The sequence below is a fragment of the Kitasatospora sp. NBC_00039 genome (genome assembly GCF_045160625.1).
Lineage (GTDB): Bacteria > Actinomycetota > Actinomycetes > Streptomycetales > Streptomycetaceae > Kitasatospora.
In genome coordinates this window covers 3,079,457-3,137,127 of sequence record NZ_CP108289.1, presented here as the reverse complement: position 1 = coordinate 3,137,127, position 57,671 = coordinate 3,079,457, and the positions used below count along the sequence as shown (strand labels likewise).

Here is a 57,671-nt window from a genome sequence, read left to right as displayed (position 1 = left end):
CTCCCCGGGGTCCGGCCGGCGGCCGTTCGCCGTTGCTGCGGCTACCGCGGCTCGCCGTTCCGGCCGACCTCGCGGCGCACCTTGGCGCGCACCGCCAGCGACACCACCGGACCGAGGCTGTCCACCACCTCGACCAGCACGCCCAGCCGGTCCAGCGCCGCGAACGCCCCGGCCGCCCCCTGCGGATCCACCCCTTCGTACAGCTCCAGCCCGACGAAGGCCGCCGCCACCGCGCGGGCCAGCCCCGGCAGATCGAGGAACTCGGCGAGGGGATGTCCCGCGTACAACCGCTCCAGAACGCGCTGGAGCTCGTCCGTCCACATCCGCAGCGCGTCGGCCGTCGCCTCTGTGAGCTGCGGATGGCCCGTAGCGCCGGCCAGGAACTGCCCGAGCAGGGCGACGTTTCCTGCCGCTCGCTCCTCCTCGTCGAGGTTCTGCCCGATGCTCAGCAGCTCGCGCAGCGAGCCCGCCGCCTCGAAGTGCGGCCGGTACCGGTCCAGCCGCAGCCCGGTCTCGCGCAGAGCGGCTGCGGCCAGCAGACCCTCCACCGTCTTGAAGTGGTAGAACACCAAGGCCTGGTTGACGCCGATCTCGGCGGCGATGGTGCGAGCCGAGACTCCCGAGATTCCCTGCCGTTTGAGCGCGCTGATGGCAGCTTCCATCAGCCGCTCGCGTGTGTCGCTCATGTGCGGCAGCGTAGCTGCCGCGCCCGGCCACCCGGACGCCGGTTCCGACCACTCACGTGCGGACGGATTCCCGGACCGGCCGGACATGGTTCGGAATTCCCTCCGGACCGATGAGCGGATATTCCGCGGTGAACCACCCCTGGTACCCCATCACCAGGCCGACCAGCGGGTTGACGACCCGGACCTGAATGCGGAACCGGCCGGCCTCCTCGTCGAACCACTCGTGCAGATCCGCCCGGCCCGTCAGCACGGCAGGCCAGCGCGGCGAACCGGGGAGCGCGGAGACCCGCTGTTCACCCGAGGAGATCACCAGCCCGCCGCGCCCGGTGACCCGGACACGCAGGTCCACGGCGAGGTGCTGGTGCGTCCCCAGGAAGTCGACGACCGTCCCCGGCTGAGGTGCGGCCACCATCGTCGCGTCGAAACGGCGGGGCCGGGTGAACTGGAACGTCCGGACGAAGGTGACGGTCTCCCTGCCGAAGCCGTCCCGGTAGGCGTAGTTGGCGATGGTGAACGGCACGTCGCGGCCGTGCTCCGGGAACAGGATGTTCTGCCGGCTCCCGAGCCGGAGCAGTGGGGCCAGCCACCGCGCCCCCTGCCGGATGCGCTCCATCCGGCCGGTGCCGATGCAGGCGACGCCGTCCTGGGAGGAGAAGCCGAACCGGCGTTGCAGCTCGGGGTGCAGCCGGTCGAAGTCGGCCCCCAGCGCCCGCCGGAAGATCGACGGGCCTGCGCTCCCAGTGGTGGACGTGGAGGTAGCGGTGGAGGTGGCGGTGGAGGTGGCGGCGGTGGCGGTGGTGCGTGCTGAGGCTGCGGCGATGGTCACGGCGTCTCCAGGGCGTTGAGCAGGCGGGGCCGGCGGGTGCTGAGGGCGGGGCTGTTCCGGTCCGGGCGTCTGGCACAGCGCCGGGCGGCGGGGGTGACGGGGGAGGGCGGCAGGAGAGCGGAGAGAAGGAGGACGACCCCGCCGCAGGCCGTTCCCACGACCGGACCGGCCGCGGCGGCCGTCAGGAGCGCGGCAGCGACGGGGGCGCCCAGCCGCGCTCCGGTCTCGGCCACGGCATGCAGGCGCGCGTTCGGGCGGGATCCCGCGCTCGGCCCAGAGCCGCAGCCGGTCGAACGACCACGCGGTGAGCCATCCGACGACGGGCCGCACGAACCAGCGGTCCACCAGGGCACCACCGGGCCATCCCCAACTCCGGTAGTCGTAGCCCGTGACGAACCGGACGGTTCCGCCGGACGGTGACGCAGCAGGGACGTAGCGCCAGTAGCCGGAGCCCTTCTGTAGAGGGGAGAGCCCGTTGTCGGCGACGAACCGCAGCGCGCTGATCCGTGACCCGTCGGGCCGGCACCGCTCGGCCGTGGTGATCCCGGTGCCCGTGAGCGCCGGGCCGCCCGGTGGTCCGAGCCGGTAGCGGAAGCGGATCGCGGCCGGGCGTTCCGTCCCTGCGCCCTCCTCCGCATGAGCCGAGGCTCCGTACCGGATCCGCGTGAAGCGTGCGTCCCACCTCTGGTGCTCGTGCGGAGTCTGGGTGAGATCCCAGAGCACGTCCATCGGTGCCCGGATCCGCGTCTCGACGTAGACCGGCCTGGTCGGCCGCCTGGTAGCAGGCATGACTGCCCCCCGAGTGAGAGTTTGAGCGACTGCTCAACTTCGATGGGCGTCACGATGGCAGAGATTTGAGCGACCGCTCAATAGGGGGGTTGAGACCGGCCGGCGTTTGCGTCGCCCTGTCGATCGGCGTAGTGTTCCCTAGTCGCTCGGCAGGGAGCACCGGACACGCATCGGCGCGGACGGTCCCGGGGCGGCCAATCCCTAGAAACACCACTTCCCGGTTCGGGCTGGGTCGCGTATTGCCTTTTTCGGCGACGTGGCTCGGGTCTTATTCGGCGTGCCCGTTTATATGGATTGCGGCCGGATTCGCCTTTCGAGGCGGGGATGGGCTAGAGTTTGAAACGTCGGACGGGGCGTCAAGCCGCAGAAGACACCAGCGAGTTGGATGAATGAAGCGCCGGAAACGGAGCGGAAAACGTCTGATAAGCTGGAAACACGAAAGAACGAAGCGCCCGGAGGGCCCGCTGGAAGGCGGTCCGAAGGAAGTGTCCGTTCCTTGAGAACTCAACAGCGTGCCAAAAGTCAACGCCAGATATGTTGACATCCCCGGCCTCGGTCTTCTGATCGGGGTTGGAGATTCCTTTATGAAGTAAACACTAGCGAGGACGCAGTGCGCGGGATCACCCTATTCCGGTGGTTGCCGTGCCGCTCGACGCGAGTGCGGCTCGATTACGGGCAGACATTCACGGAGAGTTTGATCCTGGCTCAGGACGAACGCTGGCGGCGTGCTTAACACATGCAAGTCGAACGGTGAAGCCCTTCGGGGTGGATCAGTGGCGAACGGGTGAGTAACACGTGGGCAATCTGCCCTGCACTCTGGGACAAGCCCTGGAAACGGGGTCTAATACCGGATATGACCTGGGACCGCATGGTCCTGGGTGTAAAGCTCCGGCGGTGCAGGATGAGCCCGCGGCCTATCAGCTTGTTGGTGGGGTAATGGCCTACCAAGGCGACGACGGGTAGCCGGCCTGAGAGGGCGACCGGCCACACTGGGACTGAGACACGGCCCAGACTCCTACGGGAGGCAGCAGTGGGGAATATTGCACAATGGGCGAAAGCCTGATGCAGCGACGCCGCGTGAGGGATGACGGCCTTCGGGTTGTAAACCTCTTTCAGCAGGGAAGAAGCGCAAGTGACGGTACCTGCAGAAGAAGCACCGGCTAACTACGTGCCAGCAGCCGCGGTAATACGTAGGGTGCGAGCGTTGTCCGGAATTATTGGGCGTAAAGAGCTCGTAGGCGGCCTGTCGCGTCGGATGTGAAAGCCCGGGGCTTAACCCCGGGTCTGCATTCGATACGGGCAGGCTAGAGTGTGGTAGGGGAGATCGGAATTCCTGGTGTAGCGGTGAAATGCGCAGATATCAGGAGGAACACCGGTGGCGAAGGCGGATCTCTGGGCCATTACTGACGCTGAGGAGCGAAAGCGTGGGGAGCGAACAGGATTAGATACCCTGGTAGTCCACGCCGTAAACGTTGGGAACTAGGTGTTGGCGACATTCCACGTCGTCGGTGCCGCAGCTAACGCATTAAGTTCCCCGCCTGGGGAGTACGGCCGCAAGGCTAAAACTCAAAGGAATTGACGGGGGCCCGCACAAGCAGCGGAGCATGTGGCTTAATTCGACGCAACGCGAAGAACCTTACCAAGGCTTGACATATACCGGAAACGGCTAGAGATAGTCGCCCCCTTGTGGTCGGTATACAGGTGGTGCATGGTTGTCGTCAGCTCGTGTCGTGAGATGTTGGGTTAAGTCCCGCAACGAGCGCAACCCTTGTTCTGTGTTGCCAGCATGCCTTTCGGGGTGATGGGGACTCACAGGAGACTGCCGGGGTCAACTCGGAGGAAGGTGGGGACGACGTCAAATCATCATGCCCCTTATGTCTTGGGCTGCACACGTGCTACAATGGTCGGTACAAAGGGCTGCGATGCCGCGAGGCGGAGCGAATCCCAAAAAGCCGGCCTCAGTTCGGATTGGGGTCTGCAACTCGACCCCATGAAGTTGGAGTTGCTAGTAATCGCAGATCAGCATGCTGCGGTGAATACGTTCCCGGGCCTTGTACACACCGCCCGTCACGTCACGAAAGTCGGTAACACCCGAAGCCGGTGGCCTAACCCGTAAGGGGAGGAGCCGTCGAAGGTGGGACCAGCGATTGGGACGAAGTCGTAACAAGGTAGCCGTACCGGAAGGTGCGGCTGGATCACCTCCTTTCTAAGGAGCAATATGCCGCTTGCAGGCGAATGTTCTGCACGGTTGCTCATGGGTGGAACGTTGACTATTCGGCACATCAGGTAGGGCCTGTTAGTACTGCTTCGGCGTGGAACACAGAGCACTGCATGATGTGTCGGGCACGTTGTTGGGTCCTGAGGGTACGGCCGTATGGCTGTTGCTTCAGAGATGCCGGTCCCACTGAAGAGATCCGTTCGGGTCTTGGGGGTGGGTGACTGGTCGTTGTTTGAGAACTGCACAGTGGACGCGAGCATCTGTGGCCAAGTTTTTAAGGGCGCACGGTGGATGCCTTGGCACCAGGAACCGATGAAGGACGTGGGAGGCCACGATAGTCCCCGGGGAGCCGTCAACCAGGCTTTGATCCGGGGGTTTCCGAATGGGGAAACCCGGCAGTCGTCATGGGCTGTCACCCATACCTGAACACATAGGGTATGTGGAGGGAACGCGGGGAAGTGAAACATCTCAGTACCCGCAGGAAGAGAAAACAACCGTGATTCCGGGAGTAGTGGCGAGCGAAACCGGATGAGGCTAAACCCAGGTGGTGTGAGACCCGGCAGGGGTTGCCACTTGGGGGTCGTGGGATTTTTCTTGACCGGTCTGCCGGCCGGTCGGCGAGTCAGAAACCGTATGGATAGTCGAAGGACATGCGAAAGGTCCGGCGTAGAGGGTAAGACCCCCGTAGACGAAATCTGTGCGGCTCGTTTGAGAAACTCCCAAGTAGCACGGGGCCCGAGAAATCCCGTGTGAATCTGGCGGGACCACCCGCTAAGCCTAAATATTCCCTGGTGACCGATAGCGGATAGTACCGTGAGGGAATGGTGAAAAGTACCGCGGGAGCGGAGTGAAATAGTACCTGAAACCGTGTGCCTACAAGCCGTGGGAGCGTCGGACATGCAGCTTGCTGTGTGTCTCGTGACTGCGTGCCTTTTGAAGAATGAGCCTGCGAGTTTGCGGTGTGTAGCGAGGTTAACCCGTGTGGGGTAGCCGTAGCGAAAGCGAGTCCGAATAGGGCGTTTGAGTTGCACGCCCAAGACCCGAAGCGGAGTGATCTAGCCATGGGCAGGTTGAAGCGGAGGTAAGACTTCGTGGAGGACCGAACCCACCAGGGTTGAAAACCTGGGGGATGACCTGTGGTTAGGGGTGAAAGGCCAATCAAACTCCGTGATAGCTGGTTCTCCCCGAAATGCATTTAGGTGCAGCGTCACGTGTTTCTTGCCGGAGGTAGAGCACTGGATAGGCGATGGGCCTCACCGGGTTACTGACCTTAGCCAAACTCCGAATGCCGGTAAGTGAGAGCGTGGCAGTGAGACTGTGGGGGATAAGCTCCATGGTCGAGAGGGAAACAGCCCAGAACACCGACTAAGGTCCCTAAGCGTGTGCTAAGTGGGAAAGGATGTGGAGTCGCAGAGACAACCAGGAGGTTGGCTTAGAAGCAGCCACCCTTGAAAGAGTGCGTAATAGCTCACTGGTCAAGTGATTCCGCGCCGACAATGTAGCGGGGCTCAAGCACATCACCGAAGTCGTGTCATTGCAGCATGAAGGGCCAACGCCTGCTGTGATGGGTAGGGGAGCGTCGTGTGCCGGGTGAAGCGGCGGTGGAAACCAGTCGTGGACGGTACACGAGTGAGAATGCAGGCATGAGTAGCGATACAAGAGTGAGAAACTCTTGCGCCGATTGACCAAGGGTTCCTGGGTCAAGCTGATCTGCCCAGGGTAAGTCGGGACCTAAGGCGAGGCCGACAGGCGTAGTCGATGGACAACGGGTTGATATTCCCGTACCCGCTTTGAAGCGCCAACGCTGAACCAGGTGATGCTAAGGCCGCGAAGCCGGCCCGGAGTCTTCGGACAAAGGGACGTGGTGGAGCCGCCGGACCAAGTCTGCAGTAGGTGAGCGATGGGGTGACGCAGGAAGGTAGTCCAGCCCGGGCGGTGGTTGTCCCGGGGTAAGGGTGTAGGCCGAGTGATAGGCAAATCCGTCACTCATTAAGGCTGAGACCTGATGCCGAGCCGATTGTGGTGAAGTGGATGATCCTATGCTGTCGAGAAAAGCCTCTAGCGAGTTTCATGGCGGCCCGTACCCCAAACCGACTCAGGTGGTCAGGTAGAGAATACCGAGGCGTTCGGGTGAACTATGGTTAAGGAACTCGGCAAAATGCCCCCGTAACTTCGGGAGAAGGGGGGCCATTCCTGGTGACGGCACTTGCTGCCAGAGCTGGGGGTGGCCGCAGAGACCAGCGAGAAGCGACTGTTTACTAAAAACACAGGTCCGTGCGAAGCCGTAAGGCGATGTATACGGACTGACGCCTGCCCGGTGCTGGAACGTTAAGGGGACCGGTTAGCTTGGATTCGTCCAGGCGAAGCTGAGAACTTAAGCGCCAGTAAACGGCGGTGGTAACTATAACCATCCTAAGGTAGCGAAATTCCTTGTCGGGTAAGTTCCGACCTGCACGAATGGCGTAACGACTTCTCGACTGTCTCAACCATAGGCCCGGTGAAATTGCATTACGAGTAAAGATGCTCGTTTCGCGCAGCAGGACGGAAAGACCCCGGGACCTTTACTATAGCTTGATATTGGTGTTCGGTTCGGCTTGTGTAGGATAGGTGGGAGACTTTGAAGCAGCAACGCCAGTTGTTGTGGAGTCGTCGTTGAAATACCACTCTGGTCGTGCTGGATGTCTAACCTGGGTCCGTGATCCGGATCAGGGACAGTGTCTGGTGGGTAGTTTAACTGGGGCGGTTGCCTCCTAAAGGGTAACGGAGGCGCCCAAAGGTTCCCTCAGCCTGGTTGGCAATCAGGTGTTGAGTGTAAGTGCACAAGGGAGCTTGACTGTGAGACTGACGGGTCGAGCAGGTACGAAAGTAGGGACTAGTGATCCGGCGGTGGCTTGTGGAAGCGCCGTCGCTCAACGGATAAAAGGTACCCCGGGGATAACAGGCTGATCTTCCCCAAGAGTCCATATCGACGGGATGGTTTGGCACCTCGATGTCGGCTCGTCGCATCCTGGGGCTGGAGTAGGTCCCAAGGGTTGGGCTGTTCGCCCATTAAAGCGGTACGCGAGCTGGGTTTAGAACGTCGTGAGACAGTTCGGTCCCTATCCGCTGTGCGCGTAGGAGTGTTGAGAAGGGCTGTCCCTAGTACGAGAGGACCGGGACGGACGAACCTCTGGTGTGCCAGTTGTCCTGCCAAGGGCATGGCTGGTTGGCTACGTTCGGGAGGGATAACCGCTGAAAGCATCTAAGCGGGAAGCCTGCTTCGAGATGAGCACTCCCACCTCCTTGAGAGGGTAAGGCTCCCAGTAGACGACTGGGTTGATAGGCCGGATATGGAAGCCCTGTGAGGGGTGGAGTTGACCGGTACTAATAGGCCGAGGGCTTGTCCTCAGTTGCTCGCGTCCACTGTGTTGTTCTGAAACAACGACCCCCATGCCTGGTCACGGTATGGGTGCGGCCGACAGTTTCATAGTGTTTCGGTGGTCATAGCGTGAGGGAAACGCCCGGTTACATTCCGAACCCGGAAGCTAAGCCTCACAGCGCCGATGGTACTGCAGGGGGGACCCTGTGGGAGAGTAGGACGCCGCCGAACAATCATTCCAAAAAGACCCCCTTCCGGACGGAAGGGGGTCTTTTTGCGTTAACGTCTCTGCCAGCACACCCCGGCTTGGCGGAAGGCGCGAACCGTTGCAGAACCTGACCCTTACCTGGCAGTCCGCCGGGGGCACCGCGGTCGCTCTTTACGCGGGTTCGTACGCGGCGTCCAGGTGGCGGCGCGGCCCGTTGCCGGCGTTGCTGCGGGAGGCCGGCACGCTGCTGGCGCTGTTCGCGCTCTGGCAGCTGGTCGGACACCTGTCCTTGATGAGCACCGAGCACGCGCTGGACCGGGCGAGCTGGATCCACCGGACGGAGCTGGCGGTCGGGTTGCCGGACGAGGCGTCCTGGCAGGCGGCGGTGACGCCGTACCCGGTGGTCGTGAAGGCGGCGAACTACTACTACGCCGCGATGCACTTCGCCGTGATGATCGCCGTCCTCGCCTGGGTCTTCGTGCGGCACCGCGAGTGGTACGCGTGGGTCCGGAACACCGTGGTGATCACGACGGCGGTCTGCCTCGCCGTGCAGTTCATCCCGGTGGCGCCGCCCCGGATGCTGCCGCAGAACGGCTTCGTCGACGTGGCCGCGGAGTACGGGCAGTCGGTCTACGGGGGCGCGGTCGGCGGGGTGGTGGTCGCCGCGCAGCTCTCGGCGATGCCGTCGGTACACGTGGCCTGGTGCGTGCTGGCCGCGGTGGCGGTGATCAGGGTGTCGACGAGTTCGCTCCGCTGGCTGGTGGTGCTGCACCCGGTGCTGACCGTCGCGGTCGTGGTGGTCACGGCCAACCACTTCTGGGCGGACGGTCTGGTCGCCGTCGCGATCCTGCTCTTCGCCTACGCCGCCCAGGAGGCCTTCGCCCGCCGGCGGGTCCGTCGGGCGGCCCGGACCGGGCCGGCAGCGGCCAACGTGCCGGCCGGGGAGCGGGCGGGCACCCGCGGTTAGCCGGACGGACACGTCGGTGGGCCGGCCTCCCCGCGGGGGGAGGCCGGCCCACGTGCGTTGCGGCGTCGGCCCTGCCTGCCCGGACCCTGGGTGCCCGGACGTTGCCTGACCCGTCCCTACTTGACCGGCAGTACGGCCCGGCCCCATGCGCTGTTGGTCAGCGAGGCGGTGGCCCAGTACCAGGCGACGAGCCCGGAGGCCGCGGCGACCCAGCCGGCGAACTTGGCGAGGCCGCCGGAGGTGTTGAAGGTGGCGAAGGCGGAGAGCACCAGCGAGACGGTCAGCAGACCGTAGACGGCGCGGCTGAACAGGCCCGCGTTCCAGCCGGCGGCGGTGAGGGTGAGGGCGAGCAGGGCCCACAGCAGCAGGAACAGACCGGCCGCGTTCTTGCCGGCCCCGCCGGCCGCCGACCAGGTGGCCCAGAAGGCGCCGAGGCCGGTGAAGGCGGTGCCGGTGAAGCCCTCGCCGCTGCGGAGCTGCCAGAGGCCGGCGATGAACAGGGTGATGCCGCCGAGGAGGTGGGCGAGATGTGCCGAGTCCCCGACCCCGGTGCCGCTGAGGATGCCGGTGGAGAGAAGACCGTAGGCGAGGAGGGTCAGGCCGAGGGCGAGGTAACCGAGGTTACCCGCGTCGGCACCGGTGGAACGGGCGTGCTGTGCCCCGGAAGCTTCGTTGCTCACCGGAGGCTCCTTTCACTCTGGGCGCGCGCAGGGCGCGGTCGACCGCACGAGGGATGTTCGATGAGGTGGATGCGCGCGACCGCGCCGAGGGCGCACGGCTGGAGCGTGCGACGGCCGCGGTCAGAATGACGGTCCAGCGGCGGAACCGCTGGTCGTGTCCCCTCCGGGGGATTCCCCGGTGAGATCGGTGTACCCGGCCGAACGAGCTTGTACCCTTGTGAATCGCACAATTTGTGGCGCCGTCAGCTGTGGAACGCTCACGATCGGCCTCCACGCCATCCCCGTAAGGGCAGCAGTGCTCAACCCGGACGCATCGGTGCGCAGCTCACGGGCGCCGGCGCCCGGCCCGGGCGCGACAGTGCTCAGCCCACGCGCTGGGACGGCACCCGCAGGGTCAGGATCGCCATGTCGTCGGACGGCGGCTCCGGGGCGAACCGTTCGACCGCCCGCTGCACCCGCAGGGCCACCGCGCCCGCCGTCAGCCCGGTGCAGCCGGTGAGCACCTCGGCGAGGCCGTCGTCGCCCAGCATCCGCAGGCCCTCCCGGCGTTCGGTCACGCCGTCGGTGACGCAGAGCAGGACCTCGCCGGGGGCGAGCACCAAGTGCTCGGCGGTGAGGTCGAGTTCGTCCATCACTCCGAGCAGCGGCTGCGGGGTGGCGGCGCGGTCGACCTGGCCGTCGGTGCGCAGGCGCAGCGGCAGCGGGTGGCCGGCGCAGACCAGCGACAGTTCGGTGCTGCCGTCCGGGCGGGGCGTCAGCTCGCCGTACAGGAGGGTGAGGAAGCGGCTGCGCGAACCCTCGTCCAGGATGGCAGCGTTGAGCCGGCTGAGGACCTGCGGGGCGTCCAGGCCCTCGCGGGCGAGCAGGCGCAGCGAGTGCCGGGCGAGACCGGTGACGGAGGCCGCCTCGGGGCCGGTGCCGCAGACGTCGCCGATGGCGAAGCCGTAGGTGCCCTCGCGGATGGTGAAGAGGTCGTAGAAGTCGCCGCCGACCTCGTTGCCCTCGCCGGCGGCCTGGTAGTAGACGTCCACCTCGACGCCGGGGATCTCGGGCAGGTCCGGCGGCAGCAGGCTGCGCTGGAGGGCCTGGCTGGTGGCGGTGCGCTCGGAGTAGAGGCGGGAGTTGTCGAGCGCGAGGGCCGCCCGGCGGGAGAGGTCCTCGGCGAGCTCCAGGATCTCCTGGCGGAACCGGACGCCGGCCGGGACGCCGAGGGCGAGCAGGCCGATGACGCGGTTGCGGGCGGTGAGCGGCAGGACGACGGTCTCGCCGAGCAGGCCGGAGAGTTCGGGGCTGTCGGTCAGCCCGCCGGCCCGAGCGGTGTCGGCCGGGCCGGCCCAGAAGCGGACGCCGTGGGTGGGGCCGGACTCCGGGGCCGGGGTTTTGTCGAGCAGGGCGCGCAGCGGGTCGATGCGGTCCTCGTCCTCGTGCAGGACGAAGGCGAGCGAGGCCGCGGCGCCGTGGTCGCCGTTGGTGTAGACGGCGCACCAGGAGGCGAGGGTGGGGACGGCCATCTGGGCCATCAGGGCGAGCGTCTGCTCGTGCTCCAGGGTGCCGGCCAGCAGGTCGGAGGCCTCGACGAGGAAGGAGAGCGAGCCGCGCCGCAGCCGGTCCAGCTCGGAGAGTCTGGTGCTCTCGACGGCGAGCGCGACGCGGTCGGCGGCGAACTGCAGGCGCAGCGCGTCCTCGTTGTCGTACCGGCCGGGTGCGGCGGCGGCGATGCCGAGCGAACCGATCAGCCGGCCCTCGACCTTGAGCGGGACGGTGAGCAGGGAGCGCAGGCCGCTGCCGGTGAGCAGGGCGAGGCCGGTCGGGCGGGTGGCGAGGTCCTCGTGGACGGAGGGCAGCCGGGCGGAGTCGTAGCGGTTGCCGGTCTCGACGGGGAAGCGGCTGTGCCGGCGGTGGCCGGTGGTGAGGCCGGTGGCGGCGCGGACCTCGAACTCGGTCTCGTCCTCGGTGGTGAGCAGGACGTAGGCGGCGTCGGCGTCGAGCAGGTCGCGGGCGCGTTCGACGGTGCGCTGCAGCAGGCTGTCGAGGTCGTCGGCGGAGGTGGGGCCGGCGAGCAGGTCGAGCCGGCCGGCGGCCTGGTCGGCCTTGTCGCCGGGCAGGGCGCGGGCGGGGGAGCGGAGTACCGCCCGGTCGGTGTCCAGGACGAGCAGACAGAGGGTGGACGGGGTGCCGTCGGTGTCGCGGATGCGGACCTGCAGGCCGTACACCTCGACGGTGCCGCCCTCGGCGTGGCGCAGGCCGTAGCTGCCCTCCCAGCGGGCCAGCCGCAGTGTCGCGGCCAGGCCGAGGCCGGTGCCAGGGCCCTGCGGCCAGACGGCGAGGTCGGCCCAGGGGCGGCCGAGGACGGCGTCGGCGGGGTGCCGGAAGAGCGCCTCGGCGTCGGGGTTCCAGGCGAGGACGCGGCCGTCGTCGTCGAGTCGGACCACGGCGACGTGCACAGGGCCGGTGCTGCTGGGCAGTTCGCCGCCCGGGGTGGCGGGGACGGCGTAGCGGGTGCCGGCGACGTGGGCGGGCAGGGCGAGGCGGAACCAGACGGTCTTGCGGCCGGCCGAGTACTCGACGCCCCAGCGTTCGGCCAGGGCGGAGCACATCAACAGGCCGCGGCCGCCCTCGCCGTCGGGGTCGGCGTAGCGCTCGGAGGCGGTGACGGGGACGTCGGCGAAGGACGGCAGGCCGCGTTCGGGGTGGTGGTCGGTGACCTCGATCCGGACGGTTCCGTCCTCGCGCAGGCAGCAGACCTCGGCTGCGGTGCCGGCGTGCACGACGGCGTTGGTGACGAGTTCGCTGACGAGCACGACGGCGTCGTCGACGACTTCGGGCAGGCCCCAGCCCAGCAGGGCGTCCCGGACGAAGGAGCGGGCGGCGCCGGCCGACCGGCCGACGGGTTCGAAGGTGGCGGCTGCGCGCGCGGTGACCACGTTGCCACTTCTCCTCTGCTCTGGCCCTGGCTGTCCGGGTGCGGCGCCGACATCCCCGTGCGCGCCGGCGGGGTGAGCGGCGGCGCTGGGTCGGGTCGTGGCCCGGTGCAGCGCTCCACCCTACTTTCCGGTTGGTTCCCCGTGGGGGCGGGGCGTCGAAACAGGCACCTGAGGGTGATTCTGCCCACCTGTTTCCACCGGGTCGGCACCAACCGAGCGCAACCGGCCGTATACCCGCCGCAAGTCCTGCCAGACTGGGGGGTCCGCGTCGGCCGGTCGGAGCAGTACGGTCGTGTGGGTTCCGGTGGGCCACGAGGTCCGCGGGGACGCAGTTGCGCCGGGCCGGTGTCCGGTTCCGGGCCCCGGACGGGGCGCGGCCGGTCACCGGACAGTTCACGATCTGGGAGGGGCCCGTTGAGTTCGGCCACCAAGGACGCAACCGGTACGACGCCGCCCGCCCAGCGTGGTGCGCGGTCCGGGGCCGCGCCGCGGAGCGCGGCCGGCCGGCGAGCGAACCACAACCGGGGAGCCGAGCCGGCCGAGCTGCGCAAGCTGCTGGCCGCGCTGACCGCGATGCGGGACGGAAACTTCCGCCGCCGGCTGACGGTGCCGGGCGACGGGCCGCTGGCCGAGATCGCCGCGGTGTTCAACGAGGTTGCCGAGCGCAACCAGCACCTGACCGGAGAACTGGCACGGGTGCGGCGGGCGGTGGGCCGTGAGGGCCGGCTGAACGAGCGGCTGGAGACCGGCGCCGGCGAGGGCGCCTGGATGGCCGCCGTCGACAACTGCAACGCGCTGATCGACGACTTGGCCCGGCCGATGGCCGAGGTGGGCCGGGTGCTGGCCTCGATCGCCGAGGGCGACCTCGACCAGAAGATGGAGCTGCGCTCGCTGCACAGCAACGGGGTGAGCCACCCGTTGCGCGGCGAGTACCTGAAGATCGGCCGGACGGTCAACGGGCTGGTGGACCAGCTCTCCGAGTTCACCGACGAGGTGACCAGGGTCGCGATCGAGGTCGGCACCGAGGGCAAGCTCGGCGGCCAGGCCAAGGTGCGCAGCGTCTCGGGCAGTTGGAAGGACCTGGCGGACTCGGTCAACACCATGGCCGGCCGGCTGACCGCGCAGGTGCGCAACATCGCCCAGGTGACGACGGCGGTGGCCAAGGGCGATCTGTCGCGCAAGGTCACGGTCGAGGTGGCCGGCGAGATGCTGGAGCTGAAGAACACCGTCAACACGATGGTGGACCAGCTCAACGGCTTCGCCGCGCAGGTGACCAGGGTGGCCCGGGACGTGGGCACCGAGGGCCGCCTCGGCGGTCAGGCGCAGGTGCCGGGCGTCGCCGGGGTCTGGCGGGACCTGACCGACTCGGTCAACTTCATGGCCGACAACCTGACCGGCCAGGTGCGCAACATCGCCCAGGTGACGACGGCGGTGGCGCGCGGGGATCTCTCGCAGAAGATCGAGGTGGACGCGCGGGGCGAGATCCTGGAGCTGAAGAACACCATCAACACGATGGTGGACCAGCTCTCCGGGTTCGCCGAGCAGGTGACCCGGGTGGCCCGCCAGGTGGGCACTGAGGGGCGGCTGGGGGGCCAGGCGCAGGTGCCCGGCGCGGCCGGTGTGTGGCGCGATCTGACCGACAACGTCAACTTCATGGCGAACAACCTCACCGATCAGGTGCGCAACATCGCCCAGGTGACGACGGCGGTGGCCAAGGGCGACCTGTCGCAGAAGATCCAGGTGGACGCGCGGGGCGAGATCCTCGAACTCAAGAACACCATCAACACGATGGTGGACCAGCTGGGGGCCTTCGCCGACGAGGTGACCAGGGTCGCCCGGGACGTCGGCACCGAGGGCATCCTCGGCGGCCAGGCGAGCGTGCCGGGGGTCTCCGGCACCTGGAAGGACCTGACCAACAGCGTCAACCTGATGGCCAACAACCTGACCAGCCAGGTCCGCAACATCGCCGAGGTGACCACGGCGGTCGCGCGCGGCGACGTCTCCAAGAAGATCACCGTCGACGCCCGCGGCGAGATCCTGGAGCTGGTCACCACCGTCAACACCATGGTCGACCAGTTGTCGGCGTTCGCCGACGAGGTGACCCGGGTGGCCCGCGAGGTGGGCACCGAGGGCATCCTGGGCGGCCAGGCCCGGGTGCGCGGGGTGTCGGGTATCTGGAAGGACCTGACCGACAACGTCAACTTCATGGCGTCCAACCTGACCAGCCAGGTCCGCAACATCGCCGAGGTCGCCACCGCGGTGGCCCGCGGCGACCTCTCCAAGAAGATCGACATCGAGGCGCAGGGCGAGGTCGCGGCGCTGGCCGGCACCCTGAACACGATGGTCGACCAGCTCTCCGCCTTCGCCGTGGAGGTGACCAGGGTCGCCCGCGAGGTCGGCACCGACGGCATCCTGGGCGGCCAGGCCGGGGTGCCGGGCGTGGCAGGGATCTGGAAGGACCTGACCGACAACGTCAACCTGATGGCCAACAACCTGACCGGCCAGGTCCGCAACATCGCGCTGGTGATCACGGCGGTGGCCCGCGGCGACCTCTCGCAGAAGATCGACGTGGACGCGCGCGGCGAGATCCTGGAGCTCAAGACCAGCATCAACACCATGGTCGACCAGTTGTCGGCGTTCGCCGACGAGGTGACCCGGGTGGCCCGCGAGGTGGGCACCGACGGGCGGCTCGGCGGTCAGGCCCGCGTCCCCGGTGTGGACGGCACCTGGCAGGACCTCACCGAGTCGGTGAACGAGCTGGCCAACAACCTGACCCGGCAGGTGCGTGCGATCGCGCAGGTCGCCACCGCCGTGACCAGGGGCGACCTGAGCCTGCGGATCGACGTGGACGCCGCCGGCGAGCTCGACGAGCTCAAGGACAACATCAACCAGATGATCGCCAACCTGCGCGAGACCACCCGCACCAACCAGGAACAGGACTGGCTGAAGACCAACCTGGCCCGGATCTCCGGCCTGCTGCAGGGGCGCCGGGACCTGGAGGCGGTCGCGTCGCTGATCATGACCGAGCTGACGCCGGTGGTCTCCGCCCAGCACGGAGCCTTCTTCCTCGCCCAGCCGGCCGGCCGCACCGCCGAGCTGATCACCGAGGACGACGACGAGAACGACACCGTACTGCGGCTGATCGGCAGCTACGGCTACCAGCGGCGGGCGATGCCGACCATCTTCCGGCCCGGCGAGTCGCTGATCGGCCAGGCGGCGGTGGAGAAGCGGGCGATCATCCTCAAGGAGGCGCCGCCCGGATACCTCAAGATCGCCTCGGGCCTCGGGGAGGCCTCGCCGGCCCACATCGTGGTGCTGCCGGTGCTGTTCGAGGGCCGGCTGCTGGGCGTGATCGAGCTGGCCACGTTCAGCTCCTTCACCACCGTCGCGCTGGACTTCCTCAACCAGATCGCCGACCTGATCGGCGTCACCGTCAACACCATCAGCGTCAACACCAAGACCGAGGGCCTGCTGCTGGAGTCCCAGCGGCTGACCGCCGAACTCTCGATGCGGTCCGCCGAGTTGGAGGCGCGCCAGGAGGAACTGGAGCGGACCAACGAGGAGTTGCAGGAGAAGGCCTCGCAGCTCGCCCAGCAGAACCGTGACATCGAGATCAAGAACAGCGAGATCGAGGAGGCCCGGCAGGTCCTGGAGGAGCGCGCCGAGCAGCTCGCCCTCGCGTCCCGGTACAAGAGCGAGTTCCTCGCCAACATGTCGCACGAGCTGCGCACCCCGCTCAACTCGCTGCTGATCCTGGCGAAGCTGCTCTCGGACAACAACGAGGGCAACCTCTCGCCCAAGCAGGTCGAGTTCGCCGACACCATCCACGGCGCCGGTTCCGACCTGCTCCAGCTGATCAACGACATCCTCGACCTCTCCAAGGTCGAGGCGGGCAAGATGGACGTCCGCCCGGCCAGAATCGCCCTCGTCCAGCTGGTCGACTACGTGGAGGCCACCTTCCAGCCGGTCGCGCTGGACAAGAGCCTCGACTTCGCCGTCCGGGTCTCGCCCGCGCTGCCGGTCACCCTGCACACCGACGAGCAGCGGCTCCAGCAGGTGCTGCGCAACCTGATCTCCAACGCGGTCAAGTTCACCGACGCGGGGGCGGTCGACTTCTCGATCAGCCAGGCCGGCACCGACGTCCCGCAGCACGTCCGGGAACGGCTGCTGGAGGCCGGCGCGATCCAGGGCCCGGACGACGAGCTGATCGCCTTCTCCGTCTCCGACACCGGCATCGGCATCCCCGACAACAAGCTGCGGGAGATCTTCGAGGCGTTCAAGCAGGCCGACGGCACCACCAGCCGCAAGTACGGCGGCACCGGCCTCGGGCTGTCGATCAGCCGGGAGATCGCCCGCCTGCTCGGCGGCGAGATCCACGCCGAGAGCGAGCTGGGCAGGGGCTCCACCTTCACCCTCTACCTGCCGCTGCGCACCGAGGGCGCGGGCACCCCGGGCGGTGTGCCGTTGCCGGCCCCGAACACCCCGGCGGTGCGCGCCGCCGTCGGCGTGACGCCGGCCGGCACGCCCGTCCCGGTCGGCGAGAACCCGGCCGACCACTGGGCCCAGGAGGTCCGCGAACTCGCCGAGGAGCGCCGCCGGGGCGCCGTCGAACGGCGCCGTGCCGCCGCCCTGGAGACCTCCGCTGAGGGCCGCCCGCCGGCCGTCGGCCCCGTCGCCCGCCCGGGCGGACGGGTGGACGCCCGCTTCGACGGCCAGCAGGTGCTGATCGTGGACGACGACGTCCGCAACGTCTTCGCGCTCACCAGCGTCCTGGAGCAGCACGGCCTGACCGTCCTCTACGCGGAGAACGGCCGCGAGGGCATCGAGATGCTGGAGCAGCACGAGAACGTCGCGCTGGTCCTGATGGACATCATGATGCCGGAGATGGACGGCTACGCGACCACCGAGGCGATCCGCCGGATGCCCCAGTTCGCCGGCCTCCCGATCATCGCGCTGACCGCTAAGGCGATGAAGGGCGACCGGGAGAAGTCCCTGGAGGCCGGGGCCACCGACCACATCACCAAGCCGGTCGAGACCGACCACCTGCTGACGGTGATGCACGAGTGGCTGACGGTCCGGAAGGGATAGCCGCCGCGGGGCCCCGCCGGACCGGGACGACCGGCGGGGGCGTGCAGCGGCCGGCCCGCTCCGGCGTTCACGCCCGCGGGCGGGCCGTTTGCTGGCGGGGAGGGGCGGGAACCGGGTAGGGTCACCGATCGTTGCGAACAGTGACCGGACGGCGACTCGCTGCTGAGCGTGCGCCGGGGCACTGGGTGCACACTGCTGCGGATCACATCCTGACGAAGCGGTGTGCCGGGCGAGGGGGTGCGGCTAGCATGACCGGGGTAATGGTGGGCAGTACGCGGGTGCCTTCCCCAGGCAGGCAGGCAACAGGAGGGCGGGCCGTAATGCAGAAGGCGAAGATCCTCCTGGTCGACGACCGGCCGGAGAACCTTCTGGCGCTGGAGGCGATCCTCTCCGCGCTGGACCAGACGCTGGTGCGCGCGGCCTCCGGCGAGGAGGCGCTCAAGGCGCTGCTCACCGACGACTTCGCGGTGATCCTGCTCGACGTCCAGATGCCCGGCATGGACGGCTTCGAGACGGCCGCGCACATCAAACGGCGCGAGCGCACCCGGGACATCCCGATCATCTTCCTGACCGCGATCAACCACGGGCCGCACCACACCTTCCGCGGCTACGCGGCCGGCGCGGTGGACTACATCTCCAAGCCCTTCGACCCGTGGGTGCTGCGTGCCAAGGTGTCGGTCTTCGTCGACCTCTACATGAAGAACTGCCAGCTCAGGGAGCAGGCCGCACTGCTGCGCCTGCAACTGGAGGCGGGCGGCGAGCAGCAGGCCATCGGCGGTGCGCTGCTGGGCGAGCTGTCGGCGCGGCTGGCGTCGGTGGAGGAGCAGGCCGAGGCGCTGGTCAAGCAGCTGGACGGCGCCGAGGACGGCGGGGTCGCCGCCACCGCGGCGCACCTGGAGCGGAAGCTGGCAGGTCTGCGCAGGGCGCTGGACGCGCTGCGCCCCGGCGTGGAGTAGCCGGCAGGCGCCCGTCTGCCCCGTCCGGGTGAAACCGGATCAGCGTGACGGTGTGTCTGCGACACGTCCGGGCACCTCGCACCGAGCGCGTGGGCACAGTCGGCGTGCCCCGGTAGGCTGCTGAGCCATGGCCACACGTACGCCCGGAAGCGCGGCACGCAGTTCGAGTCCGGGACCGTCCAAGAAGGCCGCGGCGAAGGCTCCGGCCAAGCCGCCCGCGAAGAAGACGGCCGCCAAGAAGGCCGCCCCGGCGAGGAAGGCCCCGGCGAAGCCCGCTCCGGCGCCGCCGCCCCCGCCGAGGCCGATACTCTTCCGCGCCGTCCTGGCCGTCTGGCTCGGCCTCGCGCACGCGGTCGGAGCGGTCTTCCGTGGCTTCGGCGACGGCGCCAAGAACCTGGATCCGGCCCACCGCAAGGACGGCGTCGGCCTGCTGCTGCTCGCGCTGGCGCTGGTCACCGCGGCCGGCACCTGGTTCAGCCCGCAGGGCTGGCTCGGCGAGGCGGCCACCAACGTGGTCTCCGGGCTGTTCGGCCGCCTCGACGTGCTGGTGCCGTTCCTGCTGGCGGCGGTCGGGATCCGGCTGATGCGCCACCCGGAGCTGCCGGAGGCCAACGGGCGGATCATGATCGGCCTCAGCGCGCTGGTGGTCGGTGTCCTCGGCCTGGTCCACATCGGTTGCGGCGCGCCCATGATGGGCAGCGGCGCGACCCGGATAAGGGCGGCCGGCGGCATCGTCGGCTGGGCCGTGTCGACCCCGATGATGGCCGCCGCCGGGCCTCCGCTCGCGGTGCCGCTCCTTCTGCTGCTGGCCTTCTTCGGCCTGCTGGTGACCACCGCCACCCCGGTCAACCGGATCCCCGAGCGCCTGCGCGCGGCCGGGGTGCGGCTCGGCGTGGTCGAGCCGGGCCCGGAGGACCGGTTCGCCGACGGGCGCACGCCGGAGCGCGAGCTCTCCACCGAGCCGCCGGAGGACGCCGACCCGTCGGCGCTGCCCTTCACCGTGGACACCGACGGCGACACCCCGCAGGACGAGGTGGCCGCCCGCCGGCGCCGCCGCCGGCGCAAGCAGCCGGACGACCCGGAGGCGGCCTCCGGGACGCCGGACGGGGACCCGTTCGCCAAGGATCCTTTCGCCAAGGATCCTTTCGTCAAGGACCTGGAGGACCCGTACGCCACCCGGGACCTCGCCGCGGGCGCCGCCGCCGACCTGGACGGCGCCCTGGTCTACGGCGTGCCCGCCTCCTCCGCGGTGGCGGACATGATGCACCAGGTGCAGGACCGCACCGCCCCGCCGGAGGAGCCCGCCGTCCCCGCCGCCCGCAGCGCCGCTGCCGGCCCGGGAGCACCCGAGGAGCACGCCCCGGCGCCGGTGCGGATGGAGCAGCTCCAGCTCTCCGAAGGCATCACCTACGCGCTGCCCCCGCTCGACCTGCTGGAGCGCGGCGGCCCGGCCAAGGCCCGCAGCGCCCTCAACGACGAGGTGGTGGCGCAGCTCACCAGCACCTTCGGCGAGTTCAAGGTGGACGCCCGGGTCACCGGCTTCACCCGCGGTCCGACGGTCACCCGGTACGAGGTCGAGCTGGGCCCTGCCGTGAAGGTGGAGCGGATCACCGCGCTCGGCAAGAACATCGCGTACGCGGTGGCCAGCCCGGACGTCCGGATCATCAGCCCGATCCCGGGCAAGTCCGCGGTCGGCATCGAGATCCCCAACCGGGACCGCGAGATGGTCAACCTCGGCGACCTGCTGCGTTCGCGCACGGCCGCCGACGACACCCACCCGATGGTCGTCGGCATGGGCAAGGACGTCGAGGGCCACACCGTGATGGCCAACCTCGCCAAGATGCCGCACATCCTGGTGGCCGGCGCGACCGGCGCGGGCAAGTCGTCCTGCATCAACTGCCTGATCACCTCGGTACTGGCCCGGGCCACCCCGGACGAGGTCCGGATGGTCCTGGTCGACCCGAAGCGGGTCGAGCTGACCGCGTACGAGGGCATCCCGCACCTGATCACGCCGATCATCACCAACCCCAAGAAGGCCGCCGAGGCCCTCCAGTGGGTGGTGCGCGAGATGGACCTGCGCTACGACGACCTCGCCGCGTACGGGTTCCGGCACGTGGACGACTTCAACGCGGCGGTGAAGGCCGGCAGGGTCACCCCGCCGCTCGGCAGCGAGCGCGAGCTGAAGCCGTACCCGTACCTGCTGGTGATCGTCGACGAGCTGGCGGACCTGATGATGGTCGCCCCGCGCGACGTCGAGGACTCGGTGGTCCGGATCACCCAGCTCGCCCGGGCCGCCGGCATCCACCTGGTACTGGCGACCCAGCGGCCCTCGGTGGACGTGGTCACCGGTCTGATCAAGGCCAACGTGCCCTCCCGGCTGGCGTTCGCGACCTCGGCGATGGCCGACTCGCGGGTCATCCTGGACCAGCCGGGCGCCGAGAAGCTGATCGGCAAGGGTGACGCGCTCTTCCTGCCGATGGGTGCGAGCAAGCCGATCCGGATGCAGGGCGCGTTCGTCACCGAGGCGGAGATCGCCGCGATCGTCCAGCACTGCAAGGACCAGCTGACGGCCGTCTACCGGGACGACGTCACGGTCGGCGGCGGGCCGAAGAAGGAGATCGACGAGGAGATCGGCGACGACCTGGACCTGCTGATCCAGGCCGCGGAGCTGGTCGTCTCCACCCAGTTCGGCTCGACCTCGATGCTCCAGCGCAAGCTCCGGGTCGGCTTCGCCAAGGCCGGCCGGCTGATGGACCTGATGGAGTCGCGCGGGATCGTCGGCCCGAGCGAGGGCTCCAAGGCCCGCGACGTGCTGGTGAAACCGGACGAGCTGGACGGTGTGATCGTCGCCATCCGCGGCTGACCGCTCCGTGCCTCCGGCGGGTGTTCACTCGTTCGGAGGAGGGTAGGCGCGAGGTGCGGAACCGAACGTACGCACACGGCGTCACAGGGCGGAAAGGGACGGCCTCGGTGAACGGCGGCCCCCGCCCTGACAACCGGTCAGTGGCCGGTAGGGACCAGGTTCGGGCGGGTGTGCGCATTCGGGCCTGTTCCGCTTGAGAAACGATCCGCCCCCGCCCCTAGACTGTTCCCCAGCAGGTGGCCATCCGCTCGAAAGGCGTGCCCCGTGACCATCGGCAAGTCCCCCGACCGCGAGAACGCCCCGTCGTCCGCCCAGCCTTCCGGCGGCGCGGAGCAGGCGGCCGATGCCGTGAGCATCGGCCGGGTGCTGTCCGCTGCCCGGATCGACGCCGGACTCACGGTGGACCAGGTCAGTACCGCCACCCGCGTGCGGGTGCCGATCGTGCATGCCATCGAGGAGGACGACTTCGCCCGCTGCGGCGGCGACTTCTACGCCCGTGGCCACATCCGCTCGATTGCCCGGGCGGTCGGCGTGGACGGCGAGGCGCTGGTGGCGCGGTACGACGCCGCGCACGGCGGCGCCCCGGCCACCAAGCGTCCGACCCAGCTGATCGACAGCGGGCCGATCAAGGTCCCCGGCCGCGGCCGGCCGAACTGGACGGCCGCGATGGTCGCCGCGATCTTCGCGGTGGTCGTCCTGATCGGTTTCAACCTGGTCAGCGGCAAGACCGGTGGCTCGACCACCGGCTCGGCCAGCGCGCCGCTGCCCAGCGGCTCCGGCACCGGCTCGGTCGCCCCGGCGCCCTCGCCGAGCGTGCAGCCGCCCGCCCCGGCGCCCAGCGCCGCGGCGATCGCGGCCGCCCCGGCCGACAAGGTGACCGTGAAGCTGGTCGCCGAGAAGGACACCAGCTGGGTCTCGGCGCTGGACGGAAGCGGCAAGTCGCTGTTCCAGAACAACATCGAGGAGGGTCAGGACCAGACCTTCACCGACCCCAAGCAGATCAAGCTGGTGATCGGCAACGCCGGTGCCGTGCACGTGTACGTCAACGGCAAGGACCTCGGCCCGGCGGGCAAGAACGGCCAGGTGGTGCACGTCACGTACACCCCCGGAGACCCGCAGGCGGGCTGACCACGAGCGGCCTCCGGCCCGGCGAAGGTCCGGTGAAGGTCCGGTAATCCGAGGCGCGCGGCCTCCGGGGCGAACGGCCCCGGCGGCCGCGCGTTAATCTTGGCCCTATGCCTGAACGCCGTACTGTCGCCCTTGTCACGCTCGGATGCGCCCGCAACGAGGTGGACTCCGAGGAACTCGCCGGGCGACTGGAGGCCGACGGCTGGTTGCTGGTCGACGACGCCGCCGACGCCGACGTCGCCGTCGTCAACACCTGCGGCTTTGTCGAGGCCGCCAAGAAGGACTCGGTCGACGCCCTCCTGGAGGCCAACGACCTCAAGGGGCACGGCCGCACCCAGGCCGTCGTCGCGGTCGGCTGCATGGCCGAGCGGTACGGCAAGGAGCTGGCGGACGCCCTGCCCGAGGCGGACGGCGTGCTCGGCTTCGACGACTACTCCGACATCTCCGACCGCCTCCAGACCATCCTGTCCGGGGGCCACCACGCCCCGCACATCCCGCGCGACCGCCGCAAGCTGCTGCCGCTGAGCCCGGTCGAGCGCCAGGCCGCCGCCGCCGAGGTCGCCCTGCCGGGCCACGGCGCCGCCGAGACCGTGCCGGAGGACCTCCCCGAGGGCCTCGCCCCCGCCTCCGGGCCGCGCACCCTGCGCAAGCGGCTGGACGACAGCCCGGTGGCCTCGGTGAAGCTCGCCTCCGGCTGCGACCGGCGGTGTTCCTTCTGCGCCATCCCGGCCTTCCGCGGCTCGTTCATCTCGCGCCGCCCCTCCGACGTGCTCCAGGAGGCCCAGTGGCTGGCCTCGCAGGGCGTCCGCGAGGTGGTGCTGGTCAGCGAGAACAACACCTCGTACGGCAAGGACCTCGGCGACATCCGCCTGCTGGAGACGCTGCTCGGTGAGATCTCCGCGATCGAGGGCGTCGAGCGGGTCCGGGTCTCCTACCTCCAGCCGGCCGAGATGCGGCCCGGGCTGATCGACGCGATGACCGGCACCACCGACGTGGTGCCCTACTTCGACCTCTCGTTCCAGCACTCGGCGCCCGCGGTGCTGCGCCGGATGCGCCGCTTCGGCTCCACCGACCAGTTCCTCGAGCTGCTCGGGACCATCCGTGGCAAGGCCCCGCAGGCCGGCGCCCGGTCCAACTTCATCGTCGGCTTCCCCGGCGAGACCGAGGAGGACTTCGCCGAGCTGGAGCGCTTCATCACCCACGCCGGCCTGGACGCGATCGGCGTCTTCGGCTACTCCGACGAGGACGGCACCGAGGCCGCGACCTACGACGGCAAGCTGCCCGAGGACGTGGTGGCGGACCGGCTGGCCCGGCTCAGCCGGCTCGCCGAGGAGATGACCGCCCAGCGGGCCGAGCAGCGGATCGGCACCGAGGTCGAGGTGCTCATCGAGTCGGTGGAGGGCGACCTCGTCGAGGGCCGCGCCGCCCACCAGGCTCCCGAGACGGACGGCCTCACCACGCTCACGGGCGTGGAGAACCCCGAGATCGGCCAGTTCCACCGGGCCCGGGTCGTCGCCAGCGAGGGCGTCGACCTGGTCGCCGAGGCGCTGGAGCAGGTGCGGGTCGGCCAGGCCCCGGGAGCCGGGGAATGACCAAGGGGCCCGGCGCCCCGGCCGCGGCCCACCCGGGCAGACCGGCGGCCGCGGTGCCGCCGGCGCCGGGGATCTGGAACATCGCCAACATGCTCACGATGCTCCGGCTGCTGCTGGTGCCGGTCTTCGTGGCGCTGCTCTTCGCCGACGGCGGGCACGACCCCAAGTGGCGCGCGGTGGCCTGGGCCTCGTTCGCGGTCGCGATGATCACCGACCTGTTCGACGGCGAGCTGGCCCGGCGCAAGGGCCTGGTCACCGACTTCGGCAAGATCGCCGACCCGATCGCCGACAAGGCGATCATGGGCGCGGCGCTGATCGGGCTCTCCGTGCTGGGCGACCTGCCCTGGTGGGTCACGGTGATCATCCTGGCCCGCGAGCTCGGCATCACCGTGATGCGGTTCTGGGTGATCCGGTACGGGGTCATCCCGGCCAGCCGGGGCGGCAAGCTGAAGACGCTCACCCAGGGCATCGCGGTCGGCATGTACGTCCTGGTGCTGACCGGCTGGCTCGCCACCGGGCGGGCCGTGCTGATGGGGCTGGCGGTGCTGCTGACCGTCGGCACCGCGCTGGACTACATCGGGCAGGCGCTGCGGCTGCGCCGCGAGGGGATCGCGGCGGAGCGCGAGGGCCGGTGACGGGGGAGCACGGGGTGGACGGCCGGATGGAGCGCGGGGCGCACAACGCGGCGGACGCCGGGGCGGCTGCCCCGGCGGACTACGCGCTGGCGGTGAAGGCGCACGCCGCGCTGCGCGGGGAGGGCAGCACGGTGGCGGTGGCGGAGTCGCTCACCGGCGGGCTGCTGGCGGCGGCGCTGGTAGACGTCCCCGGGGCGTCCGCGACCTTCCGAGGGTCGGTCACCGCGTACGCGACCGAGCTGAAGGCGTCGGTGCTGGGCGTCGACGAGGGCCTGCTGGCCGTTCACGGGCCGGTCCACCCGGTGGTGGCACGGCAGATGGCCGAGGGCGTGCGCCGGCTGCTGGGCGCCACCTACGGGGTGGCCACGACCGGGGTGGCGGGGCCGGACCCGCAGGACGGGCAGCCGGTGGGCACGGTACACCTCGCGGTCGCCGGTCCGGGGGGAAGTCTGGTCAGTTCGCCCCGGCTGTCGGGGGAGCGTGCCACAATCCGTCACGGGGCGGTGACCGCCGCCCTGGAGCTGCTCGTCGGGCGGCTTCCGTCCGGTGCGCCCACGCACTGACCCGTCGCTGACCCACCGTGGAGGCGTCACAGAGGCTCCGCCCGACAAGATCTCCACCGAACCGAGATCTCCCGAACTGGCGTACGGGTATGGCGTAGCTGGAGGATCGTGTTACATGCAGGGGCCTGGTTGGGCAGAAACCAGGTGGCGAACGAGTGGCTTGGCGGTGCCCGGGCGCCGCACGGGGGGTACGAAGAGGTGCCCGCCGACCCGGGTGCGACACCGAAACAGGGGAGGGGACAGCCTTGCAGCCCAGAGTGAACACGACCATGGTCCCCGCACGCGAAGCGGGCAAGGCGGTACGGTGGGGGCGTGACATCTCGATCCGCAGTCCGAGGAGGGAGGCACCGATGATCCTGCTCCGTCGCCTACTGGGCGATGTACTGCGTCGGCAGCGCCAGCGCCAGGGCCGCACACTCCGCGAGGTGTCGGCGGCCGCCAGGGTTTCGCTCGGTTACCTCTCCGAGGTCGAGCGGGGTCAGAAGGAGGCCTCTTCGGAGCTGCTCTCCGCGATCTGCGACGCACTCGACGTCCGTATGTCCGAGGTCATGCGCGAGGTCAGCGACGAACTCTCGCTCGCCGAACTTGCGGCGATGGCCACCCTCTCCGAAGGTGAACTGCTGAGGCCGGTGCTCGAACCGGTACCGCTGCCCGCCCCCGGCACCGACCGGGCGAACCTCTCGCCCAAGGCTGCCGCGATGGACGTGGTCGCCGCCTGACCTGGCCTCGACGCCCGGGCGCCTGGTGCCCGGGGCGAGCGAAGGAGGGCGGTCATGCAAAGAGCTGTGACGGCGTACGCCGAAGCCCGGATACGGCTGGGGCGGCTGATGCCCCGGCCTTTGCGTGCAGGCCTGGTGGTGCTCGCGGGCGGGCTCGGCTGGTGGGTTCTGGTGGTCCAGGGACAACTGGCCGACGGTGCCGCACTGGGGCTCCTCGCGGCCGGCGGCTGGGGGCTCGGGCTGATTCCGGTCCATGCCGACCGGTGGTCCACCGGGCCGTTGCCACGCCGGACGGGTGAGCCGGCGGCCCGGGTGGAGGCGGAGCCTCCGGTCGGGTGATGTGACCGGATGACGTCCGGGGTGATCCCTTCCGTGGTCTCCCGGGCGCCAGGAGTACTGCGGTGCGAAGGCCGCGAGGTGGGTTCCCGCCTCGCGGCCTTCGTCGTGCCCGGCCGTCGCCCGGGGCTGCCTCCTGGGGCCGTCTCCCGGGGCAGCCGGTCAGGGCCGCAGCCGCAGTCCGCGCGGGGTGGCGTGGAAGCCCGCCTCCTCCAGGGCGGCGCCGAGCGCCGAACCGAGGGCGGGCTCGCCGTTGGCCCGTTCGACCGTGACGCTGCCGAGCGCGCCCCCGCGGACGGCCGAGGCGAGGGCCGAGGCGGCCAGTGCGCGGGTGCCCTCGTCCTCCGGCCAGGCCAGCAGGGACTTGCCGCCCCGCTCGATGTAGAGGGCCAGCTCGCCGTCCACCAGGACCACCAGGGCGCCCGCCTTGCGGCCCGGCCGGTGTGCCTTGGCGGCCCGGCTCTCCGTGGCCCCCTCCGGCCCTGCTGCCCGGTCCGCCCCGCCGGTGTCACCGGCCGGGGCGCCGGGTGGCTCGGGCCACGGCAGTGCGGCGCCGTAGGCGTTGGCCGGGTCGGCGGCGGCCAGCACCAGCACCTGCGGCGGCTCGGCCGCGAGGCCCGCACCCCACTCGGTGGCCCGGGCCCGCTCCAGCCGGCCGTTGACCGACCGCAACCGGTCCGCGGCGCCCTCCATGGCGAACTGGGCACCGCCCAGCCCCTCCACGAAGTACCCGCGGCGGGCCCGGCCGCGCTCCTCCATCGCGGCCAGGACCCGGTACACCCCGGCGAACCCGCCCGGGACCCGCTCGGCGACCACGGTGCCCCGGGTGAGCAGGCCGTGCCGGTCCAGCAGGCTCTGCGCCCGGGCGGTGGCGCGGACCGTCGGGTCGGTGTCGAAGGGCGGCAGCAGCGACCAGCGCCCGGCCACCGTGGGCGGGCCGCTGCGCAGGGCCCCGCCGATCCGGCCGAACGGGCGGCCGGCGCCGCCGTAGCGGCCGCGCGGGGTGGCCCGGGGCGCGCGGTGGGCGGTCGCGCCAGCCGTCCGGCCCGAGCCGAGCAGGGCCCGGAGCGGGGCCAGGGTGTCGTTGCTGACGTACCCGGCCCAGACCAAGTCCCAGAGGGCCTCGACGAGCTCGGGCTCGGGGGTGTCCGGGAGGTGCGCGACGAGCTGGCGGAAGAAGAGCCCGTAGCCGCCCGCCAGCGCCTCCATCAGCGCGGTGTGCACGGGGGTGACGGCCGGCGGGACCGGCTCGGGGCGCAGCAGATGGGCCGTCTCGGCGAGGTGCAGGCTGATCCAGCCGTCCTTGCCGGGCAGGGCGCCGGCGCCGGACCAGCCGATCTCGCCGGCCGCCATCAGCTCGTCCAGCAGGTTGGGGGAGTAGTCGGAGAGCCGGGCCGGGAGGATCAGCTTCTCCAGCGCCGACGCGGGCAGGGCGGTGCCCTGGAGCTGCTCGACCACCCGGAGCAGGCCGTCGGGGCCGCGCAGCCGGTGGCCGGCAAGGTGCTGCCACTGGGGGAGGAAGGCGGCCAGGGCGCGCGGCGGGACGGCCTCGACCTCCTGGCGCAGGGCGGCGAGCGAGCGGCGTCGCAGCCGGCGGAGCACCTCGGCGTCACACCACTCGACGGTGGCGGTGTGGCCCTCGACCGGCCGGAACTCGCCCTGGACGAGCCGGCCCGCGGCGGTGAGCCGGTGCAGGGTGCCGGTGACCACGGCGGTTCCGAGGCCGAATCGGGCGGCGGCCTCGGCGGCGGTGAAGGGGCCGTGGGTGCGGGCGTGCCGCGCGAGGAGGTCCCCCAGCGGGTCCTTGACCGGTTCGGTGAAGGCCTCGGGGACGCCGACCGGCAGCGGGGTGCCGAGGGCGTCGCGCAGGCGCCCGGCGTCCTCGATGGCGGCCCAGCGCTGCTCGCCGGCGATCCGTACGGCGATCACCCGGCGGGCGGCCTCCAGCTCCAGGGCCCAGAGCGGTTCGGCGCCGCGGGCGCTGAGCTCGGCCTCGGTGAGCGGGCCGAGCAGGCGCAGCGCGTCGGCGACGCCCTCGGCGTCCTTGATCCGGCGCTCGGGGGTGAGGCGCTGGAGCTCGGCCTCCAGCTCGGCGAGGACCTGCGGGTCGAGCAGCTCGCGCAGCTCTGCCTGGCCGAGGAGTTCGGAGAGCAGCCGGGAGTCGAGCGAGAGGGCGGCGGCGCGGCGCTCGGCGAGCGGGGAGTCGCCCTCGTAGAGGAACTGGGCGACGTAGCCGAAGAGCAGCGAGCGGGCGAACGGGGACGGCTCGGGGGTGGTGACCTCGACCAGGCGGACGGCGCGGGATTCGAGATCCCCCATCAGCTCGACCAGGCCGGGCACGTCGAAGACGTCCTGGAGGCACTCCCGGACGGCCTCCAGCACGATCGGGAAGGAGCCGTACTCGGAGGCGACTTCGAGGAGTTGGGCGGCGCGCTGGCGCTGCTGCCAGAGCGGGGTGCGCCGGCCGGGGCTGCGGCGGGGGAGCAGCAGGGCCCGGCCGGCGCACTCGCGGAAGCGGGAGGCGAACAGGGCGGAGCCGCCGACCTGGTCGGTGACGAGCTGTTCGATCTCGCCCGGGTCGAACAGGGCGGCGTCGGCGCCGACCGGGGCGTCGTCGGTGACGGGCCTGTCGGAGGGGCCGCCGAAGTCGAAGTCGGTGGCCAGCAGGTCGGCGTCGGGCAGGCGGAGCACGATGCCGTCGTCGGCGTGCATGACCTGCGGGTCGAGGCCGTGCTTCTCGCGCAGCCGGGCGGCGAGCGCGAGCGCCCAGGGGGCGTGCACCTGGGCGCCGAACGGCGAGTGGATGACGATCCGCCAGTCGCCCAGCTCGTCCCGGAAGCGCTCGACCACGATGGTGCGGTCGTCCGGGAGGTGGCCGCAGGCGGCGCGCTGCTCGGCGAGGTAGTCGAGCAGGTTGCCGGCCGCCCAGTCGTCCAGGCCGGCCTGCTTGAGCCGGGCGGTGGCGGCCGCGGGCTCCATGCCGCCCAGCTCGCGGGTGAACGCGCCGAGGGCGCGGCCGAGTTCGAGCGGGCGGCCGAGGGTGTCGCCCTTCCAGAACGGGAGCCGGCCGGGGATGCCGGGGGCGGGGGTGACCAGCACCTGGTCGTGGGTGATCTCCTCGATCCGCCAGGAGGTGGTGCCGAGGGTGAAGACGTCCCCCACCCGGGACTCGTAGACCATCTCCTCGTCCAGCTCCCCGACCCGGCCGCCGCCCTTCCTGCCGCTCTTCGCATCGGACGCGGCGCTGCCCGCGATGAAGACGCCGAACAGGCCGCGGTCGGGGATGGTGCCGCCGGAGGTCACGGCGAGCCGCTGGGCGCCGGGGCGGCCGGTGACGGTGCCGGCCACCCGGTCCCAGACCAGGCGGGGGCGCAGCTCGGCGAAGGCGTCCGAGGGGTAGCGGCCGGCCAGCATGTCGAGCACGGCGTCGAAGGCGGACTGCGGCAGGGTGGCGAACGGCGCGGCCCGGCGGACCAGGGCGATCAGGTCGTCCACCGGCCAGGTGTCCAGTGCCGTCATCGCGACCAGCTGCTGGGCCAGCACGTCCAGCGGGTTGCGCGGGATGCGCAGCGCCTCGATCCGGCCGGCCCTCATCCGTTCGGTGACCACGGCGGACTGGACGAGGTCACCCCGGTACTTGGGGAAGAAGACGCCGGTGGAGACGGCGCCGACCTGGTGGCCGGCCCGGCCGACCCGCTGGAGGCCGGAGGCTACCGAGGGCGGGGACTCGACCTGGACGACCAGCTCGACGGCGCCCATGTCGATGCCCAGCTCCAGGCTGGAGGTGGCGACCACGGCGGGCAGCCGGCCGGCCTTCAGCTCCTCCTCGACCAGGGCGCGCTGCTCCTTGGAGACCGAGCCGTGGTGGGCGCGGGCGATGACCGGCGGGGCGCCCTTGGCGACGCCGGACTCGGCCATCACCTGGGCCGGGGAGTGTGCCTCGGGCAGCCGCTCACCGGTGGCGCGCTCGACGGCGATCTCGTTGAGCCGATTGCAGAGCCGCTCGGCGAGGCGGCGGGAGTTGGCGAAGACGATGGTCGAGCGGTGGGCCTGGACCAGGTCGACGATCCGCTCCTCGACGTGCGGCCAGATCGAGGCGCCCCCGGCCTGGGGGCCGGGAGGTGCCCCCAGCCGGGCCGGGGCGCTGTCGGCGGCGCCGCCGACGCTGGGGGCGGGCGGGAGGTCGTCCAGGTCGGGGACGGGGACGACCACAGAGAGGTCGAACTCCTTGGCGGCGGCCGGCTGGACGACGGTGGCGCCGCGCCGGGGGCTGAGGAAACGGGCCACCTCCTCGACCGGGCGGACGGTGGCGGAGAGGCCGATCCGGCGGGCCGGGTGCTCCAGCAGCTCGTCCAGCCGCTCCAGCGAGAGCGCGAGGTGGGCGCCGCGCTTGGTGCCGGCGACGGCGTGCACCTCGTCCAGGATCACCGTGTCGATGCCGCGCAGCGCCTCGCGGGAGGCGGAGGTGAGCAGCAGGAAGAGCGACTCGGGGGTGGTGATCAGGATGTCCGGCGGGTGGGTGGCGAAGCGGCGGCGGTCGGCGGCCGGAGTGTCGCCGGAGCGGATGCCGACCTGGACGTCCGGCTCGGGCAGGCCGAGGCGGACGGAGGCCTGGCGCAGGCCGGCCAGCGGGGCGCGGAGGTTGCGCTCGACGTCGACGGCGAGGGCCTTGAGCGGCGAGATGTAGAGGACGCGGCAGCGGCGCTTCGGCTCGGCGGGCACCGGGGTGCTGCTGAGGCGGTCCAGGGCGGAGAGGAAGGCGGCCAGCGTCTTGCCGGAGCCGGTGGGGGCGACGACCAGGACGTCCGTCTCCTGCCCGATGGCGTGCCAGGCCTCGGCCTGGGCGGTGGTGGGCGCGTGGAAGGCGCCCGTGAACCAGGCCCGGGTGGCCGGGGCGAATCCGGCCAGCGGGTCGGCGGGCGGCTGGGGGTGGGTCTGCGGCGCCATGCCCCCATGGTGCCGGGTGGCACCGACAACGGGCGTGCCGGCGGGCGATGGGCGGCCGGGACGCCGGCCGGGTGCCACCCGCTGCAGTTAAAAAAGGCAAAGAGGACAATCGACTCATATGGTGATGATTCAGACCCAGGGCTCTTCCATGACAACCAGCCCCCCGTGACCACCGGAGCTCCCGCGACCGACCGGGACCGACGAGCGGAGACGTGCCATGGCGCAGGCGCACCCGTCCGGCTGCGGTCCCGCCCAGGCCGGACCGCACCGGGCCCGCGGCCCCCTTCGGGCACTGCTCGCCATGCTCCTCACCGCACTGGTGGTCGGCGGCGCCGTCCCGTACGTGGCCGGGCCCGGCCGCTCCTACCTCAGCTACCTGGTGCTGGCCGAGCAGGAGGACGCCGCCGGGGCCGCCAGGGCAGGCGCCGAGGCGCGCGCCGCCGGCGGGCAGGTCGTCCAGGAGTACCCGCAGATCGGGGCCGTGCTCGCGTACGCCCCCGGCGGCTTCGCCGACAAGGTCCGTACCCGCCCCGGGGTGGCCGCGGTCGGCGCCACCCGGACCGCGCCGGTGCCCAGCCCGCCACGGCCGCTGGACGGCGCCGGGGACTTCGCCGCGGGGACGGGCGCCGACCGGTCCGACGGCGGCCGCAGCACCGACGGCGGCCTCGGCGCGGGCGGCCGCCGCAGCGCCGACGGGGCCGACGACGAGACCGCGACCGTGGCCGACCCGGGCGAGCGCGACGCCTGGAACCTCGCCATGCTCGGTGCCTCGGGCGACCCGGCCGGCGACACTTCGGCCACCCTGCTGCGCAGCCCCTCTGCCGGCCCCGGCGCGCCCTCCGCCGACGCGCTGCGCAAGGTGCTGGTCGCGGTGCTCGACTCCGGCGTCGACGACAGCCACCCGGACCTGCGCGCCGCCGTCGATCCGAAGAGCTCCGCCTCCTGCGCCGACGGCCGCCCCGACGCCCGGACCGGCGCCTGGCGGCCCGACCTCGGCGTCGGCGAGAGCGGCCACGGCACCCACGTCGCCGGGATCGTCGGCGCCGCCCGGGACGGCCACGGCGTCAGCGGCGTGGCACCCGGCGTCCGGATCGCCGCCGTCCGGCTGCTCGGCCCGCTCGGCCAGTACTACGCGGAGAACATCGTCTGCGGCATGCTCTGGGCCGCCGACCACGGCGCCAAGGCGATCAACAACAGCTACTTCGCCGACCCGTGGAAGTACAACTGCCCGCAGGACCCCGACCAGGCAGCGCTGACCGCGGCCGTGGACCGCGCAGTCGGCTACGCCCGGCGGCTGGGTGCGGTGGTGGTGGCCTCGGCCGGCAACGACGGGCAGGACCTCGGCGCCGCCCGCACCGACGAGCGCAGCCCCAACGACCGCACCTCCGGCCCGGCGCAGTCCCGCTACCTCGGCACCGAGTGCGTCCGGCTGCCCGGCGAGCTGCCCGGCGTGGTCACGGTGACCGCCGTCAACCGGGACGGCAGCCCGTCGGCGTACTCCAACTACGGGCGCGGCAAGGTCTCGCTGGCCGCCCCCGGCGGGGACCCGGACGCCGGCGCGCACGGCGCGATCGTCTCCGACTGGCCCGGCGGGCAGTACGCCGCGCTGGCCGGCACCTCGATGGCCGCGGCGCACGTCACCGGCGCGGTCGCGGTGGCCGCCGCGCTCCACCCGGACTGGGACTCCGACCGGCTCGCCGCCCTGTTGGCCGCCACCGCGGCGGCCGCCTGCCCGCCCGGGCCGCTCGGCTGCGGCGACCGCCAGTACTACGGCGCCGGGGCGCTCGCGCTGCCGCACTGAAAACCCGGTGACGGGCACGGCCGGTGCGGGGCAGGATCGGACCATGACCGTCCACCTCACCACCGAGCGGCTGGTACTGCGCCGCTTCACCGCCGCCGACGCCGACCGCCTGGTGGAGCTCGACGGCGACCCCGAGGTGATGCGCTACCTCACCGGCGGCCGCCCCACCCCGCGCCACGTGGTCGAGGGCACCCTGCTGCCGCTCTACCTCTCGCACTACGAGCGGTACGGCGACCTCGGCTGGTGGGCGGCCGAGGAGCGGGACGGCGGGGCCTTCCTGGGGTGGTTCGAGTTCCGCCCGACTGATCCGGCGGACCGGGGCGAGGTCGAGCTCGGGTACCGGCTGCGCCGGGCGGCCTGGGGGCACGGCTACGCCACCGAGGGCGCGCGGGCGCTGGTCCGCCACGGCTTCACCGGGCTCGGCGTGCGCCGGGTGGTGGCGTACACGATGGCGGTCAACGGCGGCTCGCGGCGGGTGATGGAGAAGGCAGGCCTCCGCTACGTCCGCACCTTCCACGAGGACTACCCGGAGCCCGTCCCCGGGACCGGACTGGGCGAGGTCGAGTACGCGCTGGAGGCGGCCGACTGGCGGCCTTAGAGCCTCCGGCGGCGGTCCGGGATACTGGTGGGCATGAGGCTGACGGAGTTCTGGCGGCGGATGTACGCGCACTTCGGCGAGGTGTACGCGGAGTCCTTCGCCACCGACCACGTGATGACCGAGCTGGGCGGGCGGACGGTGCGTCAGGCCCTGGAGGCGGGCTGGGAGGCCAAGGACGTCTGGCGGGTGGTCTGCGACACCCAGGGCGTGTCGGCGCAGTTGCGCTGAGCGGGCGCCCGGTGCCCGGTGCTCGGACGGGCGTCGGGCATGGGACAGACTGTCCGAGTGACAAGCAGCGCAGAACCGCAGAATTCGGACAGGTCGGCGCGGGCCGTCGACGAGGCCGCGGGACCGCCGCCCGCATCCGCATCCGCACCCGCACCGGAGCCGGCCCGGGGAATGGCCGGCGGGCTCTGGGGCACCGGGATGCCGCGCTGGCTGCCCCGGGCGATGGTGCTGGCACTGCTCATGGTCGGGCTGTTCCAGCTCGCCGACTGGGCCTTCCACCAGCTGATCGACCTCTTCGTGATGCTGCTGGTCGCCTTCTTCCTCTCGCTGGCGCTGGAGCCGGCCGTCGACCGGATGGCGGCCCGCGGGGTGCGCCGGGGCGTCGGCACCTTCCTGGTCTTCGTCGCGGTGGCGGTCGCGGTGGCGGGCTTCCTGGCCGCGCTCGGCACCCTGCTGGTCGACCAGGTGGCGAAGATCGCGGTGGACCTGCCGCACCTGCTCGACAACCTGATCAACTGGGCCAACCGGACCTTCCACCAGGACCTCTCGCTGGACGAGCTGCAGAAGAAGCTGCTCAAGGACTCCGGTGCCATCGAGACCTACGCCCAGCAGGCCGCCGACAACGTCTGGGGCGTCTCCTCCACCCTGATCGGCGGGCTCTTCCAGGCCTTCACGGTCGGCCTCTTCACCTTCTACTTCACCGCCGACGGCCCCCGGGTGCGCCGGACGGTCTGCTCGCTGCTGCCGCCCGCCAAGCAGGGCGAGGTGCTGCGGGCCTGGGAGATCGCGCTGGCCAAGACCGGCGGCTACCTCTACTCCCGGGCGCTGCTCGCGGTGGCGTCGGCGCTCGCGCACTGGGTGATGTTCGCGCTGCTCGACCTGCCGTACTCGGCGGCGCTGGCGGTCTGGGTCGGCGTCATGTCGCAGTTCGTGCCCACCATCGGGACGTACCTGGCGGGCGCGCTGCCGGTGCTGGTCGCGCTCACGGTGGAGCCGGTGGACGCGCTCTGGGTGCTGGTGTTCGTGGTGGTCTACCAGCAGGTCGAGAACTACCTGCTGCACCCGCGGATCACCGCGAAGACGGTGGACGTGCACCCGGCGGTGGCATTCGGCGCGGTGATCGCGGGCGCGGCGCTGCTCGGGGCGGTGGGCGCGCTGATCGCCATCCCGGCGGCGGCCACCCTGCAGGGCTTCGTCGGGACGTACGTGCGCCGGTACGAGGTGGCCACCGATCCGCGGATCGACCGGGGGGCGCAGCGGCGCGCCCGGCGGGAGCTGCGCCGGGAGGCGGCGCGGCGGCTGCGCTGGATGGTCGGGGCGGGGTCCGGGCCGGGAGGCGGTCGGGGCGACGGCTGGAGTGACCGTGGGAACGAAGGCCGGAACGCGGGCCGGAGCGACGATCAGGGGGCTGACCAGCGATCCGAGGCGGACCGGGGCTCGGAGGGCAGGGGCGGGGAGCGGTGGTTCGAATGAGTGAGGCTTGAATCGAACAGATGTTCTTTGTACTCTCCGGCGAGGAGTTTTCCACAGGCAGAGCCCGGTCAGGGCCGTTTGTCAGTGGGACGCGCTAGCGTCGAGGACGATGAAGCGCACAGCACAGAACCCGAGGGTGGAAGCCATGGCAGGTACGGACCGCGAGAAGGCCCTTGAGACCGCACTCGCTCAGATCGAGCGGCAGTTCGGCAAGGGCTCGGTGATGCGCCTGGGCGAGAAGGCCAACGAGCCGATCGACGTGATCTCCACCGGATCCACCGCACTGGACGTCGCCCTCGGGGTCGGCGGCATCCCGCGTGGCCGGGTGGTCGAGATCTACGGCCCCGAGTCCTCCGGCAAGACCACGCTGACCCTGCACCTGGCGGCCAACGCCCAGCGGGCCGGCGGCACGGTCGCCTTCGTCGACGCGGAGCACGCGCTCGACCCGGAGTACGCCAAGAAGCTCGGCGTGGACACCGAAGCCCTGCTGGTCAGCCAGCCGGACACCGGTGAGCAGGCCCTGGAGATCACCGACATGCTGATCCGCTCCGGCGCGATCGACCTGGTGATCATCGACTCCGTCGCGGCGCTGGTCCCGCGTGCGGAGATCGAGGGCGAGATGGGTGACTCGCACGTCGGTCTGCAGGCCCGGCTGATGAGCCAGGCGCTGCGCAAGATCGCCGGTGCGCTGAACCAGTCGAACACCACCGCGGTGTTCATCAACCAGCTCCGCGAGAAGATCGGCGTCATGTTCGGCTCGCCGGAGACCACGACCGGTGGCCGGGCGCTGAAGTTCTACGCCTCCGTCCGTCTGGACATCCGCCGGATCGAGACCCTGAAGGACGGCACCGAGGCGGTCGGCAACCGCACCCGGGTCAAGGTCGTCAAGAACAAGGTCGCGGCGCCGTTCAAGCAGGCCGAGTTCGACATCCTCTACGGCGTGGGCATCAGCCGGGAGGGCGGCCTGATCGACATGGGCGTCGAGCACGGGTTCATCCGCAAGTCGGGCGCCTGGTACACCTACGAGGGCGACCAGCTGGGCCAGGGCAAGGAGAACGCCCGCAACTTCCTGAAGGACAACCCGCAGCTGGCCGACGAGATCGAGAAGAAGATCAAGAGCAAGCTGGGCATCGGCCCGAAGACGGAGGAGCCGGCCGTCGAGGCCGAGGCGCCGACCGCCGACGGCGCTGCCAAGCCGATCACCGCGACCGCCGCCAAGACGGCCGCGGCGAAGAAGACGGCGGCGGCCGCCAAGGCCTGAGCCGTTGATGCAGCACGACATGGTGGGCGGCGGCCCGGCGGGCCCGGAGAATGACGACGACTACGGCCCGCCGGACTGGTTCGCCGCGGTGGCGGAGCCGGAGCCGGAGCCGGTACGGGTCCCGCGGCGGGCATCGGGCCTGAGCCCGGCGTCGGGCCCGGGAGAGCCGGACGGCGGGCTCGGCCTGGTGTCCGCGTCCGAGCTGCCCACCGGGCGGCGCCGGCGTCGTTCGGCGCTGGTGCAGGAGGAGCCCCCCGGCCACCGCGCCGGGGGAGGGGCGGCCGGTCACGGGGGTGCGGCCGCCCCTGCCTCCCCTGCCGCCGGGGCGCGCGGCCGTCGGGCCCGCGGCCGGGGCCGGACGGACGACACGGCGTCGGAGGCTGAGGGGGGCGAGGGGCCGGCGGAGAAGCCGCGCCGGGCGGCGCGTGCGGGCAGGGCGGAGGAGCCGGCCGATCCCGAGGCCCGCGCCCGGGACATCTGCCTGCGGCTGCTCACCGGAGCGGCCAAGAGCCGCAAGCAGCTCGCCGACGCCCTGCGCAAGCGGGAGATTCCGGACGAAGTCGCCGAGCAGGTGCTGACCCGGCTGGAGGAGGTCGGGCTGATCGACGACGCGGCCTTCGCGCAGGCCTGGGTGGAGTCCCGGCACGCCGTCCGGGGGCTCTCCCGGCGGGCGCTGGCCCAGGAGCTGCGGACCAAGGGGGTGGCCGGCGAGCTGGTCGAGCAGGCCGTCGCACAGCTCGACCACGACGACGAGACCGAGGCGGCCCGGGCGCTGGTCGAGCGCAAGCTCCGGGCGACCCGCGGGCTGGAGCGGCAGGCCCGGATGCGCCGGCTGGTCGGCGTGCTGGCCCGGCGCGGCTACTCCGAGGGCCTGGCCTTCCGGGTGGTCCGGGAGGCGCTGGACGAGGAGGCTTCGGGGGCGGGCCCGGAGGAAGAGGACGTGGACGGAGCACCCGCTGACGGGTGGGAGTGACGGCGGTGCGGTGTGGGAGTTGGCCAACTCCCAGTCCAGTCTTGACCGTTTCGTAACCTGCGCTTAGCCTCGCACTCAGTGCGGGAGTGCGTCGATCACGCCTCGGCCGCGCCTCGGGCAGCCATGCCCGGGCCCGGTCGTGGTTGGTCCCGGACGGCGTGCCGTGCAGGGACGGGGAGTGGCCAGGATGAGGATCGCGCTGAGCACCGGAACGGTCGCCTCCCTGCTCTCGGCGGTGGTGCTGATCGCCGTCGTGGCGTCGGCCTGGCTGATGGTCAGACGCCTCCAGAGCGCCCAGCGGCGCGCCATGGCCGAGACCGAGCGGGCCCGGCGGTGGGCCGAGGAGCAGGCCGAGCAGCTGCGGGCCGAACTCGACCGGCGCGAGGAGCGGTTGACCGAGGAGCTGCGCCGGCTCCGGGCCCGGGAGGGCGAACTCGCCGATCGTTCGGCTGCGTTGGAACAGGCCCGGGGGGAGGCCGCCGAGCTGGTGCGGCGCCGGTCGGCGGCGCTGGAGCGGACCGCCGGGCTCTCGGCCGGGCAGGCCCGGGCCCAGCTCGTCCGGGAGGCCGAGGCGCAGGCCCGGCGCGAGGCGGCCGTGACCGTCCGGGAGATCGAGCGGGCGGCCAAGGAGGAGGGCGAGGAGCGCGCCCGGGGGATCGTCGCCGGGGCCGTCCAGCGGCTGGCGGCCGAGCAGACCGCCGAGACGGCGGTGTCGGTGTTCCGGCTGCCGAACGAGGAGATGAAGGGCCGGATCATCGGCCGCGAGGGCCGAAACATCCGCGCCTTCGAGGCGGTCACCGGCGTCAATCTGATCATCGACGACACCCCGGCCTCGGTGCAGCTCTCCTGCTTCGACCCGGTCCGCCGGGAGACCGCCCGGCTGACCCTGGAGCAGCTGGTCGAGGACGGCCGGATCCACCCGATGCGGATCGAGCACCTCCACGAGCGCAGCCGCGAGGAGGTCGGGCGCCGCTGCGTCCGGGCCGGAGAGGACGCACTGCTGGCGGTGCGGGTCGGCGCGATGCACCCGGAGCTGGTCCGCACCCTCGGCACGCTGCGCTACCGGGCCTCGTACGGGCAGAACGTGCTCGGGCACCTGGTGGAGTCGGCGCACCTGGCCGGGATGATGGCCGCCGAGCTCGGGGTGGACCCGGAGCCGGTGCGCCGCTCGGCCCTGCTGCACGACATCGGCAAGGCGATGACGCACGAGGCCGAGGGCAGCCATGCCGCGATCGGCGCGGAGTTCGCCCGGCGGCACGGCGAGTCCGCGGATGTGGTGCACGCGATCGCGGCCCACCACGGGGAGGTGGAGCCGCGGACGGTGGAGGCGGTGCTGACCCAGGCCGCCGACGCCTGCTCGGGTGGCCGGCCGGGCGCGCGCAAGGAGTTGCTGGAGGTGTACGTGCGCCGGCTGGAGCGGCTGGAGGAGATCGCCCGGGCGCACGACGGGGTGGCCAAGGTGTACGCGATGCAGGCCGGCCGCGAGGTGCGGGTGATGGTGCGGCCGGAGGAGGTGGACGACCTCGGGGCGCAGGTGATCGCCCGTGAGGTCGCCAAGCAGGTGGCGGAGGAGCTGACCTACCCGGGGCAGATCCGGGTCACGGTGGTCCGGGAGAGCCGGGTCACCGAGGTGGCCCGCTAGGCGAGTCCACCGGCGGGGCGACCGGCTCGCCGGCGGGCGCCGCGGTCTCCGCGCCGCCGGTCAGCGGCTGCGGCCCGCCCCGGGCCCCGTCCGCCAGCGCCTGGAGGTCCTCGGTGGCCGCGCCCTGGGTGACGCCGACCAGGTGGCCGTCGGGCCGGATCAGCAGCACGGTGTGCGGCCCTGCGCCCGGGTACTCCTCGGTGACCAGCACCTCGGCCGGCACCGGCAGCGCCGCTGCGACCTCGGCCAGCCGGGGCATCAGCCCGGCGCCCAGCCAGTGCTCGGCGGACCAGACCGTGGTGCCGGGGGCGACCAGCAGCAACAGGAAGGTCGAGCCGAGCCGGGCGTGCAGCTGGTCCGGCGTTCCGTCGGTGGCGAGCACCGGCAGGTCCGGGACGAGCACGCCGGGAGAGGTGGCGGGCAGCAGTTCGCTGAGCGAGGTGCTGCCGCGCGCGCCGCGCTGGACGGGCACCCGCCCGGGGACGCCGGAGGGGGCGGCCGGGTAGGCGGGGGCGCCGCCGAAGCGTCCGGTGCCGAGCTGGCCGTCGGCGAGCAGCGGCGCGTGCTTGCGGAACGAGCCGCTGATCAGCGAGCGGCGGGTGGCCTGCCAGCCGCGCAGCGGGCGCAGCAGCGGCATGGCCTGGTCGACGGCGCGCAGCCGGGCGCCGACCGCGCCGCGCCGCTCGGACTCGTAGCCGTCGAGCAGCGAGCCGCCGGGCTGGGGGCCGCCGGAGTGGAGGTGCCAGGCGAGGGCGAGCCGCCAGGCGAGGTTGTCGGCGTCGCGGAGCCCGTCGGCGAGGTTCTGCATGCCGAGGGCGCCGTGCAGGTGGGCGGCGTCGCCGGCGAGGAAGCAGCGGCCGCTGCGGAACCGGGCAGCGAGGCGCTGCTGGGCGGTGTGGTCGGCGGCGGCGAGCAGCTCGTACCGGGGGAGTTCGCCGCACCAGCCGGTGAGCGTGGCGGTGACCCGGGTGAGCAGGGTGTCGCCGGTGACGATGCCGGGCCAGGTGGCGTGCGGGTCGGCCGGTTCGGTGGGCGCGGGTCTGCCCGGGGGCAGCCGCCAGTCGAGGCGCCAGACGCCGTCCGGCAGCGGGCGGGCGGAGGCCTCGCGGTCGCCGCGCCACGGCGGCTCGCGGTGCAGCCGGGCCTCGGTGAAGGGCAGGTCGACCCGGACGGTGGCGATGGCGTTGCGGTCGACGGCCGGCCGCCCGGGGAAGCGGATCTTCAGCAGCTTGCGGACGGTGGAGCGGGCGCCGTCGCAGCCGACCAGGTGGCTGCCGCGCCACCAGGTCTCGGTGCCGTCCTGGGGATTGCGGGTGTGGACGCTGACGCCGTCGCGGTCCTGTTCGAGCCGGGTGACCCGGCTCAGCGGGACCAGCCGGACCAGCGGGGTGCCGGTGAGCGCGTCGCGCAGGCCGCGCTGGAGCCGGTGCTGGGGCAGGTGCAGGACGGGGGTGTCGGCGAGGTCGATCCGGAGCACCTCCTGGCGGCGGCGCCAGATGGCGAAGGCGTCCCACTGGGCGGCGTCCGAGACGGCCCTCGGGTAGCCGATCCGGGTCAGGAAGGCGGCGGTGTCGGCCCCGAGGGCGACGCTGCGCGGGCCCTCGGGGCAGAGCCCGGAACCCTCGTCGAGGACTATGGTCGGCACCTCGTGCCGGGCCAGCGCGAGGGCCAGGGCCAGGCCGACCGGCCCGGCCCCGACCACGATCACCGGGTCCATGCCGGGACCTCCGGGCGCGGGCCGGCCGGTGCGCGGTGGCCGCCGGCCGGTGCGGTGCCGTCCGGGACCTCCGGGCATGGGCAGGCCGACGGGGTGGCGTCATATGCCGCGAGGATGGTCCCGGATGGTGTCACGAAGAGCAATGCAACAGTTCACCTGCGTGTCCGTCAAGCAGCAGCTGATGTGCGCCGGTTCGCGCCGCGACGGCCGCGTGCTTCGATCCACCGGGCGAGCGCCGTGAGCAGCAGGCACATCGCGATGTAGATGGGCCCGATCACCAGCACCACAGGGATGTAGGGGAAGCCCGCCGCGTTGATCGGCTGACTGGCGATCGCCTTACCGACGAACAGCAGCTCGTGGTAGGTGATGATGAAGCCGAGTGAGGTGTCCTTCAGGGTGACGACCAGCTGGCCGATCATCGTCGGCAGCATCGAGCGGACCGCCTGCGGCACCAGGATGGTGGTCATCACCTGGGTCTTGCGCAGGCCGAGCGCGTAGGCCGCCTCGCCCTGGCCGCGCGGGACGGCGTTGACGCCGCTGCGGATGATCTCGGCCTGGACGGACCCGTTGTAGAGGGTGAGGCCGAGCACCAGCGCCCACATCGGCTGCTTGGCGAAGAACGCGTAGTAGAGCGCGACGATCAGGATGAGCAGCGGCATCGCCCGGAAGAACTGGACGAAGGAGACGGCCGCCCAGCGCACCGGCTTGTGGTCGGAGAGCTGCCCGGCGGCCAGCAGCGCGCCCAGGGCGAGCGAGAAGAGCGCCGCCAGCCCGAAGGCCTCCAGGGTGGACACCAGGCCGTCGACGATCCGCTGCTGGACGGCGGTGTACTGGAACACGTCCCAGAGCTGGGCGTCGAACTGGCCGTTGTCGGCGAGGGCCGAGAAGGCGTACCAGAGCAGCCCGGCGATCGCGACCAGCGACAGCACGCCGAACAGCCGGTAGCGGGAGCGGGCCCGCGGGCCGGGCGCGTCGTAGAGGACGCTGGCCGTGGACGGGCGGGTGAAGAGGGAGCTCATGCGTCCACCTCACTTCGCCCGGCAGGGGTGTGCGCCGACGCGCACCTCTCCATCATTCGCTCGCTTTGCTCACTCATCGGGCCACCGCCAGTCGGTCTTCCAGGAAGCGGAACAGCACGGCGACTGCGGCGCTGATCACCAGGTAGGCGCAGGCCACCCAGAAGAAGATCGCGAAGATCGAGTAGCCGCGCTCGGAGAACGTCTGCTGCACGCTGTACAGCTCGGCGACGCTGAACGCGCCGGCGATCGCCGAGTTCCTCGGCAGGGCGATGAAGACGCTGCTCATCGGGGCCAGCACCGTCCGGGCGGCCTGCGGCAGGACGATCTGGGTGAGCGTCTGGCCGAAGGTCATGCCGAGGCTGCGGGCCGCCTCGGCCTGGCCGAGCGGCACGGTGTTGATGCCCGAGCGCAGCACCTCGCAGACGAAGGACGCGGTGTAGCTGCCCAGCGCCAGCACCGCGAAGGTGAGGTGGCTGAAGTGCACGCCGAGCGGCGGGAGCCCGAACGTCACGGCGAAGAAGAGCACGGTCAGCGGGGTGTTGCGGAAGAGCGTCACCCAGCCGGTGCCGAAGGCGCGAAGCACCGGGACGGGGGAGACCCGGAAGGCCGCCAGCAGGGTGCCCAGCAGCAGGGCGAGCAGTGCGCTGAGCGCGCTCAGCTCGATCGTCTGCAGGAAGCCGTCGCGGAACAGCGCGAAGTTGCCGTCCTCGAACAGGAAACCCATCCGGCGGCCCTCCTCTCAGGAGTGGTCAGGAACGTTGGTCAACGGGCGGATCAGTACCGGTCCAGGGCCGGCGGCGTGGGCGCGGCCGAGCCGGAGAGGCCGAGGGTGGCGTCGTACGCCTTCTTCCAGTCGCCGTTGTCCTGGTGGGCCTTGAGGGCGTCGCTGATCGCGGCCCGCAGCGCCGCGTCGTCCTTGTTCAGGCCGACGCCGTAGTTCTCGGTGGTGAACGGCTTGCCGACCACCTTGAGCTTGGGCGCGTACTTGGAGGCGTAGCCCTTGAGGATGGCGTCGTCGGTGGTGACGGCGTCGACCTCGCCGGACATCAGCTTCTCGACGCAGGCCGAGTAGGTGTCGAACTGGGTGATCTTCGGCGAGTACTGCTGGATGTTCTTGATCGAGGTGGAGCCGGTGGCGGTGCAGACGTTCTTGCCGTTGACCGACTCCGGGCCGGTGATGGCGGTGTTGTCCGACTTCACCAGCAGGTCCTGGCCGGCGATGTAGTACGGGCCGGCGAAGGAGACCGACTTCTTGCGCTCGTCGTTGATGCTGTAGGTGCCGACGTAGAAGTCGATCTGGCCCTTGGAGATGGCCGGCTCGCGCTGCGAGGAGACCAGGGTCACCCACTTGATCTGCTGTGGGGTGAAGCCGAGGTCGGCGGCGATCATCTTGGCGATCTCGATGTCGAAGCCGTTGCGGTCGCCGCTGGCGACGTCCTCGAAGCCGAGGTTCGGCTGGTCGGCCTTGGCGCCGATGATCAGCTGGCCCCGCTTCCTGGCCTCGGTGAACACCTGAGAGTCCACCTTCGGGTCGGTCTTGACCGTGTAGGTGGGCAGCTTCGGGGCGTTGCTGGCGCCGGCGGCGGTGTCACCGGGCGTGCCGTCCTTGCCACAGGCGGCGGTGGCGGTCAGCGCGATGGCGCAGAGTGCGACGGCGAGGGTGCGACGGGTCTTCATGAGGGTAGCTCTCCTCGGGCTGGGCCACGGGTCAACCGGGCTCTGGCGACAGGAAGTTGGCCGGGTCGGCGTGGTGGCGGCGGCGCCCTTGCCACTGCCGACGAGTGCCGGCCCGGTAGGTCGGGAAGACCCGGAAGCTCCGGGACGTCCGGGAAGGCCGGGGACGGTCAGTGGTGCAGGATCTTGGAGAGGAAGTCCTTCGCGCGGTCGCTGCGCGGCGCGGTGAAGAAGGCCTCGGGGGTGTTCTGCTCGACGATCCGGCCGTCCGCCATGAAGAGCACGCGGTTGGCGGCGGAGCGGGCGAAGCCCATCTCGTGGGTGACGACGACCATCGTCATGCCGTCGGCGGCCAGCTGGCGCATGACCTCCAGCACCTCGTTGATCATCTCCGGGTCGAGCGCGGAGGTGGGCTCGTCGAAGAGCATCACCTTCGGGTTCATCGCCAGTGCCCGGGCGATCGCGACGCGCTGCTGCTGCCCGCCGGAGAGCTGGGCCGGGAACTTCGCGGCCTGCGCGCCGACACCGACGCGCTCCAGCAGCTCCTTGGCGGTCGCCACGGCCCTTTCGCGGGCGATCCCGCGGACCTTGACCTGGCCGAGCACCACGTTCTCCAGCACCGTCTTGTGCGCGAACAGGTTGAAGCTCTGGAACACCATGCCGACCTCGGCCCGCAGCCGGGCCAGCTCACGGCCCTCGGCGGGCAGCGGGCGGCCGTCGATGGTGATCGTGCCGGAGTCGATGGTCTCCAGCCGGTTGATCGTCCGGCAGAGCGTGGACTTGCCCGAGCCGGAGGGTCCGATCAGGACCACCACCTCGCCCTGCTTGATCTCCAGGTCGATGTCCTGGAGTACGTGCAGGGCGCCGAAGTGCTTGTTCACCCCGCGCATCACCACCAGGGGGGCGGCTGCGGCGCTGGAGTCCTTGGTGAGGCTCTCGGTCATCGCGCCTGCTCCCTGGTATCGGCCCGAGAGCTGAACTCCCTTGGGCGGCAATGGTGATAGGAAAGCCGGGGGCCGAGGCCGGCGGAGCCGCGGCCCCCGGTGGGGTGACCATAGGAGCGCTGACGATGTCACGTCAGCCGATCTGAGCGGAACTTGAGGATCACGATCCGGCCACACGCCGGGCGCGGGCCGTTCACGAGTCCCGGACGGGGGCACGGTGACAGCGGGCACCCGCCCCGCCGCACGGTGTCCCGCAGGGGTCCGGGACATGGCCGAGCCTGGCGTCCGGCGCTCCGCTGGCCCATACTGCGCAGAACCGGGACCTGCCCGGTGGGGGCCCGTGAACATCACGTGACACCCCGGGGACCGTCCGGGAGAGGAGGAACGATGCGACTGCTGCTCGTCGAGGACGACGAACGCGTGGCCGCCGCGCTGGTCGCGGTGCTCGGGCGTCACGGCTTCCAGGTCAGGCACGCCCGCAGCGGGCACGAGGCGCTCGACGCGCTGGTACCGGACGGCAACGAGCCGTACCGGGTGGTCCTGCTCGACCTGGGGCTGCCCGACCGGGACGGCTTCGAGGTCTGCAGCCGGATACGGGCCGGCAGCGGCGTACCCGTGATCATGGTGACCGCACGCGCCGACATCCGCTCCCGGATCCACGGCCTCAACCTGGGCGCCGACGACTACGTCACCAAGCCGTACGACATGGGCGAGCTGCTCGCCCGGATCCACGCAGTGGCCCGGCGCGGCGCCGCACCCGCCGCCCTCGCCGCGCCCTCACCCGACACCGTGCCGCAGCAGCGGGGGCCGCTGGAGTCGCGCGGCATCCGGATCGACCGCGAGCGCCGCCGGGTCAGCGTCGACGGCCGGGACGTGCCGCTCACCCGCAAGGAGTTCGACCTGCTGGCGCTGCTCGCCCAGAGCCCCGGCGTGGTCTACCGCCGCGAGCAGATCTTCAGCGAGGTCTGGCGCAGCGGCTGGGAGGGCAACGGCCGCACCCTGGAGGTGCACATCGGCTCGCTGCGCACCAAGCTGGCCCTGCCCGGCCTGGTCGAGGCAGTCCGGGGCGTCGGCTACCGGCTGATCCCCGAGTCCCCGGCCACCGCCGCGGACGCTCCCCAGGCCCCCGCGGAGCACTGACCGTTCGTGCGTACCCGCCTGCTCGGCATTCTGCTCGCGCTGATGCTCTGCGTCCTGGCCGCCCTCGGGCTGCCGCTCGCCGCGGCGGTCGCGGCCGCCGAGCAGAGCCGGGTGGTGGTCGACCGGCTCGACGACGCGGCCAGGTTCGCCCAGGACCTGCCCACCTCGGGCGTCTCCGCCCTGGACTCCGCCCTCAAGGGCGACCTGGAGCCCGCGCCGGGCGACCTCAGCCGCCGCCGCGCGCTGGACGCCGAGGTGGCGCGCTACCACGACCTGTACGGCGTCCGGCTCGGAATCTTCCAGCGGGACGGCGTCCCGATAGCCACAGCCCCGGCGGACTGGCGGGTGCCGGTCGCCGGCTGGGGCGAGCAGGCCTTCCAGGAGGCGCTGGACGGGCGGCGCAGCCACAACCCGCCGCAGGTCTGGCCGTGGACCTCCGACCGGACGCTGACCATCGCCACGCCGGTGGTCCGGGACGGCGACGTGGTCGCGGTGGTGCTCAGCGAGTCCCCGACCGGCGCACTGCGCACCCGGATACTGCACCGCTGGTTGGTGATCGGGGCCGGTGAGGCCGCCGCCATGATCGTCGCGGTGCTGCTCGCCGTCCGCCTCACCGAGTGGGTGCTGCGCCCCGTCCGGACCCTGGACCGGGCCACCCACGACATCGCCACCGGCCGGATGAACGCCCGGGTGGCGCCCGGCGGCGGCCCGCCCGAACTCCAGCGCCTGGCCCGGTCGTTCAACGAGATGGCCGACCACGTGGTGCTCGCCCTGGACCAGCAGAAGGCCTTCGTCGCGGACGCCTCGCACCAGCTGCGCAACCCGCTGGCGGCGCTGCTGCTGCGGGTCGAGGTGCTGGGCCTGGAGCTGCCCGAGGGCCACGACGAGGAGCTCGGCAGGGTCCGCGAGGAGGGTGTCCGGCTCGCCCGGGTGCTGGACGACCTGCTCGGGCTGGCCACCGCCGAACACGCCCGCCCGGAGCCCGAGCCGACCGACCTGGTCGGGCTCACCCTGGCCCGGGCGGACGCCTGGCGGCCGGTGGCGGAGCAGCGCGGGATCGAGCTCGGCTGGGAGGGCCCGGCGCTGGCACTCGGCATGGCGGACCCGATCGGCTTCGGCAGCGCGCTGGACGCGGTGATCGACAACGCGCTCAAGTTCGGCCCGGCCGGCACCCGGGTGCGGGTGCTGGTCGCGGTGCGGCGCAGCGAGGTCGCGGTGACCGTCTCGGACGCCGGGCCCGGCCTCACCGAGGAGGAGGCGGCCCGGGCCGGCGACCGGTTCTGGCGCAGCGCGCGGCACCAGAACGTGGACGGATCCGGCCTCGGCCTCTCCATCGCCCGCACCCTGCTCCAGGCCGCCGGCGGCTCGCTCACCTTCGCGCCGGTCCGGCCGACCGGTCTCGCGGTGACCCTGGCGGTGCCGAGGGCGGAGAAGACCCGCAGGACCTAGGCGCAGGGCCTCCACCGAGCGGCGGTGGCGCCGCTGGGGCTTCGCCGAGCCGGTGGGTGGCACATCCGGGGCTTCACCTCACCTCTGCGGCTTCACGAGCCGGTGGTGGCACCTCTAGGGCTTCACCGAGCGGTAGTAGCGCGCCGCGCCCTCGTGCAGCGGGAGCGGGTTGGTGTAGACGGCGGTGCGCAGGTCGACCAGCTGGGCGGCGTGCACCTCGGAGCCGATCTGGTCGCGGCTGTCTATCACCGCCCGGGTCATGCCCTGGACCAGGTCGGTGTCCACGTCGTCCCGGGTGATCAGCAGGTTGGGCACGGCCACGGTGGCGACGGCGTCCTTGGGCTCCGCGTTCGGGTAGGTGCCCTTGGGCATGGTGGCCGCCCGGTAGGCGTCGGTACCGCCGCCCTCGACCCGGTGGACGGCCTCGGCGAGGTCGCCGAGCGGCACGATCCTGATCTTGAACTGTTCGGAGAGCCCGGTGAGCGCGCCGGTCGGCAGCCCGCCGGACCAGAAGAAGGCGTCGAGCTTGCCCTCGCGCAGCCGCTCGGCGGCGTCGCCGACGCCGAGCATGGCCGGCCGGATGTCGTGGTCCGGATCGAGTCCGGCCGAGGAGAGCAGCCGTCGGGTCACCAGGTTCACCCCGGACAGGGGCTGGCCGACGCCGACCCGCAGGCCCTTCAGGTCGGCCGTCCGGTGCACCGGCGAGGAGGCGGGCACGACCAGCTGGAGGTAGTCGTCGTAGAGCCGGGCGATCGCCCGCAGCCGGTCCCTGCCGGGCCCGGAGTACTGGGCGACGGCGTCGGCGGTGGCGATCGCGAAGTCGTCCTGGCCGCTGGTCACCCGGGCCAGGTTGTCGATCGAGCCCTCCGAGTTGTCCAGCTGCAGCCGCACCCCCGGCATCGCCTTGGCGACGTGGGTCTCCAGCAGCTGCCCGTACCGGTCGTACACCCCGCCCCGCACGCCGGTCGCGAAGCCCACCGCCCCGCGCGGGTAGTCCGGGGTACGGCCGGCCGAGAGCCACCAGCCGCCGAGGGCGGCCACCACCAGCACGAGGGCCAGCACCGCCCGCCAGAGCGGGCTGCGCGCCGCCGCGCGGAGGGTTGCGCCGACTCGGGGCGCGGAGCTGGGGGCCATGCAGGGATAGTGCCAGGCGCGCGGACCGAACGGGAGGGGCGGACGCGCGGCGGCGGCCGCGGACGGGTGGGGACCGGTGGGGGAAAACCGATTCGCGGCTGCCCGTACCCTGGTCTGGTGAGCGGTGAGAGCGGATTGAAGAGCTACAAGGTCGTGACCTACGGCTGTCAGATGAACGTCCACGACTCCGAGCGGCTGTCGGGCCTGCTGGAGGACGCCGGATACGTGAAGGCCGGGCAGGACGGCGACCCGGACCTGGTCGTGTTCAACACCTGCGCGGTGCGCGAGAACGCCGACAACAAGCTGTACGGCAACCTCGGGCAGCTGGCGCCGGTCAAGAGCCGCCACAAGGGCATGCAGATCGCCGTCGGCGGCTGCCTGGCCCAGAAGGACCGCGACACCATCGTCAAGAAGGCCCCCTGGGTCGACGTGGTGTTCGGCACCCACAACATCGGGCACCTGCCCGCGCTGCTGGAGCGTGCCGCGGTCGAGCGCAGGGCCCAGGTCGAGATCCTGGAGTCGCTGGAGACCTTCCCCTCCACCCTGCCCACCCGCCGCGAGTCCGCGTACGCCGCGTGGGTGGCCATCTCGGTCGGCTGCAACAACACCTGCACCTTCTGCATCGTCCCCGCGCTGCGGGGCAAGGAGGAGGACCGCCGCCCCGGCGACGTCCTCGCCGAGATCGAGGCGCTGGTCGACGAGGGCGTCATCGAGGTCACCCTGCTCGGCCAGAACGTCAACGCCTACGGCTCCGACCTGGGCGACCGCGAGGCCTTCTCCAAGCTGCTGCGCGCCGCCGGGCAGATCGAGGGCCTGGAGCGGATCCGCTTCACCTCGCCGCACCCGCGCGACTTCACCGACGACGTGATCGCCGCGATGGCCGAGACCCCGAACGTGATGCACCAACTGCACATGCCGCTGCAGTCCGGCTCGGACACCGTGCTCAAGGCGATGCGCCGCTCCTACCGGCAGGAGCGCTTCCTCGGCATCATCCGGAAGGTGCGGGAGGCGATGCCGGACGCCGCGATCTCCACCGACATCATCGTGGGCTTCCCCGGCGAGACCGAGGAGGACTTCGAGCAGACCATGCACGCGGTCCGCGAGGCCCGCTTCACCAACGCCTTCACCTTCCAGTACTCCAAGCGCCCCGGGACCCCGGCCGCCGAGATGGAGGACCAGGTGCCGAAGGCCGTCGTGCAGGCCCGCTACGACCGGCTGATCGCGCTCCAGGAGGAGATCTCCTGGGAGGAGAACAAGAAGCAGGTCGGCCGCACCCTGGAGATCCTGGTCGCCGAGGGCGAGGGCAAGAAGGACGACAGGACCGACCGGCTCTCCGGCCGCGCCCCCGACAACCGGCTGGTCCACTTCACGCGCCCGTCGGAGCCCGTCCGCCCCGGCGACATGGTCACCGTGGAGATCACCTACGCCGCCCCGCACCACCTGCTGGCCGAGGGACCGGCGCTCGCCGTGCGCCGCACCCGGGCCGGCGACGCCTGGGAGAAGCGCCAGGCCAAGCCGGCGGCCGGCGCTCCGACCGGGGTCATGCTCGGCCTGCCGACCGTCGGAGCCCCGGCGGCGCTGCCGCTGGCCGCCCCGGCGGGCGGCTGCTGCGGCGACTGACCGCTGCTCGTGGCGCGGCCCGGTGGGATCGCCGATCCCGCTGGGCCGCTGTCGTTCTTCGTTAGAGTGATCCACATGCTGGTTGCCGCCGCCGTCTGCCCCTGCCCGCCGTTGCTCGTCCCGGAGGTCGCCGCCGGTGCGGCCGCCGAGCTGGAGCCGCTGCGCGCGGCCTGCGACGAGGCGCTGGCCGCGCTGCTCGCAGCCGGGCCGGAGCTGGTCGTGGTGGTCGGCGCCGGGCCGGAGGCCGAGGTGTGGACCGAGGGCGGGGCCGGTTCCTTCCACCGCTACGGGGTGCCGCTGGTGGCCAGGCTGCCGGCAGGCCGGGTCGAGGGCCCGGAGCTGGCGCCCTCGCTGACCGTCGGCGCCTGGCTGCTGGAGCGGGCCGGGGCGACCCTGCCGACGCACGCCTGCGCGGTGCCCGCCGACGCGCCCGCCGACCGGATGCTGGGCCTCGGCCAGGGCCTGGCCGGGCTGGCCGACCGGGTCGGGCTGCTGGTCATGGGCGACGGCAGCGCCTGCCGCTCGCTGAAGGCACCGGGCTACCTGGACGAACGGGCCGAGGGCTTCGACGCGGCGCTCGCCGACGCCCTGGGCTCGGCCGACCTGGCCGCCCTGGCCGCCCTGGACGCGGGCCTGGCCGCCGAGCTGAAGGCCGAGGGCCGCGCCCCCTGGCAGGTGCTGGCCGGCGCCGCCGAGGGCGCCGGCCTCACCGCGCGCCTGGGCTACCGGGACGCGCCGTACGGGGTCGGGTACCTCGTGGCGTCCTGGAGCTGACCCGCGGCCCTGCTCGGGAGAGCGGGCTCAGGGGGTCGGGCCCTGGCCGTCGACGGGGGTGCCGGGGGTGGTGCCGCCCGGGCCTCCGGGCTTGTGGGCGAAGTCGTCCACCGCGTGTTTGGCCTTGCTGGTGCCGTGCTCGATCTTCTCGCTGTACTTGCCCTTGGTGGCCTTGTCGATGGCGCCACCGGCCTTGTCGACCGCGTGCTCGATCTGGTCGCTGTGCTTGCCGGCCAGCTCGCTGGCCTTCTCCTTGAGCTCCTCGGCCTTGCCCTTGAGGTTGTCCATCAGACCCATGGCGTCCTCACCGTTCCTCTCTGTCTCCTGCTCAACGTCTCTCGCGGCCGAACCGTTCTCAACTGGGGATATGGGCGGAAACGGTCATATCGTCGCTCATAGGACCTCCCGGGCGGGGAGGTCTCCGTCGCGTCGGCGGTTTTGCGAGACTGGTCCGGTGAGCAGCTCCAGTACCGTCCAGTCCGGCCCCGTCCAGCCCGGCCCCGTCCAGCCCGGCCCCGTCCAGCCCGGTGCCGCCGTGCCGCGCGTGGTCTCCGTGGTGGGTGCGACCGCCGCAGGCAAGTCCGACCTGGCCGTCGCCCTCGCCCGCAGCCTCGGCGGCGAGGTGATCAACACCGACTCGATGCAGCTCTACCGGGGCATGGACATCGGCACCGCCAAGCTCACGCTCGACGAGCGCGGCGGCGTCCCGCACCACCTGCTGGACATCTGGGACGTCACCGAGGCCGCGTCCGTCGCCGAGTACCAGCGGCTCGCCCGGGCCGAGATCGACCGGCTGCTCGCGGCCGGCCGCACCCCCGTCCTGGTCGGCGGCTCCGGGCTGTACGTCCGGGCGGCGATCGACGAGATGGAGTTCCCCGGCACCGACCCGGCGGTCCGGTCCCGGCTGGAGGCCGAGCTCGACCGGGCCGGCCCGTACGCGCTGCACCGGCGGCTCGCGGAGCTGGACCCGGCCGCCGCCGCGGCGATCCTGACCGGCAACGGCCGGCGGATCGTCCGGGCGCTGGAGGTCATCGAGATCACCGGGCGGCCGTTCACCGCCAACCTGCCGAGCAACACCGCCGTCTACGACGCGGTGCAGATCGGCGTCGCGGTGCCCCGTCCCGAGCTGGACGAGCGGATCACCCTGCGGGTCGACCGGATGTGGGAGGCCGGTCTGCCGGACGAGGTCCGGGAGCTGGAGAAGCTCGGCCTGCGCGAGGGGAGGACCGCCTCCCGGGCGCTCGGCTACCAGCAGGTGCTCGACCACTTCGCCGGGGAGTGCACCGAGGATGAGGCGCGGGCCGAAACCGTCCGCGCCACCAAGCGGTTCGCCCGTCGGCAGGAGTCCTGGTTCCGCCGCGACGACCGGATCCACTGGCTCTCCCGCCCGGCCGGCGCGGACCCCGCCGAGCTGCTCGCCCGCTCGCTGGAGCTGATCGGCCGTCAGGAATCGGCCCTGCCGTAGGCGGTATCCGGCCATTCCGGCGGTGCACTTGCGCGCGCAGGTGGGCGTGCAGGACGAACCCGCGGTTACGGCCGGATCACGTGATGGCCACGGATCACCCGATGACCCCGGTCAGGCCCGGAACGCCTCTCTGGACATGCCATCATCGAGGTCATAAGGGTCGGCCCGGGCGGGCCGACCGTGCCCGGCCGCGAGTCCGCACTCGTGTCGAACTGTCAGGGGAGGCCGCGTGTCGACGGGTACCGGCCCCGAAACCGGCCAGAGCGGGAGCGCCACCGCACAGGCCGACGACCTCGACGCGTCGACCATGCCGGACCTGCCCGTGCTGCCCGGCCTCGACGCCCCCACCTCCTACGCGGTCGCGCTGCCCGCGCTGGACACCCGCGCCCCCGCCGGTGCGGTGCACGAGCGGGAGATCCGCCCGCGTCGCCGGCTGCGCTGGTGGCAGACGCTGCCGATAGCGCTGCTGGCCACCGCCGGCTCGCTGATGTTCGCCTTCCCGCTGGCCTTCGGCTCGGCCGGGGCCGGTTCGGCGATGGTCGGGATGCTCGGGCTGCTGCTCACCGCGGCCTCGGTCGGCTGGGGCGCGATGGCCGCCCGGCACGCCGGGTACAAGTGGCCGGGCCTGCCGCGCCGCGGCTCCGGCCGGCGGGCCGGGTGGAAGGCGATCGTGATCTACACCCTGATCGCGCTGGCCGCCTGCGCGCTCGCCCTGTGGCGGGTCGTCCACCTGCGCTGACCCCGCCGGCGAACGCGGTCCGCCTGGTGGTCCGCCCGGCCGGCCCGGCCGGCGGCTCAGTATCATCGGCAGCGTGAGCGACACCTCCCCGCAGCCTGCCGGCCTCTCCTTCCTCAAGGGGCACGGCACCCAGAACGACTTCGTCATCGTGCCCGACCCGGACGGCAAGCTGGTGATCGGCCCCGAGGCCGTCGCCGTGCTGTGCGACCGCCGGGCCGGTATCGGCGCCGACGGTCTGCTGCGCGTGGTGCGCTCGGCCGCCGACCCGGCCGCGGCCGACCAGGCCGACCGGGCCGAGTGGTTCATGGACTACCGCAACGCCGACGGCTCGATCGCCGAGATGTGCGGCAACGGCGTCCGGGTCTTCGCCCGCTACCTGGTCGAGGCCGGGTTGGCCGAGCCGGGCGAGGTTGCCATCGCCACCCGGGCCGGCGTGCGGACGGCCCGGGTCGCCGAGGACGCCGAGGACGGCACCCCCGGCGAGGTCACCGTCGACATGGGGCGCGCGCTGCTGCCCGGCCCGGACGGGATCGAGGTCACGGTCGGCGGGCGCAGCTGGCCGGCCCGCAACGTCAACATGGGCAACCCGCACGCGGTCGCCTTCGTCGAGAGCCTGGACCACGCCGGCAACCTGTACAGCGCGCCGCTCACCAGCCCCGAAGGCGCCTATCCCGAGGGCGTCAACGTCGAGTTCGTGGTGGACCGCGGGCCGCGGCACGTCGCGATGCGGGTGCACGAGCGGGGCTCCGGCGAGACCCGCTCCTGCGGTACCGGCGCCTGCGCCGTCGCCGTGGCCACCGCCCGCCGGGACGGCGCCGACCCGGCGGTCACCGGCGAGGCCGTCAGCTACACCGTGGACCTGCCGGGCGGCCGGGTGGTGATCACCGAGTACCCGGACGGCCGGGTGGAGATGACCGGCCCGGCGGTGATCGTGGCGCGCGGCGAGCTCGACCCGCGGTGGCTGGCGACCGTCCAGGCCGTCCAGGGCTGACGGCGCGGGCGGTTTGCCCATTTCGTACAGCGACGAATCCCCCCGTTCGGGTGATCCGGGTCACGGACGGGAAGCAGGGCATCGCGGAACGTGCTCTGCTCGGTAGCATGGATCACCGGGTCGAGCGCCCCTCGGAGGGGAGCAGCCGGTGACGCTGCCGGAGGTGCCGACGATGACCATCGAAGCCGGGCAGCCCCTTGCGGGGCAGCCGACGTCCGCACGGCAGGCCGGGCCCAAGCGGCCCCTCGGGGGGTTAGGGCGGGCCGCACTCGGCCGGGCCGGGCGCGCCGCGCTGCTGGCCACCGGCCGCACGCCGGTGCCCGACGCCCTCGAACCGCTCGTCCAGGCCCACCGCCGGCACCACCCGCAGGCCGACCTCGGCCTGCTCGGCCGGGCCTACCGCCTGGCCGAGGCCAGCCATCGCGGGCAGAAACGCAAGAGCGGCGAGCCGTACATCACCCACCCGCTGGCCGTCACCATGATCCTGGCCCAACTCGGCGCCGGGACGACCACCCTGGTCTCCTCGCTGCTCCACGACACCGTCGAGGACACCGAGTTGACCCTGGCTCAGGTCGGCGAGGAGTTCGGCCCCGAAGTCGCCTATCTGGTCGACGGGGTGACGAAGCTGGAGAAGGTCGACTTCGGTGCGGCCGCCGAGGCCGAGACCTTCCGCAAGATGCTGGTCGCCACCGGGGACGACGTCCGGGTGATGGTGATCAAGCTCGCCGACCGGCTGCACAACATGCGCACCATCCGGCACATGAGGCCGGCCAGCCAGGTCCGGATTGCCAAGGTCACCCGCGACGTGCTGATCCCGTTGGCCGAGCGGCTCGGCATCCAGGTGCTCAAGGCGGAGCTGGAGGACATCGTCTTCGCCACCCTCCACCCGGAGGAGTACGCCCGCGCGCGCGCCCTGCAGGCCGGCCACGAGGCCGAACCGGACGCCCTGCTCGAGCCGTTCGCCCGGACGCTGGCGCGCCAGCTCGCCGAGGCCGGGGTGACCGCCGAGGTCACCGTCCGCCCCCGGCACTGCGTCTCGCTGCACCGGGTGCTGCTCAAGCGGGCCGCCGCACCCGGCCCCGACGGGCGGCCGCAGGGGCCGCAGCCGGCCGACTTCGGGCGGCTGCTGGTGGTGGTCGAGGAGAACGCGGACTGCTACGCCGTCCTCGGCGAGCTGCACACCTGCTGGACGCCGCTGCCCGGCGAGTTCAAGGACTTCGTGGCCGCCCCCAAGTTCAACCTGTACCAGTCGCTGCACACCGCGGTGGCGCTGGAGGGCGGCGCGGTGGTCGAGGTACTGGTCCGCACCCGGCGAATGCACGAGGTCGCGCAGACCGGCGTGGTCGCCCTCGGCGACCCCCGGCAGCCCGGGGCCGGCGGCGCCGACCAGGGCACGGACGAGCTGGACCGCACCGACCCGGCCCGGCCGGGCTGGCTCAGCCGGCTGCTGGAGTGGCAGCAGGAGACGCCCGACCCGGACGCCTTCTGGTCGGCGCTCACCGCCGACCTCGCCGGGGACCGCGAGATCACCGTCGTCACCGAGGCCGGCGAAACGCTTCAGCTGCGGGCCGGCGCCAGCTGTGTGGACGCCGCCTACCTGCTCGGCGAGGAGACCGGCCACCGATGTATCGGGGCCCGGGTCAACGGCCGGCTCACCTCGCTCTCCACCGTGCTCCAGGACGGTGACCGGCTGGCCATCCTCACCGAGCAGGGCGACCCGGCCGCCCACCCCTCCGGCCCCGCGCCCGAATGGCTGGCGCACGCCCGCACCCCGGCCGCCAGGCTGGCCATCGAACGATGGCTCGCCGACCACCCGGCGCTGCTGCCGGTGGTCCGCACCGGCCCCTCGGCCGGCCAGCCGGCGCCGCCCGCGCACCGGGCCACCGAGCGCGGCGCAGCCCCGGTGGCGGTGGCCGGCCGCCCGGGGGCGCCGGTCCGGCTGGCCCGCTGCTGCACCCCGGTGCCGCCGGACCAGGTCAGCGGCTTCGCGATCCGCGGCGGCGCCGTCGCCGTGCACCGCACCGGCTGTCCGGCGGGTGAGCGGATGCGGGCGGACGGGCGCGGCGCGCTGGAGATCCACTGGCAGCCCGACGGCGCGCCGCCGTCCGGCTACCGGGCCACCCTGCGGGCCGAGGCGCTCAACCGGCCCCGGCTGCTGGCCGACCTCACCGCGGCGATCTCGGGGGAGGGCGTCGGCATCGTCTCGGCCGAGGTCGAGCCGCCGCAGGAGCTGCGGGTGCGGCACACCTACACCGTCGAGCTGCCCGAGCCGGCCGCGCTGGCCGCGGTGATGCGGGCGATGCTGCGGGTCTCGGGGGTGTACGACGTGAGCCGCCCGCACGCACCGGCGGGCGGCGGCGCGCGTCCCCGGGCGGGGGAGGCGGAGCCCGGCGCCGGGGGCGGCCCGGCAGGCGGGGGCGGCCCCGCGGGCGAGGGCGGCCCGGCGGACGGGGACGGCCCGGTGGGCGGGGGCGGCCCGGCGGACGGACCGGTCTCCGGACCGGAAAATGGGGATGCCCCGTCCGCACCGGGCGTGCGAACATCGTGGGGAATTCACGGCCGGTCCGCGGCGTTCACCGGGCACTGAGAGAATTGCCTGTGTGGGGCCGCGGTCCTGCGGGGTAGCTCACATCTCGCCCGAGCGGTAGACGAGGCGGCAGCTGGGCAGACTCCGGGTGTGACCGTCGGTACGGTCACGCAGACAGGCCCTCCGTACCAGCCAGCCAAAGGACAGAATGACCTCCACGTTCGAAGCCCGCGACCACGCCGACGCCCCGCGCCGCCTCGGCGGTCTGCGGGCGGAAGCCCTCATGGACGAGGACCTCGCGGCCATCGACGAGGACCTCGGCCACCACCACTACGACGGCGACCAGTACGACCGCAGCGAGCGTGCAGCCCTGCGCCGGGTCGCCGGCCTCTCCACCGAACTCCAAGACGTCACCGAGGTCGAGTACCGCCAGCTCCGTCTGGAGCGCGTGGTGCTCGTCGGCGTCTGGACGGACGGCACGCTGGAGGAGGCGGAGAACTCCATGGCGGAGCTCGCCGCGCTCGCCGAGACGGCCGGCTCCCAGGTGCTGGACGGCGTCATCCAGCGCCGTGACAAGCCCGACGCCGCCACCTACATCGGCTCCGGCAAGGCGAAGGAGCTGCGGGACATCGTCGCGGCCACCGGTGCCGACACCGTGGTCTGCGACGGTGAGCTCACCCCGGGCCAGCTGATCCACCTGGAGGACGTGGTCAAGGTCAAGGTCGTCGACCGGACGGCCCTGATCCTGGACATCTTCGCCCAGCACGCCAAGTCCCGTGAGGGCAAGGCGCAGGTCTCGCTCGCGCAGATGCAGTACATGCTGCCCCGGCTGCGAGGCTGGGGTCAGTCGCTCTCCCGGCAGATGGGTGGTGGTGGCTCCGGCTCATCCGGCGGCGGTATGGCCACCCGTGGTCCCGGTGAGACCAAGATCGAGACCGACCGGCGCCGGATCCGCGAGAAGATGGCGAAGCTCCGCCGGGAGATCGCCGAGATGAAGAAGGGCCGCGACACCAAGCGCC

At 72.0% G+C, this 57,671-nt stretch carries 38 protein-coding genes, 3 rRNA genes and 1 pseudogene (1 of these 42 cut by a window edge); 29 read left to right on the top strand and 13 right to left on the bottom strand.

The window, feature by feature from the left end:
- Positions 1 to 41: 41 nt before the first annotated feature.
- The 3 genes and pseudogenes from OG286_RS13860 to OG286_RS13850 form a co-directional block, all read right to left on the bottom strand.
- Positions 42 to 686, bottom strand: coding sequence for a TetR/AcrR family transcriptional regulator (locus OG286_RS13860; protein ID WP_396325972.1), 645 nt, complete (start codon positions 684 to 686; stop codon positions 42 to 44).
- Positions 687 to 738: 52 nt separating this feature from the next.
- A complete protein-coding gene (locus OG286_RS13855; protein WP_405365305.1) occupies positions 739 to 1,512 on the bottom strand; it encodes a DUF4166 domain-containing protein in 774 nt (257 codons plus the stop codon).
- A pseudogene (locus OG286_RS13850) lies at positions 1,509 to 2,301 on the bottom strand (hypothetical protein). The gene OG286_RS13855 and the pseudogene OG286_RS13850 overlap by 4 nt, the downstream one beginning before the upstream one ends.
- Positions 2,302 to 2,983: 682 nt before the next feature.
- Between OG286_RS13850 and OG286_RS13845 the strand changes: the two are divergent.
- From OG286_RS13845 to OG286_RS13830, 4 genes are all read left to right on the top strand, one after another.
- Positions 2,984 to 4,507: ribosomal RNA gene (locus tag OG286_RS13845) — 16S ribosomal RNA — on the top strand.
- 276 nt (positions 4,508 to 4,783) lie between these two features.
- Positions 4,784 to 7,906, top strand: a 23S ribosomal RNA gene (locus OG286_RS13840).
- A gap of 85 nt (positions 7,907 to 7,991) precedes the next feature.
- Positions 7,992 to 8,108, top strand: a 5S ribosomal RNA gene (gene rrf, locus OG286_RS13835).
- The 16S, 23S and 5S rRNA genes sit together here, the layout of an rRNA operon.
- 95 nt (positions 8,109 to 8,203) lie before the next feature.
- A complete protein-coding gene (locus OG286_RS13830; protein WP_405365303.1) occupies positions 8,204 to 9,052 on the top strand; it encodes a phosphatase PAP2 family protein in 849 nt (282 codons plus the stop codon).
- Between the two features lie 116 nt (positions 9,053 to 9,168).
- On the opposite strand, the gene OG286_RS13825 is transcribed toward OG286_RS13830, so the two are convergent.
- A complete protein-coding gene (locus OG286_RS13825; RefSeq protein WP_396323825.1) occupies positions 9,169 to 9,732 on the bottom strand; it encodes an acetate uptake transporter in 564 nt (187 codons plus the stop codon).
- Positions 9,733 to 10,094: 362 nt separating this feature from the next.
- On the bottom strand, positions 10,095 to 12,656 hold the full coding sequence (locus OG286_RS13820; RefSeq protein WP_396323824.1) for a SpoIIE family protein phosphatase: 2,562 nt from the start codon (positions 12,654 to 12,656) through the stop codon (positions 10,095 to 10,097).
- A 543-nt stretch (positions 12,657 to 13,199) separates the two neighbouring features.
- Between OG286_RS13820 and OG286_RS13815 the strand changes: the two genes are divergently transcribed.
- From OG286_RS13815 to OG286_RS13775, 9 genes are all read left to right on the top strand, one after another.
- Entirely contained in the window at positions 13,200 to 17,744 is a 4,545-nt protein-coding gene (locus tag OG286_RS13815) for a HAMP domain-containing protein (protein ID WP_405366055.1), read from the top strand.
- Between the two features lie 320 nt (positions 17,745 to 18,064).
- On the top strand, positions 18,065 to 18,700 hold the full coding sequence (locus OG286_RS13810) for a two-component system response regulator (RefSeq protein ID WP_396323823.1): 636 nt from the start codon (positions 18,065 to 18,067) through the stop codon (positions 18,698 to 18,700).
- A gap of 127 nt (positions 18,701 to 18,827) precedes the next feature.
- A complete protein-coding gene (locus tag OG286_RS13805) occupies positions 18,828 to 21,563 on the top strand; it encodes a DNA translocase FtsK (protein ID WP_405365301.1) in 2,736 nt (911 codons plus the stop codon).
- A 264-nt stretch (positions 21,564 to 21,827) separates the two neighbouring features.
- The gene (locus tag OG286_RS13800; protein WP_396323821.1) at positions 21,828 to 22,691 is read left to right on the top strand and encodes a helix-turn-helix domain-containing protein; all 864 of its coding nucleotides are present in this window, start codon (positions 21,828 to 21,830) and stop codon (positions 22,689 to 22,691) included.
- 107 nt (positions 22,692 to 22,798) lie between these two features.
- Positions 22,799 to 24,283 (top strand): 30S ribosomal protein S12 methylthiotransferase RimO, encoded by a 1,485-nt coding sequence (rimO, locus tag OG286_RS13795; RefSeq protein ID WP_396323820.1) that lies wholly within the window; start codon positions 22,799 to 22,801, stop codon positions 24,281 to 24,283.
- Positions 24,280 to 24,918 carry a CDP-diacylglycerol--glycerol-3-phosphate 3-phosphatidyltransferase gene (gene pgsA / locus OG286_RS13790; protein ID WP_396323819.1) on the top strand — a complete coding sequence of 213 codons (639 nt, stop codon included), beginning with the start codon at positions 24,280 to 24,282 and terminating at the stop codon, positions 24,916 to 24,918. Before rimO ends, pgsA begins: the two co-directional genes overlap by 4 nt.
- A 26-nt stretch (positions 24,919 to 24,944) precedes the next feature.
- Positions 24,945 to 25,481: a CinA family protein gene (locus OG286_RS13785; RefSeq protein WP_405366054.1), complete on the top strand. Its 537-nt coding sequence runs from the start codon at positions 24,945 to 24,947 to the stop codon at positions 25,479 to 25,481.
- 350 nt (positions 25,482 to 25,831) lie between these two features.
- The gene (locus OG286_RS13780; RefSeq protein WP_148642736.1) at positions 25,832 to 26,200 is read left to right on the top strand and encodes a helix-turn-helix domain-containing protein; all 369 of its coding nucleotides are present in this window, start codon (positions 25,832 to 25,834) and stop codon (positions 26,198 to 26,200) included.
- Positions 26,201 to 26,254: 54 nt separating this feature from the next.
- The gene (locus tag OG286_RS13775) at positions 26,255 to 26,539 is read left to right on the top strand and encodes a hypothetical protein (RefSeq protein ID WP_396323818.1); all 285 of its coding nucleotides are present in this window, start codon (positions 26,255 to 26,257) and stop codon (positions 26,537 to 26,539) included.
- Positions 26,540 to 26,698: 159 nt separating this feature from the next.
- Here OG286_RS13775 and OG286_RS13770 read toward each other — a convergent pair whose 3' ends face one another.
- A complete protein-coding gene (locus tag OG286_RS13770; RefSeq protein ID WP_396323817.1) occupies positions 26,699 to 31,483 on the bottom strand; it encodes an ATP-dependent helicase in 4,785 nt (1,594 codons plus the stop codon).
- Between the two features lie 217 nt (positions 31,484 to 31,700).
- Here OG286_RS13770 and OG286_RS13765 point away from each other — a divergent pair, with 217 nt between their 5' ends.
- The 7 genes from OG286_RS13765 to rny all read left to right on the top strand — a co-directional run bounded on the left by OG286_RS13765 (position 31,701) and on the right by rny (position 39,459).
- The gene (locus OG286_RS13765) at positions 31,701 to 33,284 is read left to right on the top strand and encodes a S8 family serine peptidase (RefSeq protein ID WP_396323816.1); all 1,584 of its coding nucleotides are present in this window, start codon (positions 31,701 to 31,703) and stop codon (positions 33,282 to 33,284) included.
- 43 nt (positions 33,285 to 33,327) lie between these two features.
- Positions 33,328 to 33,882 carry a GNAT family N-acetyltransferase gene (locus tag OG286_RS13760; protein ID WP_396323815.1) on the top strand — a complete coding sequence of 185 codons (555 nt, stop codon included), beginning with the start codon at positions 33,328 to 33,330 and terminating at the stop codon, positions 33,880 to 33,882.
- Positions 33,883 to 33,915: 33 nt separating this feature from the next.
- Positions 33,916 to 34,110 carry a DUF3046 domain-containing protein gene (locus OG286_RS13755; RefSeq protein WP_396323813.1) on the top strand — a complete coding sequence of 65 codons (195 nt, stop codon included), beginning with the start codon at positions 33,916 to 33,918 and terminating at the stop codon, positions 34,108 to 34,110.
- Positions 34,111 to 34,281: 171 nt separating this feature from the next.
- A complete protein-coding gene (locus tag OG286_RS13750) occupies positions 34,282 to 35,583 on the top strand; it encodes an AI-2E family transporter (RefSeq protein ID WP_396323812.1) in 1,302 nt (433 codons plus the stop codon).
- 145 nt (positions 35,584 to 35,728) lie between these two features.
- Positions 35,729 to 36,844, top strand: a complete 1,116-nt coding sequence (gene recA, locus OG286_RS13745; protein WP_396323811.1) for a recombinase RecA — start codon at positions 35,729 to 35,731, stop codon at positions 36,842 to 36,844.
- A 7-nt stretch (positions 36,845 to 36,851) separates the two neighbouring features.
- Complete coding sequence (gene recX / locus OG286_RS13740; RefSeq protein WP_396323810.1) at positions 36,852 to 37,817, top strand: recombination regulator RecX; 966 nt, start codon at positions 36,852 to 36,854, stop codon at positions 37,815 to 37,817.
- 187 nt (positions 37,818 to 38,004) lie between these two features.
- Positions 38,005 to 39,459, top strand: a complete 1,455-nt coding sequence (rny, locus tag OG286_RS13735; RefSeq protein ID WP_396323809.1) for a ribonuclease Y — start codon at positions 38,005 to 38,007, stop codon at positions 39,457 to 39,459.
- Here rny and OG286_RS13730 read toward each other — a convergent pair.
- The 5 genes from OG286_RS13730 to OG286_RS13710 form a co-directional block, all read right to left on the bottom strand.
- Positions 39,440 to 41,176, bottom strand: a complete 1,737-nt coding sequence (locus OG286_RS13730; RefSeq protein ID WP_396323808.1) for an FAD-dependent monooxygenase — start codon at positions 41,174 to 41,176, stop codon at positions 39,440 to 39,442. The genes rny and OG286_RS13730 overlap by 20 nt on opposite strands.
- A 167-nt stretch (positions 41,177 to 41,343) precedes the next feature.
- Positions 41,344 to 42,195, bottom strand: a complete 852-nt coding sequence (locus OG286_RS13725; protein ID WP_396323807.1) for an amino acid ABC transporter permease — start codon at positions 42,193 to 42,195, stop codon at positions 41,344 to 41,346.
- A 73-nt stretch (positions 42,196 to 42,268) separates the two neighbouring features.
- On the bottom strand, positions 42,269 to 42,919 hold the full coding sequence (locus OG286_RS13720; protein ID WP_396323806.1) for an amino acid ABC transporter permease: 651 nt from the start codon (positions 42,917 to 42,919) through the stop codon (positions 42,269 to 42,271).
- Positions 42,920 to 42,969: 50 nt separating this feature from the next.
- A complete protein-coding gene (locus tag OG286_RS13715) occupies positions 42,970 to 43,872 on the bottom strand; it encodes a glutamate ABC transporter substrate-binding protein (protein WP_396323805.1) in 903 nt (300 codons plus the stop codon).
- A 167-nt stretch (positions 43,873 to 44,039) separates the two neighbouring features.
- Complete coding sequence (locus OG286_RS13710; protein WP_396323804.1) at positions 44,040 to 44,813, bottom strand: amino acid ABC transporter ATP-binding protein; 774 nt, start codon at positions 44,811 to 44,813, stop codon at positions 44,040 to 44,042.
- Between the two features lie 387 nt (positions 44,814 to 45,200).
- Here OG286_RS13710 and OG286_RS13705 point away from each other — a divergent pair, with 387 nt between their 5' ends.
- On the top strand, positions 45,201 to 45,953 hold the full coding sequence (locus tag OG286_RS13705; protein ID WP_396323803.1) for a response regulator transcription factor: 753 nt from the start codon (positions 45,201 to 45,203) through the stop codon (positions 45,951 to 45,953).
- 6 nt (positions 45,954 to 45,959) lie between these two features.
- A complete protein-coding gene (locus tag OG286_RS13700; protein ID WP_396323802.1) occupies positions 45,960 to 47,402 on the top strand; it encodes a sensor histidine kinase in 1,443 nt (480 codons plus the stop codon).
- A 114-nt stretch (positions 47,403 to 47,516) separates the two neighbouring features.
- On the opposite strand, the gene OG286_RS13695 is transcribed toward OG286_RS13700, so the two are convergent.
- Complete coding sequence (locus OG286_RS13695) at positions 47,517 to 48,536, bottom strand: TAXI family TRAP transporter solute-binding subunit (RefSeq protein ID WP_396323801.1); 1,020 nt, start codon at positions 48,534 to 48,536, stop codon at positions 47,517 to 47,519.
- A 117-nt stretch (positions 48,537 to 48,653) separates the two neighbouring features.
- Between OG286_RS13695 and miaB the strand changes: the two genes are divergently transcribed.
- Positions 48,654 to 50,156 carry a tRNA (N6-isopentenyl adenosine(37)-C2)-methylthiotransferase MiaB gene (miaB, locus tag OG286_RS13690; RefSeq protein ID WP_396323800.1) on the top strand — a complete coding sequence of 501 codons (1,503 nt, stop codon included), beginning with the start codon at positions 48,654 to 48,656 and terminating at the stop codon, positions 50,154 to 50,156.
- 75 nt (positions 50,157 to 50,231) lie between these two features.
- The gene (locus OG286_RS13685; protein WP_396323799.1) at positions 50,232 to 50,930 is read left to right on the top strand and encodes a hypothetical protein; all 699 of its coding nucleotides are present in this window, start codon (positions 50,232 to 50,234) and stop codon (positions 50,928 to 50,930) included.
- A gap of 27 nt (positions 50,931 to 50,957) precedes the next feature.
- Here the strand turns inward: OG286_RS13685 and OG286_RS13680 are convergent, their stop codons facing one another.
- The gene (locus OG286_RS13680) at positions 50,958 to 51,227 is read right to left on the bottom strand and encodes an antitoxin (protein WP_396323798.1); all 270 of its coding nucleotides are present in this window, start codon (positions 51,225 to 51,227) and stop codon (positions 50,958 to 50,960) included.
- A gap of 238 nt (positions 51,228 to 51,465) precedes the next feature.
- On the opposite strand from OG286_RS13680, the gene miaA reads away from it, so the two are divergent.
- The 5 genes from miaA to hflX all read left to right on the top strand — a co-directional run.
- The gene (gene miaA, locus OG286_RS13675) at positions 51,466 to 52,395 is read left to right on the top strand and encodes a tRNA (adenosine(37)-N6)-dimethylallyltransferase MiaA (RefSeq protein WP_405366053.1); all 930 of its coding nucleotides are present in this window, start codon (positions 51,466 to 51,468) and stop codon (positions 52,393 to 52,395) included.
- Between the two features lie 229 nt (positions 52,396 to 52,624).
- The gene (locus tag OG286_RS13670) at positions 52,625 to 53,134 is read left to right on the top strand and encodes a hypothetical protein (protein WP_396323797.1); all 510 of its coding nucleotides are present in this window, start codon (positions 52,625 to 52,627) and stop codon (positions 53,132 to 53,134) included.
- Between the two features lie 73 nt (positions 53,135 to 53,207).
- Positions 53,208 to 54,125 (top strand): diaminopimelate epimerase, encoded by a 918-nt coding sequence (gene dapF, locus OG286_RS13665; RefSeq protein ID WP_396323796.1) that lies wholly within the window; start codon positions 53,208 to 53,210, stop codon positions 54,123 to 54,125.
- A gap of 172 nt (positions 54,126 to 54,297) precedes the next feature.
- Positions 54,298 to 56,712 carry a RelA/SpoT family protein gene (locus tag OG286_RS13660; protein ID WP_405365298.1) on the top strand — a complete coding sequence of 805 codons (2,415 nt, stop codon included), beginning with the start codon at positions 54,298 to 54,300 and terminating at the stop codon, positions 56,710 to 56,712.
- Between the two features lie 148 nt (positions 56,713 to 56,860).
- A protein-coding gene (gene hflX / locus OG286_RS13655; protein ID WP_396323794.1) for a GTPase HflX crosses the window boundary here: on the top strand, positions 56,861 to 57,671 show its 5' portion. It continues 695 nt past the right edge of the window; 811 of the gene's 1,506 nt are visible here — the first part of the coding sequence; its start codon is at positions 56,861 to 56,863; its stop codon lies beyond the right edge, outside the window.

What these genes read in the sequence shown, in the direction of transcription:
- OG286_RS13860 (WP_396325972.1), bottom strand. Translation starts at nt 686, where the DNA reads ATGAGCGACACACGCGAGCGGCTGATGGAAGCTGCCATCAGCGCGCTC.
- OG286_RS13810 (WP_396323823.1), top strand. Translation starts at nt 18,065, where the DNA reads ATGCAGAAGGCGAAGATCCTCCTGGTCGACGACCGGCCGGAGAACCTT.
- OG286_RS13805 (WP_405365301.1), top strand. Translation starts at nt 18,828, where the DNA reads ATGGCCACACGTACGCCCGGAAGCGCGGCACGCAGTTCGAGTCCGGGA.
- rimO (WP_396323820.1), top strand. Translation starts at nt 22,799, where the DNA reads ATGCCTGAACGCCGTACTGTCGCCCTTGTCACGCTCGGATGCGCCCGC.
- pgsA (WP_396323819.1), top strand. Translation starts at nt 24,280, where the DNA reads ATGACCAAGGGGCCCGGCGCCCCGGCCGCGGCCCACCCGGGCAGACCG.
- OG286_RS13785 (WP_405366054.1), top strand. Translation starts at nt 24,945, where the DNA reads ATGGAGCGCGGGGCGCACAACGCGGCGGACGCCGGGGCGGCTGCCCCG.
- OG286_RS13780 (WP_148642736.1), top strand. Translation starts at nt 25,832, where the DNA reads ATGATCCTGCTCCGTCGCCTACTGGGCGATGTACTGCGTCGGCAGCGC.
- OG286_RS13775 (WP_396323818.1), top strand. Translation starts at nt 26,255, where the DNA reads ATGCAAAGAGCTGTGACGGCGTACGCCGAAGCCCGGATACGGCTGGGG.
- OG286_RS13770 (WP_396323817.1), bottom strand. Translation starts at nt 31,483, where the DNA reads ATGGCGCCGCAGACCCACCCCCAGCCGCCCGCCGACCCGCTGGCCGGA.
- OG286_RS13765 (WP_396323816.1), top strand. Translation starts at nt 31,701, where the DNA reads ATGGCGCAGGCGCACCCGTCCGGCTGCGGTCCCGCCCAGGCCGGACCG.
- OG286_RS13760 (WP_396323815.1), top strand. Translation starts at nt 33,328, where the DNA reads ATGACCGTCCACCTCACCACCGAGCGGCTGGTACTGCGCCGCTTCACC.
- OG286_RS13755 (WP_396323813.1), top strand. Translation starts at nt 33,916, where the DNA reads ATGAGGCTGACGGAGTTCTGGCGGCGGATGTACGCGCACTTCGGCGAG.
- OG286_RS13750 (WP_396323812.1), top strand. Translation starts at nt 34,282, where the DNA reads ATGGCCGGCGGGCTCTGGGGCACCGGGATGCCGCGCTGGCTGCCCCGG.
- recA (WP_396323811.1), top strand. Translation starts at nt 35,729, where the DNA reads ATGGCAGGTACGGACCGCGAGAAGGCCCTTGAGACCGCACTCGCTCAG.
- recX (WP_396323810.1), top strand. Translation starts at nt 36,852, where the DNA reads ATGCAGCACGACATGGTGGGCGGCGGCCCGGCGGGCCCGGAGAATGAC.
- rny (WP_396323809.1), top strand. Translation starts at nt 38,005, where the DNA reads ATGAGGATCGCGCTGAGCACCGGAACGGTCGCCTCCCTGCTCTCGGCG.
- OG286_RS13730 (WP_396323808.1), bottom strand. Translation starts at nt 41,176, where the DNA reads ATGGACCCGGTGATCGTGGTCGGGGCCGGGCCGGTCGGCCTGGCCCTG.
- OG286_RS13725 (WP_396323807.1), bottom strand. Translation starts at nt 42,195, where the DNA reads ATGAGCTCCCTCTTCACCCGCCCGTCCACGGCCAGCGTCCTCTACGAC.
- OG286_RS13720 (WP_396323806.1), bottom strand. Translation starts at nt 42,919, where the DNA reads ATGGGTTTCCTGTTCGAGGACGGCAACTTCGCGCTGTTCCGCGACGGC.
- OG286_RS13715 (WP_396323805.1), bottom strand. Translation starts at nt 43,872, where the DNA reads ATGAAGACCCGTCGCACCCTCGCCGTCGCACTCTGCGCCATCGCGCTG.
- OG286_RS13710 (WP_396323804.1), bottom strand. Translation starts at nt 44,813, where the DNA reads ATGACCGAGAGCCTCACCAAGGACTCCAGCGCCGCAGCCGCCCCCCTG.
- OG286_RS13705 (WP_396323803.1), top strand. Translation starts at nt 45,201, where the DNA reads ATGCGACTGCTGCTCGTCGAGGACGACGAACGCGTGGCCGCCGCGCTG.
- OG286_RS13695 (WP_396323801.1), bottom strand. Translation starts at nt 48,536, where the DNA reads ATGGCCCCCAGCTCCGCGCCCCGAGTCGGCGCAACCCTCCGCGCGGCG.
- OG286_RS13685 (WP_396323799.1), top strand. Translation starts at nt 50,232, where the DNA reads ATGCTGGTTGCCGCCGCCGTCTGCCCCTGCCCGCCGTTGCTCGTCCCG.
- OG286_RS13680 (WP_396323798.1), bottom strand. Translation starts at nt 51,227, where the DNA reads ATGGGTCTGATGGACAACCTCAAGGGCAAGGCCGAGGAGCTCAAGGAG.
- OG286_RS13660 (WP_405365298.1), top strand. Translation starts at nt 54,298, where the DNA reads ATGACCATCGAAGCCGGGCAGCCCCTTGCGGGGCAGCCGACGTCCGCA.